This window comes from Nocardia brasiliensis NBRC 14402 (assembly GCF_000308475.2).
GTDB classification, from domain to species: domain Bacteria; phylum Actinomycetota; class Actinomycetes; order Mycobacteriales; family Mycobacteriaceae; genus Nocardia; species Nocardia brasiliensis.
Map to the genome: position 1 here is coordinate 1 of NZ_BAFT02000105.1, position 41788 is coordinate 41788.

36 protein-coding genes, 1 tRNA gene and 3 pseudogenes are annotated in these 41788 nt (G+C 69.4%); 16 read left to right on the forward strand and 24 right to left on the reverse strand.

The features are described 5' to 3' along the window. The 7 genes and pseudogenes from TY25_RS35395 to TY25_RS44825 all read right to left on the reverse strand — a co-directional run. A pseudogene (locus tag TY25_RS35395) lies at positions 1-271 on the reverse strand (molybdopterin-dependent oxidoreductase); the annotation flags it as partial. Positions 272-685: 414 nt separating this feature from the next. Next, a complete protein-coding gene (gene mtnC / locus TY25_RS35400) occupies positions 686-1375 on the reverse strand; it encodes an acireductone synthase (protein WP_042263823.1) in 690 nt (229 codons plus the stop codon). Further along, positions 1372-1947 (reverse strand): 1,2-dihydroxy-3-keto-5-methylthiopentene dioxygenase, encoded by a 576-nt coding sequence (locus tag TY25_RS35405; protein WP_042263825.1) that lies wholly within the window; start codon positions 1945-1947, stop codon positions 1372-1374. Before TY25_RS35405 ends, mtnC begins: the two co-directional genes overlap by 4 nt. Next, the gene (locus tag TY25_RS35410) at positions 1944-3599 is read right to left on the reverse strand and encodes a bifunctional S-methyl-5-thioribose-1-phosphate isomerase/methylthioribulose 1-phosphate dehydratase (protein ID WP_042263826.1); all 1656 of its coding nucleotides are present in this window, start codon (positions 3597-3599) and stop codon (positions 1944-1946) included. The genes TY25_RS35405 and TY25_RS35410 overlap by 4 nt, the downstream gene beginning before the upstream one ends. A gap of 118 nt (positions 3600-3717) precedes the next feature. Continuing rightward, entirely contained in the window at positions 3718-4065 is a 348-nt protein-coding gene (locus TY25_RS35415; protein ID WP_042263828.1) for a DUF1330 domain-containing protein, read from the reverse strand. A 104-nt stretch (positions 4066-4169) separates the two neighbouring features. Beyond that, positions 4170-4889 (reverse strand): hypothetical protein, encoded by a 720-nt coding sequence (locus tag TY25_RS44820; protein ID WP_042263831.1) that lies wholly within the window; start codon positions 4887-4889, stop codon positions 4170-4172. Positions 4890-4965: 76 nt separating this feature from the next. After that, positions 4966-5304 (reverse strand): annotated as a pseudogene (locus tag TY25_RS44825) (sulfatase-like hydrolase/transferase); the annotation flags it as partial. 68 nt (positions 5305-5372) lie between these two features. Here TY25_RS44825 and TY25_RS43000 point away from each other — a divergent pair. Beyond that, positions 5373-5717, forward strand: a complete 345-nt coding sequence (locus tag TY25_RS43000) for a hypothetical protein (RefSeq protein WP_146154151.1) — start codon at positions 5373-5375, stop codon at positions 5715-5717. A gap of 68 nt (positions 5718-5785) precedes the next feature. On the opposite strand, the gene TY25_RS35425 is transcribed toward TY25_RS43000, so the two are convergent. From TY25_RS35425 to TY25_RS35445, 5 genes are all read right to left on the reverse strand, one after another. Continuing rightward, entirely contained in the window at positions 5786-6544 is a 759-nt protein-coding gene (locus tag TY25_RS35425) for a class I SAM-dependent methyltransferase (protein ID WP_042263880.1), read from the reverse strand. Positions 6545-6629: 85 nt separating this feature from the next. Further along, a complete protein-coding gene (locus TY25_RS35430; protein ID WP_081869314.1) occupies positions 6630-8369 on the reverse strand; it encodes an NTP transferase domain-containing protein in 1740 nt (579 codons plus the stop codon). Positions 8370-8452: 83 nt separating this feature from the next. Then, a complete protein-coding gene (locus tag TY25_RS35435; protein ID WP_042263832.1) occupies positions 8453-9202 on the reverse strand; it encodes a VOC family protein in 750 nt (249 codons plus the stop codon). Between the two features lie 48 nt (positions 9203-9250). Beyond that, positions 9251-9547, reverse strand: coding sequence for an MGMT family protein (locus TY25_RS35440; protein WP_014987736.1), 297 nt, complete (start codon positions 9545-9547; stop codon positions 9251-9253). Between the two features lie 5 nt (positions 9548-9552). Next, positions 9553-10329, reverse strand: coding sequence for an alpha/beta fold hydrolase (locus TY25_RS35445; RefSeq protein ID WP_042263834.1), 777 nt, complete (start codon positions 10327-10329; stop codon positions 9553-9555). A 72-nt stretch (positions 10330-10401) separates the two neighbouring features. Between TY25_RS35445 and TY25_RS35450 the strand changes: the two genes are divergently transcribed. Together TY25_RS35450 and TY25_RS35455 are read left to right on the forward strand one after the other, a co-directional pair. Continuing rightward, entirely contained in the window at positions 10402-14478 is a 4077-nt protein-coding gene (locus TY25_RS35450) for a PD-(D/E)XK nuclease family protein (RefSeq protein WP_370466186.1), read from the forward strand. A gap of 76 nt (positions 14479-14554) precedes the next feature. Further along, on the forward strand, positions 14555-18460 hold the full coding sequence (locus TY25_RS35455; protein ID WP_042263839.1) for an ATP-dependent helicase: 3906 nt from the start codon (positions 14555-14557) through the stop codon (positions 18458-18460). Here TY25_RS35455 and TY25_RS35460 read toward each other — a convergent pair. Continuing rightward, positions 18417-18830, reverse strand: coding sequence for a DoxX family protein (locus TY25_RS35460; RefSeq protein WP_042263840.1), 414 nt, complete (start codon positions 18828-18830; stop codon positions 18417-18419). The genes TY25_RS35455 and TY25_RS35460 overlap by 44 nt on opposite strands. A 139-nt stretch (positions 18831-18969) precedes the next feature. On the opposite strand from TY25_RS35460, the gene TY25_RS35465 reads away from it, so the two are divergent. Both TY25_RS35465 and nudC read left to right on the forward strand, forming a co-directional pair. Beyond that, positions 18970-20025 (forward strand): potassium channel family protein, encoded by a 1056-nt coding sequence (locus tag TY25_RS35465; protein WP_029897246.1) that lies wholly within the window; start codon positions 18970-18972, stop codon positions 20023-20025. Between the two features lie 34 nt (positions 20026-20059). Further along, positions 20060-20977 (forward strand): NAD(+) diphosphatase, encoded by a 918-nt coding sequence (gene nudC / locus TY25_RS35470; RefSeq protein ID WP_042263845.1) that lies wholly within the window; start codon positions 20060-20062, stop codon positions 20975-20977. 57 nt (positions 20978-21034) lie between these two features. On the opposite strand, the gene TY25_RS35475 is transcribed toward nudC, so the two are convergent. Further along, on the reverse strand, positions 21035-21265 hold the full coding sequence (locus TY25_RS35475) for a mycoredoxin (protein WP_029897242.1): 231 nt from the start codon (positions 21263-21265) through the stop codon (positions 21035-21037). Between the two features lie 118 nt (positions 21266-21383). Here TY25_RS35475 and TY25_RS35480 point away from each other — a divergent pair, with 118 nt between their 5' ends. Further along, positions 21384-21806, forward strand: a complete 423-nt coding sequence (locus tag TY25_RS35480; protein WP_042263848.1) for an SRPBCC family protein — start codon at positions 21384-21386, stop codon at positions 21804-21806. A gap of 52 nt (positions 21807-21858) precedes the next feature. Beyond that, on the forward strand, positions 21859-22320 hold the full coding sequence (locus TY25_RS35485) for a MarR family winged helix-turn-helix transcriptional regulator (RefSeq protein WP_042263850.1): 462 nt from the start codon (positions 21859-21861) through the stop codon (positions 22318-22320). On the opposite strand, the gene TY25_RS35490 is transcribed toward TY25_RS35485, so the two are convergent. Then, positions 22317-23576 carry a low temperature requirement protein A gene (locus TY25_RS35490; protein WP_042263851.1) on the reverse strand — a complete coding sequence of 420 codons (1260 nt, stop codon included), beginning with the start codon at positions 23574-23576 and terminating at the stop codon, positions 22317-22319. The two genes, TY25_RS35485 and TY25_RS35490, sit on opposite strands and share 4 nt — an antisense overlap. 51 nt (positions 23577-23627) lie before the next feature. On the opposite strand from TY25_RS35490, the gene TY25_RS35495 reads away from it, so the two are divergent. The 3 genes from TY25_RS35495 to TY25_RS42205 all read left to right on the forward strand — a co-directional run bounded on the left by TY25_RS35495 (position 23628) and on the right by TY25_RS42205 (position 26720). Next, a complete protein-coding gene (locus TY25_RS35495) occupies positions 23628-25802 on the forward strand; it encodes an ATP-dependent DNA helicase UvrD2 (RefSeq protein ID WP_169744371.1) in 2175 nt (724 codons plus the stop codon). Between the two features lie 111 nt (positions 25803-25913). Then, entirely contained in the window at positions 25914-26258 is a 345-nt protein-coding gene (locus tag TY25_RS43005) for a hypothetical protein (protein ID WP_146154152.1), read from the forward strand. A 141-nt stretch (positions 26259-26399) separates the two neighbouring features. Then, positions 26400-26720 (forward strand): WhiB family transcriptional regulator, encoded by a 321-nt coding sequence (locus tag TY25_RS42205; RefSeq protein WP_014987725.1) that lies wholly within the window; start codon positions 26400-26402, stop codon positions 26718-26720. Between the two features lie 148 nt (positions 26721-26868). Here TY25_RS42205 and TY25_RS35505 read toward each other — a convergent pair whose 3' ends face one another. The 5 genes from TY25_RS35505 to TY25_RS35525 form a co-directional block, all read right to left on the reverse strand. Next, on the reverse strand, positions 26869-27474 hold the full coding sequence (locus TY25_RS35505) for a helix-turn-helix domain-containing protein (protein ID WP_218568565.1): 606 nt from the start codon (positions 27472-27474) through the stop codon (positions 26869-26871). Between the two features lie 95 nt (positions 27475-27569). Then, positions 27570-27980: a subtilase-type protease inhibitor gene (locus TY25_RS35510; RefSeq protein WP_063602790.1), complete on the reverse strand. Its 411-nt coding sequence runs from the start codon at positions 27978-27980 to the stop codon at positions 27570-27572. Between the two features lie 105 nt (positions 27981-28085). Next, positions 28086-29429 carry an ABC1 kinase family protein gene (locus tag TY25_RS35515; protein WP_042263860.1) on the reverse strand — a complete coding sequence of 448 codons (1344 nt, stop codon included), beginning with the start codon at positions 29427-29429 and terminating at the stop codon, positions 28086-28088. A gap of 154 nt (positions 29430-29583) precedes the next feature. After that, positions 29584-30447 (reverse strand): hypothetical protein, encoded by an 864-nt coding sequence (locus tag TY25_RS35520; RefSeq protein WP_042263862.1) that lies wholly within the window; start codon positions 30445-30447, stop codon positions 29584-29586. Positions 30448-30533: 86 nt separating this feature from the next. Continuing rightward, positions 30534-31961 carry a zinc-dependent metalloprotease gene (locus TY25_RS35525; protein ID WP_042263864.1) on the reverse strand — a complete coding sequence of 476 codons (1428 nt, stop codon included), beginning with the start codon at positions 31959-31961 and terminating at the stop codon, positions 30534-30536. A gap of 126 nt (positions 31962-32087) precedes the next feature. On the opposite strand from TY25_RS35525, the gene TY25_RS35530 reads away from it, so the two are divergent. Continuing rightward, positions 32088-33113 (forward strand): YlbL family protein, encoded by a 1026-nt coding sequence (locus TY25_RS35530; RefSeq protein WP_193125444.1) that lies wholly within the window; start codon positions 32088-32090, stop codon positions 33111-33113. A gap of 7 nt (positions 33114-33120) precedes the next feature. Here the strand turns inward: TY25_RS35530 and TY25_RS35535 are convergent, their stop codons facing one another. Further along, a complete protein-coding gene (locus tag TY25_RS35535; RefSeq protein WP_042263886.1) occupies positions 33121-33714 on the reverse strand; it encodes a PPA1309 family protein in 594 nt (197 codons plus the stop codon). Between the two features lie 163 nt (positions 33715-33877). On the opposite strand from TY25_RS35535, the gene TY25_RS35540 reads away from it, so the two are divergent. Continuing rightward, positions 33878-36883 (forward strand): UPF0182 family protein, encoded by a 3006-nt coding sequence (locus TY25_RS35540; RefSeq protein ID WP_042263868.1) that lies wholly within the window; start codon positions 33878-33880, stop codon positions 36881-36883. A gap of 101 nt (positions 36884-36984) precedes the next feature. Here TY25_RS35540 and TY25_RS35545 read toward each other — a convergent pair whose 3' ends face one another. Beyond that, on the reverse strand, positions 36985-37542 hold the full coding sequence (locus tag TY25_RS35545; protein WP_042263871.1) for a transglycosylase family protein: 558 nt from the start codon (positions 37540-37542) through the stop codon (positions 36985-36987). 539 nt (positions 37543-38081) lie between these two features. Here TY25_RS35545 and TY25_RS35550 point away from each other — a divergent pair. Then, positions 38082-38155, forward strand: a tRNA-Met gene (locus TY25_RS35550). 61 nt (positions 38156-38216) lie between these two features. Here the strand turns inward: TY25_RS35550 and TY25_RS44330 are convergent. Then, positions 38217-39107, reverse strand: coding sequence for a TetR/AcrR family transcriptional regulator (locus tag TY25_RS44330; RefSeq protein ID WP_236639170.1), 891 nt, complete (start codon positions 39105-39107; stop codon positions 38217-38219). 76 nt (positions 39108-39183) lie between these two features. Between TY25_RS44330 and TY25_RS35560 the strand changes: the two genes are divergently transcribed. The 3 genes from TY25_RS35560 (at position 39184) to TY25_RS35570 (ending at position 41269) form a co-directional block, all read left to right on the forward strand. Further along, complete coding sequence (locus TY25_RS35560) at positions 39184-39564, forward strand: DUF1761 family protein (protein ID WP_042263874.1); 381 nt, start codon at positions 39184-39186, stop codon at positions 39562-39564. Positions 39565-39590: 26 nt separating this feature from the next. After that, a complete protein-coding gene (locus tag TY25_RS35565) occupies positions 39591-39872 on the forward strand; it encodes a DUF1905 domain-containing protein (protein WP_042263877.1) in 282 nt (93 codons plus the stop codon). Positions 39873-40903: 1031 nt separating this feature from the next. Further along, on the forward strand, positions 40904-41269 hold the full coding sequence (locus TY25_RS35570; RefSeq protein ID WP_042263879.1) for a DUF6968 family protein: 366 nt from the start codon (positions 40904-40906) through the stop codon (positions 41267-41269). Between the two features lie 145 nt (positions 41270-41414). Here TY25_RS35570 and TY25_RS44335 read toward each other — a convergent pair. Beyond that, positions 41415-41788 (reverse strand): annotated as a pseudogene (locus TY25_RS44335) (TetR/AcrR family transcriptional regulator); the annotation flags it as partial.

Sequence of the window (41788 nt, forward strand, 5' to 3'; positions counted from 1 at the left end):
CGCCGACCGAGGGATAGTCGGTCTGCTGTGCCTCCCAGGTGATCACGCCGTCCTTGACGTAGATCTTCCACGAGCAGGACCCGGTGCAGTTGACGCCGTGGGTCGAACGCACCACCTTGTCGTGCGACCACCGCTCCCGGTAGAACTTGTCGGCTTCGCGTCCGCCCCGTCTGTGCAGGGTTCGCTGATCGGCGGAGATTTCGCCGCGCTGGAAATACTTGCCGAACCGTAAAAGCAGATCCCCGACGTCGTCGGATCGCGAGTCAACCACTACGCCTCCAAGCGGCAGTGAATTCGGTAGCCGTTACTCACTCTAAAGATGTTTTCGGCGTACCGCCAAGAAACATTCTCCGAGTCCGTCCCGTCGGCTGCGCGCGGAGCGTGGAGGTGCTGATCGACATGGTCGCCGCGGGCGCGGAAACCCGCAGGAAGACGCCCACTACCTGCGGGTTCACCGAAAGCGAAGTCTGTTGTCCGAAGCCATCCGCCAGCTTTTGTCAATGCTGTGGAAACGCTGTGTTTTTGGGCGCGTCACATTCGCGGGCGTGTCGATGCCGTCGCAACGGATGTCGCAAAGTCCGATATGTGTAGTTTCATCTGGTATGAACTGATTGCGTTACTCGTGAATTATTCGCTCTTTGTTTGCGCCCGAAAATTGCTGTAATGAGCGCAATCGATGGGCAATCTATTCGGCGCGAGTCTCGATATCGGCGAAGGTGTCCACCCACCGGTGCGGCGGCCGCGGCGGATTCGGTTCCCCGGGCCGCGCCAGGCCGACCACCTGCCAGCCCGCGGCGACGGCCGCGTCCAGTTCGTCGGGGTGGTCGGACAGGAACAGGATGCGCTCGGCGGGCACGCCGATCGCGCTCGCGATCTTTTCGTAGGACGCGGCCTCGCGCTTGCCGCCCGCCGTGGTCAGATCGAAGAAGCCGCTGATCAAGGACGCCAGCTCGCCGCCGCGCGCGAAGGCGAACCAATCCTGTTGGTTGCGAACGGATCCGGACGAGTACACGTACAGCGTCAGCTCGGCCGCGTGCCAGGCCCGGAGGGCGGGCGGCACGTCGGCGAAGAACTCACCGTGCAGCTCGCCCGCGCGGAACCCCTCCGCGCAGATCAGCCCCTGGGCGGCTTTGAGCGGTTCGGCCTTGACGTCGGAGTCGAGCCAGCCGCGCAGCACAGCCGCGATCTCGTCGGTGTCGGCTGCCGGGCGATCGGCCAGCTTCCGGGTGCCGTCGATGATGGACGCCGCTGCGCCCTCGCGGTTTTCGGCGAGCCAGCCCGGCAGCCGGGCGCGGGTGTAGCCGTAGAGGTCTTCGCGCACCGAGCTGGTCGGGCTGGTGGTTCCTTCGATATCGACGACGATCGTCGTGATCATGACTTGGCGAGCAGCTCGTCGAGGGTCGGGAACCCTTCGCTGATCCGGTCACCGGTGAAGTCACCGACCCAGCCGTCGGCTTCCTCGAAGAACCGGATGGCGATGAAATCGGGCCGGGTGCCCATGTCGAACCAGTGCAGCGTGCCCGCGGGCACCGAGAGCAGATCGCCGCCCTCGCAGACCACGGCCAGCACCTCGTGCCCGAGATGCAGATAGAAGCAGCCGCGTCCGGCCGCGAAATAGCGGACCTCGTCCTCGGCGTGGCGGTGCTCGTTCAGGAACTTCTCCCGCGCGCCCTTGGCGATCTGCGGCCACTCCGGATTGCTGTCGTCGGGGTGGATGCGGGCGATGTCGATGTGCTTGTAGCGCCCGGACTCGTTCAGTTCGGCGACGTTGTCGGTGTAGTGCGCGAGCAGGTCGTCCGAGGACACCGCCGCGGCGTCGGGCAGCACCGGCCAGCGGCCGAAAGTGATGCCGTGCGCGGCCAATTCGGTGCCGATCAGCTCGTCGTCGGTGGTTCGCACCCGCACGTCGGCCGCGTTGTCGGCGGCCATCACCTGGAGCAGGGTCATGTCAGTCCAATCTCGAGTGGGTCCGCGCGCTCGCCGAACGCCTGGGTACGGCCGGTCCGGGAGACCAGCTCGCACAGGGCTTCCAGGCATTCGGCGCGATCGCGCGCCTGGGAAAGATTGTCCCCCCACGCGGTGATCCCGTGACCCGCGATGAACAGGATCGGCGGCGCGTCGGGATGGTCGATGAGGTAGCGCTCGATGTCGGCGCCGATGCGCGGCACGTCGGTCCAGTTGGGGTACACCGGAATATCGATGGCCGCGGGATCGGTGCCGCCGAGCCCCTTGATGAGTTCGTAGTCCGTGATCCGCACCGTGGTCACCGTGTCGAGCGCGCCGGGGCGGGTCGCCAGTGCGGTGGCGTAGGGCGGGTGGATGTGCACGACCGCCTGCGCCGTGGTGGCGCGGTAGACAGCGGTGTGAATCGTGGTCTCCGCGGACGGTTTCCGGCCCTGGTCGGTGACCGGCGTCGAATCGACGATCCGGACGGTGACCATATCGCGTTCGGTGAGTTCACCTTTGGACAATCCGCTGCCGGTGATCACCGCGGTATCGCCGGTGCGCACCGAGATGTTGCCCGCGGTCCCCGGCATCCAGCCCCGCCGATAGAGCCCGCGCGCGATCCCGGCGATCTCCTTGCCGGGCAAGGGCTGCAGGTCCGCGCCGCGGTGCACCACGCCCAGCTCGGTCACCACGGCCGTCACCAGGTCGCCCGGCGTCACGTCGAAGGCCGGATTGAACACCGCGGTGCCGGCGGGAGCCGTTGCCACACCGCCGAATCCGGTGACCTCGGCGGCCGCGCGTTCCTCCACCACGATGTCGCGGCCGGTGCCCATGTGCGGATCCCTGGTCGATTCCGGTGCGACCACGATGAACGGAATGCCGTGGTGGCGCGCGGCCAGCGCGAGAGGGTACGTGCCGATCTTGTTCGCCACATCGCCGTTGGCGGTGACGCGGTCGGCCCCGACGAGCACACAGTCGACCTGTCCGGTCGCCATCGCCCAGGCCGCCGCGGCATCGATGGTGAGCCGGTGCGGGATGCCCGCTTCCGCCAGTTCCCACGCGGTGAGCCGGGCGCCCTGCAACAGCGGGCGGGTCTCGTCGACCAGGACGTCCGCCACCGCGCCGCGCTCGGCGAGCACCCGCAGCGCGCCGATCGCCGTGCCGAACGCGCTGGTCGCGAGGCGGCCGGTGTTGCAGTGGGTGAGCAGCCGCAGCGGCCGGTCCGCGCAGAGTCGCTGCACCAGATCCGCGGCGTGCGTCGCCGCCGCCCGGTTGACCCGGCCGTCCTCGGCGAGCAGGTCGAGGGTCGCGGCCAGCACGGCGTCCGCGCCCCGCTCGACCTCGGCGCGCACCCGCCGCACCGCCCAGGCGAGATTCACCGCGGTCGGCCGTGCGGCCGCGATGCGGTCGGCGTCGGCGTGCACCGCGGCGGTGTCGATCACACCGTCGACGGTGTGCGCGGCGGTGGCGAGGACCACACCGAACGCGCCCGCGATGCCGATGGCCGGGGCCCCGCGGATCGCCAGCACCCTGATCGCGTCGATCACCTCGTCGACGGTGCGCAAGCGCAGTTCCCGGACTTCGTGCGGCAGTCCACGCTGGTCGATGGTGACCAGCGCACCGTCGTCCCAGATCAGAGAACTGTCGTCCATCAAGCCCGTCCTTTACCGCATGTCACCAGGTTGTCCCTGGTCAACGGTATCGGAAACGAAACAGCCGGGAAAAGTCGGCCGCGTGCCCGGCGCCGATGCCGAAACCGCCGCCCTGGACTCAGGCCGCCGAGGTGCCCGCGCGCAGTTTCGCCGCGCGCTCGCGCGGGTCGTAGTCCGGCCCGACGCCCTCGATCAACAGCAGATCGCCCTCGATGTGGTCGGTGCGCAGCGGCATGATCGCCTGGTACGCGGGCGAGTGGTACCACTGCCGTGCCGTGTCCAGATCCGGGAATTCGAGCAGCACCATGGACCCGGGCCAGCTGCCCTCCACGATCTCGGCGGGCGGTCCGTGAATCACGAAGCGCCCGTGGAACGGATCGAGAGTGTCCTGGATGCGTTCCAGGTATTCCAGGATGTCGGCGTGCGGCGTGCGCGCACGCAGATGGGCGAAGCCATACGCGGGCATGAGCGATTCCCTTGTTCGGTGGCGTCGCCGGATCGTGACGCCACCTCGACCGTAGGACGCCCGGCACGGCCGGACAATTACCTGCGGGGTAAGTGCCGCTTCGCTTATTCCGCAACGAATTCCGCTTCCCGCTCCACCGCCTCGACGGTGCCCGCGGGCACCCGGATCGGCCCCGGCGTGTAGGTCACCGCGCGGAGTTCGCCGCCGTACCGGAACGGGCCGCGGCGCTCGCGCAGCTCCCATGACACCGGTCCGCGCGCGTCGACGCCGACGGAGATGCCCGTCCACGGCGACATGCCCACCAGCTGGACCTGATCGCGGAGCCGGGCCACCCGCACGCCGTCGATCGCGAGGGTGAAATCCCAGCGCAGCTGCGGCCGGACCGTCGCGGTCACCGAGATCCGCCGGATTCCGGCGGATAGCGGACCGGTCGACACCGAGTCGTAGCGGCCGTAGCTGTTCACCCCGAACACCAGCCAGCCGTCCTCGATGTACAGCAGATACCCGCCGAGCGGATCGCCGTGTGCGACAAAGACACCCTCGTCGCCGGGGTGGTAGCCGGCCAGCTCCGCCGTGATGGTGAAATCGCGATAGGCGATCAGTCGCTGGGAGCGGTAGCGCCCCAGGGTCGGGGTGCCGGGCAGCAGCCGCAACGGCTCGCCGAGCCGCGCTTCCTCGTGACGTCTGCGGGCCAGGTCCTGGCGGGTGAGCAGGGGGAAAACCGTATTGGCCCAGGCGGATTCGTCCCATGCGGCGGCCAGCTCGGCCGCCTTGTCCGGGTACCGGTCCGAAACGTCGTGCAATTCGGTCGGATCGGCACGCACGTCGAACAGCTGCCAGTGCGCGCAGGATCTCCGGCAGGGTGAGCACATCGTCGGCGAGTTCGAGACGCAAACCGGGATAGCCCGGATCGGCGTTCGCGACGAAGCCGAAACCGGCACGGTGGGAGTTGATTCCGGTGACCAGCGCGGCCCGCGACGGCGAGCACAGCGGCGTGGTGTGATAGTTCGTCAGCCGGACGCCGTTGGCGGCCAGCCGATCCAGGGTCGGCGTCTCGATCTCGGAGCCGAACGGGCCGATATCGCTGTACCCCATGTCGTCGACCAGCACCACGACGATGTTGGGTGCGCCCGCGGGCGCTGTCGGCGGGTAGGTCCACTCGGGCGTCGGGTCCGCGGTGGTGCGTCCGCTGGCGCCGTCGAAGGACTCGTAGCCGCGCGCAGGCGAGGGAACAGGCATTCCGTCAGTAGATAGGGCGGAATGTCTGGCTCACCAGCGTTTCACGCAGGGTGCGTGTAACCCACGGGGTGAACGAGCACAACCGCGGCCGCCGGTTCCACAGTGAACCGGCGGCACGCGGTGTGGATCAGTTAGTTGTGGCCCATCCTGCGCTGATCATCGTCGCGCCGGTCGTTGTCCGACTGGCGCTGGTTCGGCATGCGCTGGCCTTCGGAATTTGCGCCGCCTCGGTTCATACCTTGGTTCTGGTTCTGATCCTGGCGCTGTTGCTGCTGCTGCCGATCCATCTGCCTCGGCATTTTCTTAGGCGCTTTCTTCGACTTTTCAGTCATCTCCACTCGGTCCTTTCCGGGGATTGTTATTCGCCTAACGTTCCCCACGATAGCGAGCCGGTGGCAATTCCGAAAGGGTAAGTGAAAAAAGCACGTCGCACCGGCGATCCTAGGCAAATGCCCAGGTAGTACGAGGGTGCGAGGTGTGGTCAGGGTTTACGAGCCTCGATTAGGAATCGGGTCGAGTGGGCGACGAACGGTCCATTTTCTTCGATCTCGCCGTGCATCGTCACGAGTCGATCACGGTATCTGCCGACGGTGAAGTCGGGCACCATCCACGGCACCTTCCGGAGGAAGTAGACCACCGCGCCGATATCGTGAAACTCGACGCGCAACCGTTCGTAGCGCAGATCGACGACTTCCAGTCCCGCCGCTTCGGCCGCGGCGCGATCGTCCGTCGGATTTCGCTGCCTGCGAATTTCTTCGCTCTGCGGCCCGATGAAATATTCGACCAGTTCGAAAACGCTTGCATCGCCGACATGTTGCGCCAGATAGGTGCCGGACGGGCGCAGGACCCGCGCGATCTCGCGCCACCACACGGTGACCGGATGCCGGCTGGTCACCAGGTCAAAGGCGTTGTCGCCGAACGGCAACGGCGGTTCGTCCGGATCCGCCACCAGCGTGATGCCGAGCGGGTGCAGCAGCTGGGTGGCTTTGGCGACATTCGGCGGCCAGGATTCGGTGGCCACCAGCAGCCGTGGGATCTGCCCCGCGCCGGCGAGGACTTCGCCGCCGCCGGTCTGAATATCCAGTGCCGCATCGACTTTGCCGAGGCGCGCACCCAGCAGCCGCTGATAACCCCAGGACGGCCGCTGCTCGGTGGCCCGTCCGTCCAGCCAGCCGAAGTCCCAGCCCGCCACGGAGACCGTGCTCGCCTCCGTCACCAGATCCTCGAAGCTTCGTTTCATGCCCGGTGACATTGCCAGCCGGTTGCCGCGGCGGCAACGCCGAATACCGTGACCCGCCGTCGGCACGGTGATTCGGCCGGTCCGGTCACCTCGGCAGCGGCAGGAACTCGACGGTCGCGCCGTCCGCGGCGTCGACCGGGACTACGACCAGGCCGTCACGATCGACCAGTCCGCCGAGGTGGGCGGTTCGGATGTGCGGATCGCCCAGCCAGCCGCCCGCGTCGGCGTAGCGCGCGGGCACGATGCGGGGCACCGGTCCGGAGATCTCGCCCGCGTTGTGCAGCGGGCCGAGCTGGGTGCGACCGGGGGTGCTGCCGGTACGGCCGTCGACCACCGCGGGAGCCAACGCCAGCAGCGTGGCGACCGCCGCGTACGGATTCCCGGGCAGACCGAGGAGCGTTGTGCCGCCGGGGAGTTCGGCGACGAGGGTGGAACCGCCCGGGCGCAGGCGCAGGCGGTGCACCAGTATCCTGGCCTGCGCACGAGCGACCGCGGTGCGCAGCTGATCGGCCGCACCGCCGCCGGTCGCCCCGACGATCACCAGCAGGTCGCATTCGGCCGCCGCGGCAAGCACCTCGTCGAAGCCGTTCGGCGTGTCGCGCAGGTGTACCCGGTCTACGGCGTGAATCCCGTACCAGGACAACAGCTCCGGCAGGATCGGCCCGATCGAGTCCCGGGTCTGGCCGGCGTGCAGCGGGCCCTTGTTGCGGATCTCGTCGCCGGTCATGATGATGCGGGCGCGCACCGGCCCGCGCACCGGCGCGGCGGTCACCTCCACGCTCGCGGCCGCCGAGATCAACGCCGAGGTGACCGGAGTTCCCTGCGGCGCAACGAGATCCCCGGGCTCGCGGTCCTCGCCGCGGCGGCGGATATCGTCGCGGAGCGGGGTATCCGGTAGCCGGTGCAGCCGGTCCCCGTCGATCGCGGTGAATTCGTCGCGCACCACGCCGGTGGTGCCGTCCGGCACATGCGCACCGGTGGCGATGCGCACCGCCTCGCCGGGCAGCAGGCCGACCGGGCGCTGGCCGCCGGCGAAGCCGATATCGCGGCGCAACCGCCACGGGCCCGCACCCGCCACCGCGTAGCCGTCCATCGCCGAGACATCGAAACGGGGCAGTGGATCGGCCGCGGTCAACGGCGCGGCGAGCGCGGCCCCGCGCACCGCGCGTAGATCGGCTACGTAGCTGGTCAGCCGGGTGAGCCCGGTGCGTAACTCGGTGCGCGCCGCCGCGAGGGTGAGCGCCGCCGCGGGCGGGGTGGCCACCGACGCACGGGCCAGCCGGACCTGCTCGTCGGTGTCGCAGTCGGCGACGCCGGGTAGCGGGATGATCGCCGAGTCGGCGGGGATCAACGCTTTCATCGGTTGGTTGATCAGCGAATCCAGCCGGTCGAGCGCGGTGGTGAGCGCGGTGCGCCGCCACACTCCGATCAGATACTGCGGCCGCCCCGAGTCGTCCGCCGCGAAGACCGCGTCGGCCCCGGATTCCCCGGCGTGCCTGAGCAATTCGGTGATCGACCAGGCGGTCAGGAACGGCAGATCCGCGGCGAGCACGACCACGAACGGCGCGGCCGAACCGAGCGCGCGCAGCCCGGCGCCGATCGCCGACACCGGTCCCGACCCGGGCGGCACCTCACGCACCTGTCGAATCGGCTCCGGCAACTCGGGCCGGTGCGGACCGACCACCACCGTGTGCGCGCAACCGGTGACGGCCGCCAAGGCGGCGTCGAGCATGGAGCGGCCACCGATGACGATCGCGGGTTTGTCGACACCGCCCATCCGGCTCGCCCGGCCGCCGGCGAGCACGATGGCGTCCGCGGCGGTCACCCAGCACGACCTCGAGCAAGGTACAACATGGCGGTCATGCTAATTCGTCGCCGCGACGAACCCGGGAGGCGGCGGCAGACCGGCTAGGCCGTCGAGCGGTCGCGGGCCGGGCGCAGCAGACAGAACTCGTTGGTCTCCGGGTCGGCGAGCGTCAGGCTCGGCACCGAACCGAGGCTCGCGCCGGTGTGTGCGATGGGTGTCGCGCCCGCGGCGCGCAGCCGGGCCAGCTCGGCCGCCTGGTCGTCGTAGGAGGCCAGATCCAGGTGCAGCAGATTGCGGCCGGACTTCTCCTCCGGCGAACGGACGAACTCGAGCCAGGAGCCGAGCCCGGTCGGGGAACGCAGCCCCGCGATCTGCGCGCCGCCGTGCGCGACCGGCCAGCCGGACGCGGCGGACCAGAATTCGGCCAGCCGCACGGGATCCCGGGTGTCCACCACGATGGCGGCCACCGCGCCGGTGTCCACGTACTCCTCCCGCGGTTCCAGCACACAGAATTCGTTGCCCTCGGGATCGGCGAGCACCACCCAGGGCACCGCGCCCTGGCCGATGTCGATCCGGCGCGCGCCCAGCGACAACGCCCGATCGACCTGCAGCCGTTGATGATCGATCGAGCGGCTGGCCAGATCGAGGTGAATGCGGTTCTTGGCGTTCTTCGTTCGGGTCGCGGGCGCGAAGGTGAGGGCGAGCTCGGCACCGTCGGGGTCGGGCGCCGCGACGTCCACTCCCTCCGGACGCTCGACAGTCACGCCCCACCCCAGCAGCTCGGCCCAGAAGTCCGCGACGAACCGCGGCCGGTCTGCATCGAACACGACACACGCCAGGCGGGTGGACATGAAACAACGGTAACCGCTGCGCCACCCGCGCCGGGGGTATTTCCGGCACTAGGGGAACGGAAAACGCGCCGCCCGCAGGTCGACTCGGCCGTCCCGCACCGGCGTGCCCTCCGCCGCGAGCAGGCGCAGCTGACGCTCGGCCAGATGCGCGGCGGGCCTGCCGCTCGCGCCGAGCACCCGGTGCCAAGGCAGGTCTGCCGCGTCGGTGCGCATGATCCAGCCGACCGTGCGCGGCGTGGACAACCCTGCGGCCGCGGCGATATCGCCGTAGGTGGCGACGCGGCCGGGCGGTATCGACGCGACCAGCGCGCGCACCCGCTCGACCTCGGCGTCCGTGGTGGCCACGGGGCTCAGAGCACCGAGCGGATCAGCGCGGCCGTCTGGGCCGGAAGTTCTTGCGGCACCATGTGATCGCACTCCCACTCGTGCACGGTGAGCCGGTCGCCCAGGTGGGCGGTGAGCGCGGCGCGGAACTCCGGGGTGACGAACGGCGGCTGTACCTTCGTCGCCTGCACCAGAACGGTCGGCAGCTCGCGCGGCGGCAGCACATAGGGCCGGGCCAGCTGACCCCAATACGAGGCGACCGCGGGCACGCTCATCCGCCAGCCGAACCGGCCGTGCGCGGTGGGCACCAGGTGCTCGGTGAGCTCGGCCGCCAGGATGTGCGGCGCCACGTCGGCCCACGACGATGCCAGCTTGTCCTCGCGGGCGCGCGCCACGGACTCGTAGTCGGGCTCGGCCACGAGCGATTCGGCGATATCGCCGACGAATTCGGGTGCCAGGCCGATCGCCGGATCCAGCAGCACCAGCTGCCGGACCAGTTCCGGGTGACGGTGCGCCAGGTACAACGCCGACGCCCCGCCGAAGGAGTGCCCGACCACGGTCGCCGGCTGCCCGCCCTCGGCGGTGAGCAACTCGGCCAGATCGTCGGCGACGGCTTCGAAGGTCCACGGCGGGCGCGCGCTCGACCGGCCGTGTCCCCGCAGGTCGGGCGCGATGATCCGGACCTCGGGAAGATGGTTGGTGGCCAGATCCGCCCAGCGTTTGCCGTGGCCGGTCACGCCGTGCAGGGCCAAGACGACCGGTCCCGTAGCCGGGCCGAATCGGTAGGTATGAAGAGCTGACACTGGTCCATTCTGACCTGCGGGCGCAAGGCCCGCTGGGCGAGTCGTGCGGAGGGGGGCGTCGGCGTGTCGGTCGTGTCTGTTGCAATAGCCCGCGTGGTGCGATCGGATAGCGCGGTGCGACTTGTGCGCCGGAACGTGGCGGCACCCCGGCCTCGGGTCTGGGGCGCCGACGTTCGCGCGCTGCTGGATGCCGCCGCCGCGGGCGGGCCGACGCGCCCCGGCTGGCGACCCTGGCAGGTGCTCGGCGGGCCGGGCACAGGCAAGACCGCCCTGCTCGTCGACCTGGCGGCCGGGCGCATCGCCGCAGGTGCCGACCCCGAATCCGTGCTGGTACTCACCCATTCGAAGCAGGCGGCGAGCACCGTGCGCGACGCGATCACGGCGCGGTTGGCCGGCCCGGACGCCGAGGGCGGGGTGCCCGGCGCGACCAGGGAGCCGCTGGCGCGCACCCTGCACTCCTACGCCTTCTCTGTCCTGCGCAGACACGCCACCGCGCACGGCAATCCGCCGCCGCGTTTGCTGACCGGTGCCGAGCAGGATGCGGTGCTGCGCGAAATGCTGCGCGGTGACCTGACCGACATCGCCGCGGGCGCGGACGGACTGTGGCCCGAACGACTGCAACCCGCGCTCGCGCTCGGCGGATTCGCCGAACAGTTGCGCGATCTGATGCTGCGCGCCACCGAACGCGGGCTCGGCCCGGAAGACCTGGTGCGCCTCGGCCGCGAGCACGGGAAATCGGAGTGGGTGGCGGCCGGCAACTTCGCGGTGCGCTACGAGCAGACCATGCTGTTGCGCTGGTCGGTCGGCGTCGAGGCGCCGGAGGCCACCGCACCGGCGCTGGACGCGGCCGAATTGATCGGCGCCGCACTGGATGCGCTGGCCGGTGACGCCGAACTGCTCGCCGCCGAACGGGCCCGCATCCGATATCTGCTCGTGGACGACGCCCAGCATCTGGACCCGCAGGCCGCGATGCTGGTCAAGGCGCTCGGGCACAGCGCGCACACCACCGTCGTCGCGGGCGATCCGGACCAGGGCATCTTCGCCTTCCGCGGCGCGGACGCGCGCTTCGTCGCCGACCTGGACGCCCCGGACGGGCAACGGATCGTGTTGCGGGACAACCATCGCTGCGGTGGACCCGTGCAACTGGCGGTGGCCCGGATCGCGGCGCGATTGCCGGGCAGTGCGCCGCAACGCTTCTCGCTACCGGACCGGGACCATCGACCGGCTGACGACGGCACCGAGGTCCGGGTCCGGGTGCTCGGCACGCCCGCCAAGGAGGCGGCGCTGATCGCGGACCATTTGCGGCGCGCGCATCTGACCGGTGCGGTGCCGTGGTCGCGCATGGCGGTGATCGTCCGATCGGTGCCGCTGTCGCTGGCGCCGCTGCGCCGGGCGCTGCTCGCCGCCGGGGTGCCGGTGCAGCAGCCCGCGCTGGACACCCCGCTGGCCCGGCGGCGCGGCGCGGCCTGGATGCTGCTCTCGTTGCGCGCGGTGCTCGCGAGCGAACATAAGTCCGCCTTCGGCCCTGACGACGCCCTCGACCTGCTCGCCGGCCCCCTCGGCGGCGCCGACCAGATCACGCTGCGGCGCCTGCGGCGTGGTGTGCGCCGCAGCGTGCTGGAAGCCGAACGCAACCGCTCCCGCTCCGGCCGCACGAGCGAAGAGCCCACGCCGAGCCCGGAATTCGAGCCGGCAGCCGAGACTTTCGAGTCGAGCGCCGCCCTGCCCGAGCCGAGCCCGCACACGCTCGAACGAGCCGCGGACGACGCCGACTGGTACGGCGTAGACGCCGACTGGATCCCGGACGACGTCGAATGGCGCGGTCCCGAAGACCCGGAGACCGCCGACACCACCCCGTCCGGCCCACCCGCCGCCGATCCGCCCACCCTCGGCGCCGGTTTCACCGCGCCGGCCTCCACCGCCGCAGCTTCGACCGGCGCGGCCGCCACTGCCGCGCCGTCGACGGACGTGGCCTCCACCGGTGCAGGCGCCACGGACGTGGCCTTCACCGCCGCAGGCGCCACGGACGCGGCCTCCACCGCCGCAGGCGCCACGGACGCGGCCTCCACCGCCGGAGCTTCGACGGATGCGTCTTCTACCGCCGCGCCTTCGACGGATACGGCTTCCACCGCTGCGTCTTCCACCGCTGCAGCTTCTGCGGACGCGGCGGCCAGTGGCCCGACAGGTGCTGTCCTCGACGAAGCCGCACCCGGCGACGTGCTTGCCGGGACGGCGGCTGCGGTTGGTGACGTGTCTGCCGCGACGGCGACCGCACCGGGTGATGCGCCCGCTGCGGCGGCGGGCGGGGTACTGCGGCATGGGGTTGATCAGTCTTCTGCGGAGGTGTTGCGGGATCTGTTGATCGGGGTGGGGGATCCGGCGATTCTGGAGCGGTTGACCGAGGTGGAGGCGGCGCCGCTGCGGCGGGTGCTGGAAGCGCTGGAGCGGGCACGTAAAGCGCGTCGTCGCGGCGCGGGGCTCGAGGATGTGCTGTGGGCGCTGTGGACGGGGTCGCGGCTGGAACGTCGGTGGGTCGCCCAGTCCGAACGCGGCGGCGCGGTCGGCATGCAGGCCGATCGCGATCTCGACGCCGCCGTCGGGCTGTTCGACGCGGCCGCGAGCTACGTCGACCGGCTGCCGCGCGCCAGCATCGAAGGTTTTGTGGATTACCTTTCGCAGCAAGAGATTCCGAACGATTCCGGCCCGCGGACCGCGCCGAAGGAGGCGGTCGCGCTGATCAGCGCGCACGCGGCCGCGGGCCGGGAGTGGGACGTCGTCGCGGTCGCCGCTGTGCAGGAAGGGATCTGGCCGAACCCCCGTCCGCGCGGCACGCTGCTCGACACCGAGGACCTGGTCGACGTGACGGCCGGGGTGATCGACGCGGGCGAGCAGGTCAGCCGGGCCGCGCCGATTCTCGCCGAGGAACGCAGGCTGCTGCTGGTCGCGTGCAGCCGGGCCCGGCGCTCGCTGTTGGTCACCGCCGTGGAATCGGTTTCGGGCGAACGCGATCTGGTGCCCTCGCGGTTCCTGTCCGAGCTGCTCGGCCACGACGAGGACGGTGAGCCCGGCGCGTTGCCGGTCGCCGACCCCGGACGCGCCCTGGTGATGCACTCCCTGGTGGCCGAATTGCGCGGCGCGGTCTGCGATCCCGAGTCCGATCCCGAGCGCAGGCAGCGCGCGGCGCACCAGCTCGCCCGCCTGGCCGAGGCCGGAGTTCCGGGTACGCACCCCGACGACTGGTACGGCACAGCCGAATTGAGTTCGTCGCGTGGGCTGTGGTCCGAGGACGAGACCGCGGTGGGCCTGTCGCCGTCCACGGTGGAGTTGTTGCGGACCTGCCCGCTGCGCTGGGCGCTGGAACGGCACGGCGGCACCGACGGCGACAATCCGCACGCGGTCAAGGGCAACCTGGTGCACACGCTGGTGCAGGCGCTGGCGGGCAAGGTGCCCGAGGCGCAGGTGCGCGCCGCGCTCGACAAAGCCTGGCAGCAGGTCGATCCCGGCTCCGGGTGGCATTCGCGGCAGGAGCTGCGCCGGACCGAGGCGATGCTGGCGACGTTCATGGCGTGGGTGCGCAATACGCGCGGCGAGCTCACTCAGGCCGGGGTCGAGGTGCCGGTCGACTGTGTGCTGCCCGCGCGCACCGAAGACGAACTGCCCGTGCGGATTCGCGGGCGGGTCGATCGCTTGGAGCGAGATGCGCAGGGCCGCTTCGTGATCGTGGACGTGAAGACCGGAAAGACGCCGGTCACCAAGCAGGCGGCGATCGATCACGCGCAGCTGGCGACCTATCAGGTGGCGGCGGCGATGGGCGCGCTGGACGCCGCCGTCGGCGAATCCGATGCCGAGGCAGAGGAATCGGACTCGGCGGCGACCGACTCGGGTGACCCGACGGGCGCGCTCGGTGAGCCGGGCGGCGCGCGACTGGTGTACGTCGCCAAACCGAGCAGCAAAGAGGGCGCGACCCAGCGCATGCAGCCGCCGCTCGACCCCGAAGCACTCGACCAGTGGCGCAACACCATTCACGACGCGGCGGCGGCTACGCAGGGCCCCAGCTATCTGGCCATGCGCAACGACGGCTGCCGGCACTGCGCGGTGGCGGGCAGCTGTCCGGTCCAGGACACCGGTAGGCAGGTGACCGACGAGTGACTCCGCCGAACAGCCGTGCCTGCGTCACCGACGGGTGTGCCCCACATCGAAAGGGGCGCGACCGCGGGGTGCTCCCGTGACTTACGTGACGCCGCACCAGCTGGCCGACGCGCTCGGCCTACCGCCGCCGACCGACGAGCAGGCGGCGGTGATCGCGGCGCCGCCGGGACCGACGCTGGTGGTCGCCGGCGCCGGGGCGGGCAAGACCGAGACGATGGCGGCGCGCGTGGTGTGGATGGTGGCCAACCGTCTAGTGCTGCCGGACGAGGTGCTGGGGCTCACCTTCACCCGAAAAGCCGCGCAGCAGTTGACCGCTCGCATCCGGACCCGCCTGGCCCGGTTGGCCGGCGCGCCGCTGCTGCGCGAGCTGGACCCTTCGGGGCAGCTGCGCGCCCAATTGTCTGGCGCCGAACCGGAGATCAGCACCTATCACTCGTACGCGGGCAGGCTGCTCACCGAACACGGCCTGCTGCTGCCGGTGGAACCGTCCGCGACGCTGCTCACCCAGACCCAGTTGTGGCAGCTCGCGCACCAGGTGGTGCGCTCCTGGGACGGCGACCTGGACACCGACCGCACCCCGGTCTCGGTCACCGAGGCGATCCTGGCCCTGTCCGGCCAGCTCGCCGAGCATCTGATCGAACCCGAGCAGCTCGCGGAGGCGCACACCGAGCTGGAGAAGCTGGTGCACACCCTGCCGCCGGGCCCGCGGCAGCGCGGCGGGCCCAGCCAGACCCTGTTGAACATCCTGCAAGTCCAACGTGAGCGCGTCGCGCTGCTGCCCCTGGTCCAGCAACTTGCCGAAGCGCTGAACCGCCGTGGCGCACTGGATTTCGGCGCCCAGATGTCCCTCGCTGCCCGCCTCGCCGCCGAACATCCCGAGGTCGCCGCCGCCGAACGCACCCGTTTCCGTCTCGTCCTGCTCGACGAGTACCAGGACACCGGCCACGCCCAACGCGTCCTGCTCGCAGCCCTGTTCGGCGGCGCACCGGACGAGACCCCAGGGGATGCGCATCCGCAGGAGTCGACCCGCGCGGCCCCGCCGAGCGAAGGGTCTGTACGTCGGGGGAGTACAGGCGCGACCGCGGCTGGGCCTAGTGGTCGCGCTGAGGATGCCGACAGACCAGAGCCGGTGGAGATGCAGCCCACTGGAACCGCCGCGGCCACATCGAGACCGGTGCGTCCGGCAAGCACGGGTGCGACTGCGGTCGGGCGTCGTGGTCGCGCCGGGAACGCCGATGCGTCGCAGCGGTCCGCGGGCCGACGGCAACGGTTGGCGGTGACCGCGGTCGGTGATCCGATGCAGTCGATTTATGGCTGGCGCGGGGCTTCGGCGGCGAACCTGCCGCGGTTCGCGACCGACTTTCCCAGTGCGCCAGGCGTTCCCGCGCCGATCCTGCCGTTGCTGACCAGCTGGCGGAACCCGCCGGAGGCGTTGGCGCTGGCGAACCTGGTGGCGGATCCGTTGCGGCGCAAGGCGCTCGAGGGCGGCGGTGTCACGGTGGACGCACTGCGCGCGAAACCCGAGGCGGGCGCGGGTGTGGTCGCGTTGGCGCTCACCGACACCGTCGCCGAGGAGCGCGACTGGCTCGCCGCCCGGATCGCCGAGGAGTGGGCGGGTCGCCGCGCCGCCGGGGAGCCGCCACCCACGTCGGCGGTGCTGGTGCGCCGCAACGCCGATGCCTCGCCGCTCGCCGAAGCGTTACGCGCGCAAGGCTTGCCGGTCGAGATCGTCGGTCTCGGCGGCCTGCTCGCGACCCCCGAGGTGGCCGATATCGTCGCCACCCTGCGCCTGATCGCCGAACCGGGCGCGGGCAGCGCGGCCATGCGGGTGCTGACCGGCGCGCGCTGGCGCATCGGTGTCGCCGATATCGCCGCGCTCGCCCGGCGCGCGCGTGCGCTCTCGATCAGTAGATTCACCAGCGGCGAGGCCCAGGAGATCAGCGATGCCCCCGCCCTGGCCGCCGCGCTGCGCGAGGTCGCGCCGGAACCGGCGGAACAGGCCGGTCTCGCCGACGCGCTCGCCGACCCCGGTCCGCGGGAACAGTATTCGGAGTCCGGTTTCGCCCGGATCGAAACGTTGAGCCATGAGCTCGCGGCGTTGCGTGAACGCAGCGGTCAGTCGCTGACCGAGTTGGTCGCCGACGTGGAGCGCACCATCGGGGTCGGCGTGGAGACGCAGGCGCGCCGGGCGATGGCCGGAACCGGCGCCGGCCGTGAGCATCTGGACGCTTTCGCCGAGGTGGTCGCCGGATACGCCGCCGATTCCGGTGCCTCGCTCGGCGGGCTGCTGTCTTTCCTGGCCGCCGCCGAATCGGTGGAGAACGGTTTGGAGCCGGGCGAAGTCGAGGTCGCCAAGGATCGGGTGCAGGTGCTGACCGTGCACGCGGCCAAGGGTTTGGAGTGGGAGATCGTCGCTGTGCCGCACGTGGTGCGCGGGGTGTTCCCGTCCGGTACCGCCTCCGGCACCTGGCTCGGCGCGCTCGCCGAACTCCCGACCACGCTGCGCGGCGACCGCAGGCAGGACGACGCGGGCGAGGGCGTACCGGTGCTCGACCTGGCCGATCTCTACGACCGGGCCGACCTGGAGCAGGCGATCAAGGCGCACAAGGAGGCGCTGGAACGCCGCCGCATCGACGAGGAGCGCCGGCTCTTCTACGTCGCGCTCACCAGAACCGAACGCGTACTGCTGGTTTCGTCGCATCACTGGGCCGAGACCGGCAGTTCGCCGAAGGGGCCCTCGGACTTCCTGCTCGAGCTGAAGCACGCGAGCGAGGCCGCCGACAGCCCCGCCAACGGCGTCGTCGACGTCGCGCGCTGGGACGAACCGCCGGAGCACGACGCGGTGAACCCGTTCACCGACAACCCGGCCACCGCCGAGTGGCCGCGCGATCCGCTCGGTAACCGCCGCGACCCGATCGAACAGGGCGCCGCGCTCGTCCGGGCCGCGCTCGAGGAACTGCGGCTGCGGCCGCCCCCGCCACGAGAAACGCCGTCGCGCAAGGAATCCGAGCAGGCGCATCCCCGCGAGCAGTCGGCGTCGCACCTGCCCGGCACGCTTTTCGACGGCACCGCACCGGAATTCCTCGAACCACCGGATTTCGACGACCCGCCGCCGCCCGATCCGCTGGACGGTGTCGACGGTGCGCCGCCGGTCTCCGACATCCCGCCCGACCCGTACGACGAGCCGCTAACCGACGCCGATATCGCCTTCGCCGCAGCCGAATTCGATCCGGAGCGGCCGGCGGATCCGGCGGACCCCGACGGCTGGGCCGCCGACGTCGACGCCCTGCTCGCCGAATTCGAGGCCGAGCAGTCCGCGGCCGAGGAGGTCGAGTTGCCCGGTCAGATCGCGGCGACCGCGCTGGTCGAGCTGCGCGCCGATCCCCGCAAACTCGCCGCGCGGCTACGGCGTCCGCTGCCGTTCCCGCCGAGCCCGCTGGCCCGCCGCGGTACCGCGTTCCACGCCTGGGTGCAGCGCTGGTTCGGTGCGGACCGGCTGCTGGGCTTGGACGAACTGCCCGGCGCGTCCGACGGCGGCCCCGCCGACGACGTGGACAAGGAACTGACCGCGATGCAGGACGCGTTCCTGAACTCCTCGTGGGCCAACCGCAGTCCGCTCGAGGTGGAGATCGCGTTCGAAACCTCCATCGCGGGCACCGTGATTCGCGGCCGGATGGACGCGGTGTTCGCCGAACCGGGCGGCGGCTGGATCGTGGTGGACTGGAAGACCGGCGCCGAACCCACGCCTGCGGAGGAGCCCGCCGTCGCGATGCAGCTCGCGGTGTATCGCCTGGCCTGGGCCAGGTTGATGGCGGCGCGGGAGGGCAGGCCCGAGCAGGAGATGCTGGGCCGGATCGGTGCCGCGTTCCATTACGTGCGCACCGGGCGCACCATCGCGCCCGCCACGCTCGCGGGCCCGGCCGAGCTGGCCGAGCTGATCAGGACTGCCGCGCCGACCGGCTCACCTTCAGCGCCTGCGTGATCAGCGGGATCTGCAGCGGCAGCCGCAGCACCGAGCCGATCTTGACCACCTGCGGCAGCTTCTTATTGCCCAGCATGTCGATCGCCATCTGCACGTTCGCCGGGAAGACCGCGATGAACAGCAGCGCGGCCAGTCGTCCGCCGAAACCGCGGGTGCGCGGCATCGCCAGCGCCGCCGCGACGCCGAGTTCGGCGACACCGGAGGCGTAGGTGTAGTTGCGCGGTTCGCCCGGCAGGTACTTCGGGACGATCGCGTCGAACGGCTTGGGCAGCACGAAATGCAGCACGCCCATGGGGAACAGCAGGGCGGCGAGAACCAGCGCGGGGCGGCGGCCGTCGGTGCGGACGGGCGGGTGAGCGTTTTCTGCCATGAGGCACCCTTACATCCACCCCGTGTTCGCGTCGAGTCCGGGTCAGGCCGGATACACCGGGTAGGCTCCCGTGCTGTGCCGGAGGGACAAACGATGCCGGGGACGATCGACCCGATGAATACCAGGGCGGGAGCGTCCATTGTTCGGTGATCGTGCGCGCACCCTCGGGCTGTCGAATCGCCCGCACTTCGCGCTGGTAGGCGTCCTGCGCATCCCGGAAGTGCAGACCAGTCCGTGGATTTCGCTGTCCAGGCGGGTGCTGTTCGCCATCTTCCTGCTGTTCGCGGCCGCGCTGGTGGTGTACATCGGCCGCGATGGCTACCGCGACAATTCGGGCGACCCGCTGTCGTTCCTGGACGCGTTCTATTACGCGACGGTGTCGCTGTCCACCACCGGTTACGGCGATATCGCGCCGGTGACGCCGGACGCGCGCCTGGCCAACATCATCATCATCACCCCGCTGCGCGTGCTGTTCCTCATCGTGCTCGTCGGTACCACCCTCGGCGTGCTGACGGAACGGTCCCGGCAGGCGTTCAAGATTCAGCGATGGAGGCACAGCGTGCGCAATCACACCGTGGTCGTCGGCTACGGCACCAAGGGACGGACCGCGATCGATGCCATGCTCGGCGACGGTGTGCAGCCCGCCGATATCGTCGTGGTCGACACCGACATGGTCGCGCTGGAGCAGGCCGCGAACGCGGGCCTGGTGACCGTGCACGGCTCGGCGACCCAATCCGATGTGCAGCGGCTGGCCGGCGTGCACAACGCCGCGTCGGTGGTGGTCGCGACCAATCGCGACGACACCGCCGTGCTGGTCACGCTGACCGCCCGGGAACTCACCAAGAGCGCCAAGATCGTGGTCTCGATCCGCGAGGCGGAGAACACCCACCTGGTGCGCCAGTCCGGTGCCGACTCGGTGGTGGTGTCCTCGGAGACCGCGGGTCGGCTGCTCGGCATCGCGACCACCACCCCGTCGGTGGTCGAGATGATGGAGGACCTGCTCACCCCGGAGGAGGGTTTCGCGATCGCCGAGCGCGACGTGGAACCGTCGGAAACCGGCGGCTCACCGCGGCATCTCAGCGATATCGTGCTCGGCGTGGTGCGCGGCGGCGTGCTGGTCCGGGTCGGCGAGCCGGACGTGGACTCGCTCGAGGCCGGGGACAAGCTGCTCTACATCCGGCGCACGACCAAGTAGAACCCGCCGCGGCGCGGCGCGATAGTGTCGAGGGGTGCCGGCCTTTCAGCTCAATAATGTTCCGCTGCTGTCCCGTTCCGTGCTCGATCGCGCCGAGGAGACCAGAGCCGACGCGCAGGCCCTGCTCGCGGGCTGGCAGGACGCCAAGCTGCTGCGGGTGAACCAGCGCGGCCAGGTCCGTTTCGAGGACGGCGCGCTCGTCCTGGACAAGGCGATCGAGTTGTCGCCCGAGCCGAGCCCCGACGCGGTGTTCCTCGGCATCGACAACGGCGTGCACCTGTGGGCGGTGCGGGATCGGGAACTGAGCGGATCGCTGACCGATCTGCGCGGCATGGCGAGCACCGTCGACGACCTCACCGCCGCCGTGCTCTCCACCGCCGCCGCCCTGCTGAACTGGCATGACAAGGCCGCCTTCAACAGCGCCGACGGCACCGCAACCACCTCTGCCAAGGCGGGCTGGTCGCGGATCACCGAGAGCGGCTACGAGGAGTTCCCGCGCATCGATCCCGCGGTGATCTGCCTGATCCACGACGGCGCGGACCGGGTGCTGCTCGCGCGTCAGCAGAGCTGGCCGCCCACGTTGTTCTCGCTGCTCGCCGGATTCGTCGAGGCGGGCGAATCGCTGGAGCGCTGCGTCGAGCGGGAGGTGAAGGAGGAGGTCGGCCTCGATGTGCGCGACATCCACTACCTCGGCAGTCAGCCGTGGCCGTTCCCGCGTTCGCTGATGCTCGGTTTCGCCGCGGTCGCCGATCCGGAGCAGCCCCTGGTGTTCTCCGACGGTGAGATCGCCGAGGCGTATTGGTTCAGCCGCGACGAGGTGCGCGAGGCGCTGATCGTCGGCGACTGGTCCGCGCAGGGGTCGGGTGCGCGACTGTTGCTGCCCGGGTCGATCTCGATCGCCAGGACCATCACCGAATCCTGGGCCGGGCTGGGCGACGAACCGACGGCATGACGCCGCGGCGGACCGGCATGGTCCGCGCGGCGGCGGTGTTCGGATCGGGGCGTTCGGTCAGGCGAGAGTGGCCAACGCCTGCTTGACGGCGGCCAGCGACGGATTGGTCGCCGTCGAACCGTCCGCGAACTTCACGGTCGGCACCACGTGGTTGCCGCCGTTCACGCTGCCGACGAATTCGGCCGACGCCGGATCCTGCTCGATATCGATCTCGACATAGGTGATCCCGGCCTCGTCCAGCTGCGTCTTCAGCCTGCGGCAGTAACCGCACCAGGTGGTCGAGTACATCGTCAGGTCGGGCGTCGCATCAGTCACGGATCTTTCAACGCCGGACGGCCCGTCGCTGTTCCACCGCCCTGCCGGGGCACCTATTGCGCCAGATTTACTATGCGCGCATACTAAAACCATGACCATCCTCGCCACCGCGACGGCCACCTCGAGCGCCGCACCCGCTGTCTTTTTCGCGCGCTGGGCCGACACAGCAACCTGGCCGGAGTGGAACACCGATACCGAATGGGTCCGGCTCGACGGTCCGTTCACCCAGGGGGCGACCGGGACGCTGAAACCCAAGGGCGGCCCGAAGGTGCGCTTCGTCGTCGAACGATTGACCGACACCGAATTCGTCGACGTGTCCCGGCTGTTCGGCGCGACGTTGACGTTCGCGCATGTCGTCGCGGTGGCTGACGGACGCACCACCGTGCGCGTGACCGTCTCGATCGAGGGGCCACTGCGGCGGCTCTGGATCGCCATCCTGGGTGGTGGCGTCACGAAATCGGTGCAACCCGATCTGGACGCGCTGGTCGAGGTAGCCGAGCGAGTGCGGGCATGACCCGGTGCCGGCTCACCGTGATCGCGTGGACCATGACCGGCGAGTGCGGCCGATGACCGACGCGAGGCTGCGGACCGAGTTCGCGCGCGCGGACGACAGTCCCGGGTTGCTGCTCTGGCAGGTGACCAACCGCTGGCAGGCGGCACAACGCGCGGCCCTGGCACCGTTCGATCTCACGCACGTGCAGTTCGTGCTGCTGGCCGCGCTAACCTACTTCGCCGGCGATGACGAGCCGCTCATGCAGCGCGATCTGGCCGAGTACGCGGCCACCGACCCGATGATGACCTCCCAGGTGTTGCGCGCGCTCGAACAGAAGGGACTGGTCGAGCGGCGCGCGCATCCGAGCGATCGGCGGGCGAAATCTCTGGTGCCCACCGCAGCCGGGGTGGCGCTGGCGAACCGGGCGATCGTCGCGGTGGAGGACTGTGATCGCGAGTTCTTCGGCCCGCTGGGCGCGCGGACCCGGCCGTTCGCCGCCGACCTGCGCACCCTGCGGGACCGGGGCACCGGCTAGAGCACCTCGTCGATCCCGAGCCCGTGCCGGGGCCGCCGGCGCGGGCGATCCGGACCGGAACCCTTGCGCCACTTGCCGTCCGAACGGGTCTGCCACAGCACCGCCCAGAGGAACAGCGCCGCGACGCCGTACACCAGTCCGAGTGCGCCGAGGTGTGGGCCGAACGCGCCGAGCACCAGCGCCAGGACCGCGCCGGGCAGCGGCCAGGTGCACACCCAGCGCCACCCGGCGGCGCTGTGCGCGCCCCCGATCGCGACGATCACGAAATACGCTGCCGCGCCGCCGCACAGCGCCCAGCCGATCCCGGTCGACACGTGACCCTCCGCGTGTTCCACGGCGAGCCCGAGGCCGGCGGTGATGGTGGCGATCGCGCCGGTGATCCAGCAGTGCATGGCCATGACGTACTGCCTGGGCACCGTGTGCTCCGGATCGTCGCCGGTCATCAACCGCGGCACGAAGCCGTACAGCAGGGTGAGCGCCCAGAGGCTCGCCAGGATCACGAACGCACCGAACCCGAGGGCGAGCACCCGCGCGTGCCAGATGACGTCCCCCACCGCCGCGATCACCGCGATGAAGCCCTCGCCGAGCACGATGATCACGTACAGGCCGAGCCGCTCGCCGAGATGCGCGGTGTCGGTGTGCACCGCCCTGACCTTCGGCGGCTCCACGTCGCGGAATCGACGGGAGCGGCGGAACCGGCGATCGATGGCCTCCTGTGCGCCGTTGATCATGCCCTCGCCGCTGACCGCGAACATCAGCCACATGTCCAGCGCGAGGCCGGCGGCCCACAACCAGTACTTCCACGGTTCGGGCACCCACAGCGAGACGACCCACGGCAGCACGCCGACGGTCAGCTGCGCGATCGGCCAGTCGACCAGGTAGGTGCCGGGACCCCAGACCCGCGCGGCGACGAAGCGCACGATGACGTACACCGCGGCGAACGTCGTCGCGTGCCGGTCCGGTATCCCGGCCACCGCGCTCGTCATCACGCCGAGGCCGAGCATCGTCGCGAGCATCAACGGGACCCTGGTGCGGTCGCGGGCGATGTTGCCGTACAGCATCATGCACGCCCACACCGTCCAAAAGGCCAGGTAGAGCAGGGCATACAGGGCGAAGTCGGACAGCGAGGGCCCGCGGTGCAGCAGATGGGTGAGCTGGCCGATGCCCGCGACCGCGACGAGGTCGAAGAACAGCTCCATCCAGGTTGCGTGCCGGTCGGTCGGTCCAGCGTCAGCTGACGGCGTGTCGTGTGCCACGAAGCGACAGTATTGGTCACGCCGCAAGAGTTGTCGGCGGGCACTGACATGATGGGTGCCGTGTCGTCAACCAGCACGCACCGACCGGCCGGCCCAGCGCTGGATTCCCTCGACCCCGAACAGGCCGCCGCGGTGCGGGCTCCCCGGGGTCCGGTGTGCGTGCTCGCGGGGGCGGGCACCGGCAAGACCAGAACGATCACCCACCGCATCGCGCACCTGGTGTCGGCCGGGCACGTGAAGGCCGACCAGGTGCTCGCCGTGACGTTCACCGCCCGCGCGGCGGGCGAACTCCGCGGCCGGCTGCGGGCGCTCGGCCTGGGCGGTGACGCGAACCAGGTGCAGGCGCGCACCTTCCACGCGGCCGCGCTGCGCCAGCTCAAGTACTTCTGGCCGCAGGTGGTCGGCGACGTGCCGTGGCGGCTGATCGATGGCAAGTTCCCGATCGTCGCGCAGGCGGCGAACCGGGCCGGGCTCTCCTCGGCCACCGACAGCGTCCGCGACCTGCTCAGCGAGATCGAATGGGCGAAGGCCTCGCTCATCGCGCCCGAGGATTATCCCGCGGCGGCGGCCAGACAGCGGCGCGAGCCGCCCTACGACGCGCTGCGCGTGGCCGAGGTCTACGCGGGCTACGAGAAACTCAAGGCCACCCCCGAGGGCCTCCTGCTCGACTTCGACGACCTGCTGCTGCACACCGCGGCGGCGCTCGAGGACTATCCGGCGGTGGCCGACGAGTTCCGTGGCCGCTACCGCAGTTTCGTGGTCGACGAATACCAGGACGTCACCCCGCTGCAGCAGCGGGTGCTCGACGCGTGGCTCGGCGACCGCGACGACCTGACGGTGGTCGGCGACGCCAACCAGACGATCTATTCGTTCACCGGCGCCACGCCGAGCTATCTGCTGGACTTCTCCCGCCGCTTCCCCGACGCCACGGTGATCCGGCTGGAGCGCGACTATCGCTCCACCCCGCAGGTGGTCTCGCTGGCCAACCGGGTGATCGGGGTGGCGCGCGGGCGCATCGCGGGCACCCGGCTGCAGCTCATCGGCCAGCGGCCGGACGGCCCGGAACCGGTCTTCGCCGAATACGACGACGGCCCCGCGGAGGCGAGCGCCGTCGGTAAATCGATCAAACGGCTGATCGAAGCGGGCACCCCCGCCGCCGAGATCGCCGTGCTGTATCGGATCAATGCCCAGTCCGAGAGTTACGAGCAGGCGCTCACCGAACTCGGCATCCCTTATCAGGTGCGCGGCGGCGAAGGTTTCTTCTCCCGTCCAGAGGTGCGACAGGCCGTCACGGTGCTGCGCCAGGCCGCGGCCCGCGACGACCTGCCCGCGGCCTCGCGCAGCGGCGCGGCCCTGGTCACGCTGGTGCGCGCGGTGCTCGCACCGGTCGGGCTGACCGCGACCGAACCCGCGGGCGCGCAGGCGCGGGAAAAATGGTCGTCCCTGGTAGCGCTGGTCCGGCTCACCGAAGAACTGGTCGATCACGACGACGAGCTAGACCTGCCCGGCCTGCTGCGGGAACTGGCGGCGCGCGCCGAGGCCAGGCACCCACCGACCGTGCAAGGGGTCACGCTCGCGTCGTTGCATGCCGCGAAGGGCCTGGAGTGGGACGCGGTCTTCCTGGTCGGCCTCGCCGACGGCACGATGCCGATCGCGCACGTGCTGGAAAGCGACGGCAAGGTCGCCGACGAGGCCGCCCTCGAAGAGGAACGGCGGCTGCTCTACGTCGGTGTGACCAGGGCCCGGGAACATCTGCAACTGTCCTGGGCGCTGGCGTGGGGCGAGGGGAAGCGGCGCACCAGGCGGCGTTCCCGGTTCCTGAACGGCCTGGTACCCGACGATTCCCCGGCCTCGCGGATCGCCGCGCCGGTCATCGAGAGCGCCGGCAAAGGCGTGCGCCCGACCTGCCGGGTCTGCGCGAAGCCGCTCATCGGCACCTATGCGACTATGCTTGGCCGCTGTCGTCGGTGCCCGGCGGAACTCGATGCCGAGCTGCTGGTCGCGCTGCAGGAGTGGCGAGCGGAGAAGGCGGAGACGTTGCGGGTGCGGGAGTTCGTGGTGTTCACCGACACCACCCTTACCGCGATCGCCGAACAACTCCCAGGTGACGACGCTGCGCTGGCCTCGATCGCCGGGATCGGCGCGAAGAAGCTCGAGCAGTACGGGGCGGACGTGCTCGCGATCATCGCGTCGCGGCTGCGCGCAAGACCCCAAAACCGCAGGTAGAAAATAGGTTGTGCGCTTCGGCGCACTTGCCTATGGTGGGTTTTACGCACCGGGAGGTCATCCCGGCGCGGCCAGTCAACAGGACACAACGAGATTAGGAGGGAGGCAGACGTGAGCATCACATTCTTCAGCGGCAGCGACGTTGCGGTGAATTCACCCATGTCCGCCTCCCGGGGGATCCTCGCCTTGCAGGGGATCGGTCTGTCCGAAATCCGTGGCGCATTCGGCGCGCAAGCACATCTCGCTGAGATGCATGACGCCGTCTGCACCACCCGTATTCAGGACGGACCCAACGCGGGTAGCTGGCACAAGTCTGTCTTCAAGAAGGCAGACAACGTCGTCGTCATCGCAGCAGAAGCCGGCTATGAGCCGGCGGATCTGCAGGCAACGCGCCTCCGCCCCGCACACCCAGCGATCGTGATCAGGACTCGACAGAGATGTCGAATACCTAGGTAGGGAAAGCTCCCTCCCAGACCTCCTGGCCACGGATCGCACGAAGCGAAACCGTGGCCAATCTTTTTCGGCCCTTCAGCCGTCCGGCCTCGGTTTCGCGGAAACAACGAAACGAACCGCTGCAACGAGCTGAAGGAGAACGACGTGTTCACCGCCCAGGAATGGCCACAAGCCACTACTGACGTGACATGCCGAACCGTGGCCACGACTACCCGGGCCAGGGAGGTCAAGGACGTGCCGTGCCGAGCTGGAGACCCCGATCTCTGGTTCGCCGAGAGCCCGGTCCAACTGGAGCAGGCCAAGGCGCTGTGCGCTTCTTGCCCGATCCGCAAGGGCTGCCTGACGGCCGCCATGGATCGGCGTGAGCCGTGGGGTGTTTGGGGAGGCGAGATCTTCGAACAGGGTGTCGTCATCGCCCGTAAGCGCCCGCGCGGTCGTCCGCGCAAGGTCGCGGTCCCGGCATGAATCCGGGAGTGACTTCCCTCCCTCCGGTCGATGTGCTCGATTCGGTTGGTCCTGACACGGGCCGAGCCAACGAACGAGAAAGCAGACGAACCGCCCGCCGTTGCCCGGTGGGCGGCTCGTTTGCGTTGTGCTGCAGTGGTTTCGGGGGTCAGGTTCGCCGGCGCCGGTTCGGTGCCCGGCGGACCGCCAGCCCGTCGGCAACGGCGAGCACGAGTGTTGTGGTGTCGTCGGTGTGCGCCCACCAGCGGTGGCGCACGCCCGCCGCGCAGTAGAAGGTGTCTCCGGTGGACAGCGTCAGCTCCTCGCCGTCGGCGACCAGCGTGATGGTCCCGGCGACCACGTAGATCAATTCATCGTTCTGATGGGTGAATTCGCGCCCGCCCCGGCCGGTTCCGCCGGTGAATTCCAGCGCCCGCAGATCTCGGGCGCCGTGCACCAGCGACCGCACCGAGCCGTCGTTGTCGGTCTGGGCTTGTTCGAGCGTGCCGTCGCCGGCGCGCACGAGCACCGCGCCCGGCGCGTTGTCCGCGGCCGCGAGCAGTTCGGTGGCGGTGGTACCGAGGGCATCGGCGATGCGTTGCAGCGAACGCAGGCTGGTGTTGGTGCGCCCGTTCTCCAATTGACTCAGAAACGATTGCGACAGTTCCGTTTTCGCGGCCATGGTGGCCAGCGTCAGCCGCGCGGCGCGCCTGCGGTCGTGCACGACATCGCCGAGCCCGGCCCATCTGGCCGGGTCGCCGCTCCCGTTCCGCACCAATCCAGCCTCTTCTCCTTCGCTCTGCACATTCTCGGCTGTACGGCACAGAACGCCCGTGTTTGCCGCACGGTGATCCGAACGCTTCCCGTGTGTCAGAAATTGAAGACGGCGACCGTCGTCGCCTGCAGCACGCACATGTTGGAGAAGACGCCGTGATCGCTGACCGGCGCGCCACGCCAGACGCCATCGACGGTGGCGTAGACCGGGTCGAAGTTCTGCGGGCAGCGCGGCGGCACGGTGAAGGCGGCGAGCGCCCGGATATTGCCGTCGGCGTCGGTCAGTGCCCGGCACGCGTCCACCGCGTTCGGATGGGTACCGCCGATCGACGGGGCGCAGGTGAGGGTGACGGCGCGACGTTCGGCGGCGGCGATCGACACCCCGCGGCCCACGGTCAGCGCCAGCACCGAGGGCGCGTCGTCCGCGGCTGCCGCGACGGTCGGCGGCGATACCAGCAGCACCGCCGCGCTGATCGATAGGACGACGATCCGGTTGGTGCAGGACATGACCATCACCCCTCGCCGACGGAGCCGACCCGACCGGATGAGGTTATCCGACCGACCTTGCCGGACCTGGGAACTCAGGTCACCCGGGCCGGGTCGCCCGGCGGGTCAGCTGGCCGTGCGTTCCGCGCTGAAACCGGGCATCCAGGTGCGGACCAGTTGCATGAAGGGCAGTTCGGCGTCCAGCTGGGCGAGGATGCCCACGGACCCGCCCAGCACCCGGAAGATCATCACGTATTCGGCTGGAAGTTGCAGGGCGCGTGCGGTTTTCATCTCCGCGCTGGAGATGTCGGAGGCCTTGCCCGCCACCCGCTGCATCCAGCGGCGGGTGAAATGGAACGAGTCGGACCGGATCGGGTCGGTGAACGGACGCAGGTAGTCCGCGATCTCCTGGTGGGTGACGGTGCGGCCCGGGATGACCCAGCCGTTGTCGTACATCAGGTCGGTGAGTTCTTCGAACCGCTCGTCCACCGCGAGCGCGAGCATCCGGCCGAGGACGGGCGGGAACCCGTTCGGCAGCGGGGCGCAGGCGCCGAAGTCGATGACGGCGAGCTTGCCGTCGCCCAGCATCATGAAGTTGCCGGGGTGCGGGTCGGCGTGCAGCAGCCCGACGGTCGCGGGGGAGGAGAAGTGGAAGCGGCCCATCAGGCCCGCGACCCGATTGCGCAGCGCCCGGCTGCCCTCCGGGTCTTCGGCGCCGGCCTTGATGATCGCCGAGACGGCGGTGCCGTCCAGCCATTCGGTGACGATCACCTTCGGCGCACTGGCCACCACCTTGGGCACCACGATCTCGGCGTGCCCGTCGAAACCCTTCGCGAAGGCACGCTGGTTGGTCGCCTCGTTGCGGTAGTCGAGTTCCTCCTCGGTCCGCTCGGTGATCTCGGCCAGGATCGGCTTCACGTCGGCGCCGGGGATCACCGACGCGATCAGCCCGGTCATCCTGGACAACGTCTTGAGGTCCGCGCGCAACGCCTCGTCCGCGCCGGGGTATTGCACCTTGACCGCGACGGTCCGCCCGTCCGACCAGACCGCCTTGTGCACCTGGCCGATGCTGGCCGAGGCGGCGGGGGTGTCGTCGAACTCTTGGAATCGTTGCCGCCATTGCGTGCCGAGCTGCTGGTCCAGCACCCGGTGCACGGTGTCGGCGGGCATCGGCGGCGCGGCGGCCTGCAGCTTGGTGAGGGCCTCGCGATAGTGCTCACCGAATTCCTCGGGAACCGCGGCCTCCATCACGCTGAGCGCCTGGCCGAACTTCATCGCACCGCCCTTCAGCTCCCCGAGCACGGTGAAGAGCTGTTCGGCGGCCTTCTGGTTCAGCTGTGCGTTGATCTCGGACTTGTCGCCCCCGGCCAGCTTCTTCCCGAATCCCACGGCCGCGCGCCCGGCGATGCCGAGCGGAATCTTGGCCAACTTGGCGTTGCGGGACGAGCGACGGCGCACGATCTCAGACACCTACCCATCATGGCGGAAGGAGCCACTACTTAGCCACGGCAATCTTGAATCGACGCCGCCTGTGGTTGTGAGCCCGGTCACGTGAACCTGTATGCAGCATAGCTCGCACGAGGCCGTCCGGACCATCTCGAAACGTCCTGCGGGGTAACCACCTTCAGGTTTGTTCGCGCAGGTCCACCGTGATTCCGTGACACGAGCACGCGGTGTGCCGCGGCCAGCGCCGCCGGTCGAGCAGGTGCGTATCGAGGTCCAGTTCCAGGGTGCTGTCCAAGATCGCCAATTCCCGCCGGGTCGACATGGCCAGCACCGCCTCGACCTCGCTGACCGCGAGCGCCGCCGTCGCCGCGATCCGGGCCGGCGACGCGTGACCCACCCGGCCGAGCAGCTGCGCGGCCAGATGCGGCCAGTCCGCGTCGCGGTCGGCGCGCAGCAGGTCGGCGCAGCGCAGGCAACTGGTCGCGCCCGGCAGTACCAGCGGGCCGACCACACCGCGCCCGTCGCGGATCCGGACCGGCAGGTGGGCGACGCGATGCAGGCCGAGATCGTCGAGTAGCTGCGGGTCCGGCATCAGCGCGTCGGTCAGCACGACGAGATCGGCGTGCCACGCGGGCACCGGCGGCCCGCTGTAGTCGCGCGAACGGCTCGGCCGCACCCCGAGCTTGCGCAGCCCGGACACGACCGCGTCGGACAGCGGGCCGATACCGTGCACCCGCACGGACCGAATCCGGCCGACTCGTTCCTCGGGGTGCTCGATCATCCCGGCCGCGTCCAGGACCTCGAGCAATGCGATCGCATGATCCGGCTCGATGCCGAGTTCGCCTGCCCGCCAGACGATCTGGGGGCGGGTCTGCATGCCGTCGAGCAGCCGCAGAAACCCGAGCACGGTCTTGGCCGCCAGTCCGGCGGCGTCCAGGACCAGGGCGGTCTCGGGATTCCAGCCGAGTTGGACGACACCGGACGGACGGACCAGCACGGTGATGTGCGGAGACAACAGCGGGCCACGGCGTTGAGCGGTCATGCCGAGCAGTGTGCGCAGCGAGGCTGTCCCGCTCCGCGTCGAATCCTGTGGTTATGCACAGGGATTCGCGGTCACCAACAGGACACTCAGGCGGACTGTCCGCCGTCCTTACCCAGGTCGGGGCCCGACTCGCCGGTGTCCGGGGTGTCCTCCCCGGCCTTGGCGCGCTCGGCCTGCTCCCGCGCTTCGGTCTCGGCCAGCTGCGCCAGCGGATCGTCGAACGCGGTGGCGCCGCCGCCGATCACCGAATCGATGAAGCCGGCGGGAGAGTCCAGATCGTTGGAATCGGGCAGCAGGTCGGGGTGCGCCCACACGCCGTCGCGCTTCTCCATACCCGCATCGCTGGTCAGCCTGCGCCACAGCGCCGCGGCCTCCCGCAACTTACGCGGGCGCAGTTCGAGTCCGACCAGGGTCGCGAAGGTCTGCTCGGCCGGGCCGCCGGTGGCGCGCCGCCTGCGCAGCGTCTCGGCCAGCGCGCCCGCGCCGGGTAACCGATCGCCGACGGCGTCGGTCACCACGACCTCCACCCAGCCCTCGATCAACGCGAGCAGCGTTTCCAGCCGCTCCAGCGCCTGCTTCTGCTCCGGCGTCGTCTGCGGTTCGAACGCGCCCTGCGCCAGGATCTCCTCGATCTTCGAGGGGTCGGTCAGCGCCATCGGGTCGATGCCCTGCGCGGCCTCCTCCAACGCGGAGAAGTCCATCCGGATGCCGCGCGCGTAGTCCTCGACCGCGGCCAGCACCTGCTGGCGCAGCCACGGGACGTGCCCGAACAGCCGCTGGTGCGCGGCCTCCCGGGCGGCGAGGAACACCATGATCTCGCTCTCCGGCTGCTCGAGGCCCGCGCTGAACTCCGCGATCGCCGCGGGCAGCAGAGCCGCCGTGCCGGTCGGTCCGAGCGGTAAGCCGATATCGGTGGAGGTCAGCACCTCTTTGGCGAGCTGGCCGAGGGCCTGGCCGAGTTGCGAGCCGAAGGCGAGCCCGCCCATCTGACCGAGCATGCCGACCATCGGGGCGGCGAACTCCTTGGCCTCCTCGGGCAGCGACGCGGTCCACATGCCCGAGATCTGCTGCGCCACCGGGTCGCACAGCCGCTGCCAGGTGCTCAGCGTCTCCTCGATCCAGTCGTTGGCCGTCCACGCGACGGTCTTGGTGGCGCCCGCGGGTAGCGTGGTCGCGCTGTCGAGCCACAGCTCGGCGAGGTGCGCGGCGTCGGTGACGGCGCCGGCGGTGCTCGCCGTGACCGGCGTGATGGTCGAACCGAGCTGCTGGCGCGCCAGTCGCTTGGCGACGTCGTAGTTCACCGGCCCGGACTGGCCCGACCCCGGCTGGCCCATGCCACTGAGCATCTGGCCGAGCGAGGTCAGCATCTGCCCGAGCTGCGACGGATCGAACCCGCCGCCCGGCCCGCCCACACCGAAGCCGAACGGGTTGTTCGACTCGGGACCGCCCGGCTCGTCACCGCGCTTGCGGTCGTCGTCGTCGCGGTTCGAAAATCCGAAGGGGACGTCACTCATATCCCTTACGTTACGCGTGTGGTGCAGGCTGTTGATGTTCGCGCGGCGCGAAATCGAGGACGCGCGGCGACACGGAATGTTCGCCTCCGGCACCCGGGGAAAGCGGCGATCATTACTGTGGTCCAGGTGAATCGTCGGATCCTCACCCTGGTGGCCGCTCTGATCCCGGTGCTCGTGCTCGGCGCGCTCGGTACTGTGCTCACTGTGCCGTTCGTCGCACTCGGCCCCGGCCCCACCTTCAACACCCTCGGCAAGGTCGACGGCAAAGAGGTTGTCGACGTGCGCGGCACCGAGGTGGACCCGACCACGGGCCATCTCAATATGACCACCGTGTCGGTGCGCGACGGGCTGAGCATCTTCGAGGCGTTCGGTTTCTGGGCGAGCGGCAAGCACGGCCTGGTGCCGCGCGCCGAGGTGTATCCGCCCGGGGTTTCGCGCGAGGAGATCGACAAGTCCAACCAGCAGGACTTCAAGGATTCCGAGGGCAACGCCGAGATCGCGGCGCTGCACTTTCTCAACATGCCGACGGTGGTGCTGCTGCGCAAGGTGTCCGAAGACGGCCCCGCCAAAGATCTGCTGAAGGCCGGCGACGAGATCATCAGCATCAACGGCACGCCGATCGTCGCGCCCAAGGACGTGGTCACCGCCGTCGGCGCGCAGAAGCCCGGCGATGTGCTGACCGTGCAGGTGCGTCGCGAGAGCGCCGAGCAGACCATCCAGGTGACGCTCGGGGAGCGCCCGGACGACAAGGCGAAGGGCTACCTCGGCGTCACGCCGGGCGAGGGCGCCCGCCCGCCGCTGCAGGTGGACTTCAACCTCGCCGATATCGGTGGACCGTCGGCCGGTCTGATGTTCAGCCTCGCGCTGATCGACAAGCTGACCCCGGGCGAACTGGACGGCGGAAAGTTCGTCGCGGGCACCGGCACGATCGATAACGACGGCAAGGTCGGGCCGATCGGCGGCATCCAATACAAGATGATGGCCGCCCGGGAAGCCGGCGCGGAGACGTTCCTGGTGCCCGCCGCCAACTGCAACGAGGCTCGGCAGCGTACCCCCGAGGGGCTGCGCCTGGTGAAGGTCGAGAACCTCACCGGCGCGGTGCAATCGCTGAACGAGATCAACGCGGGCAAGGAGACGGTCAGCTGCGGCTGAGGCCGGCTCACTCCAGCGTGGCGAGCAACGCCTCGATCAGGTTGGGCGCCAGGTTGGGGTAGGTGCGCAGGTCCATGTCGGCGAATTCGTCGGCGTCGTCCTCGGGACGCACCTGCAGCAGGCACAGCGACGCACCCTCGCGCAGCACCGCCGCGAACAGCCGGGCCTCGCGGCGATCGGGATGCGCCTCGGCCGCGGCGCGCGCGGCGGCGTCGGCCGCGTCGTGGTCGGCGAGCAACGGCACCAGCGCCGCGTCCAGGGTGGATTCGGCGTCCGGCGGCAGCACCACGATCTCCTGCACGAGCACGCACCCCTGCACGGCGGGCGGCCAGCTGGTGGTCGCGAGGAACTCGTCGAGTGCCATCGACCCGCCGGTGATGTCGTCCGGGAAAGATTCCTGCGCAACGGGAGTCAGCTCCGCGCCCGCGTCGAGCTGCTCGAGCAGTTCGGGCTGCGCGGCGACCAGGTCGGCGGTGGGTACCAGCGCGAACATCTGCGGCGGTCTGCCCCACCCTTCGGCGTCGACGAACTCGGCCACCTCCCGGACGGAACGGGCGAGGACGAGTTCGGCATGCAGATCTGCAGGGGTCACGGGGGACATCAAATCAAACGGGTCGAACACCGCCGCGCCCGCGCGGCCCAAATACTGTCCGATTCCGTAGAGTGGGGCGCGACGGTCCGGAAGGACCACCCGCAACATCGGACTGCGGCGCGCGGTCGGGGCCACTCGGTGCGCGCGCCGCCGGACCTTGGAGAGTGGCATCGTGGGCATGCGGCCCCCCACCGGCTTACCTTCGCTTTCCCGACGCAGCCGGGTGCTGCTGCTGGCGGCCATCGTCCTTGCGGCGTTGCTGCTGCTCGGGCCACGGCTCACCGACGCCTATACCAACTGGCTGTGGTTCGGTGAAGTCCGTTTCCGCAGCGTATATCTCACCGTGCTGCGGACCAGGGTGCTGCTGTTCCTCGGGATCGCGATCTTCGTCGGTCTGGTGGTCTGGTTGGCGCTGCTGCTGGCCTATCGGTCCCGGCCGGTGTTCGTGCCGGTGGCCGGTCCGAACGATCCGATCGCCCGGTATCGCACCACCGTGATGAGCAGGCTGCGGCTGTTCGGCGTCGGCATCCCGGTGCTGCTCGGCCTGCTGTCCGGTCTGGTGGCGCAATCGAATTGGGTCACCGTGCAGCTGTTCCTGAACAGCAGCGAGTTCGGCCAGCAGGATCCGCAGTTCCATCTCGACGTCAGCTTCTACGCCTTCGAGCTGCCGTTCTACCGGATGGTGCTGAACTGGCTGTTCGTCGCGGTGGTCATCGCGTTCTTCGCCAGCCTGGTGACCCATTACGTGTTCGGCGGCCTGCGGCTCAGCGGCCGCGAAGGCACGTTGACCCGGGCCGCGCGCATCCAGCTCGCCGTGCTCGCCGGACTTTTCGTGCTGCTCAAGGCGATCGCCTACTGGTTCGATCGGTACGAGCTGCTGATGAGCAGCCGCAAGGAGCCCACCTTCACCGGTGGTTCGTTCACCGATATCAACGCGGTGCTGCCCGCCAAGCTGATCCTGCTGTCCATCGCGGTGATCTGCGCGATCGCCTTCTTCGCCGGCATCGTGCTGCGCGATCTGCGGGTGCCCGCGATGGCCGCGGCCCTGCTCGTGCTGTCCTCGATCCTGGTCGGCGCGGTGTGGCCGCTCGTCGTCGAGCAGTTCTCGGTGCGCCCGAACGCCGCGGACAAGGAAAGCGAATACATCCAGCGCAATATCGCCGCGACCAGACAGGCGTTCGGCATCACGGACGACAAGATCGAGTACGTGGACTACAAGGGGGAGAGCAACAAGAACCCCGTCAACGTCCCGGTCGACGCGGCGACGATCGGCAACGCGCGCCTGCTCGACCCGAACATCCTGTCGCCCACCTTCACTCAGCTGCGGCAGCTGAAGAACTTCTACGGATTCCCCGAGGCGCTCGATATCGACCGCTACAACCTCGACGGCGATGTGCAGGACTACATCGTCGCGGCGCGCGAGCTGTCCCCGGCGGCGCTGTCCGGTAACCAGAAGGACTGGATCAACCAGCACACCGTCTACACGCACGGCAACGGTTTCGTCGCCGCGCCGGCCAACCGGGTCAACAAGCCGCAGTCCGAGGATCCGAACGCGACCGGCGGCAGCAGCGACAGCGGCTACCCGATCTTCATGGTCAGCGACCTGTTCACGCCGACCGACAAGCAGCGGATCAAGGTCGACCAGCCGCGCATCTACTACGGCGAGGTGATCTCGCAGGCCAATCCGGACTACGCCATCGTCGGTGCGTCCGAGGGCCAGCGTCCGCGCGAATACGATTCGGACGCAGCGCAGTTCACCTACGACGGCAAGGGCGGCGTGCCGATCGGCAACTGGTTCAACCGGCTCGCCTTCGCCGCCAAGTACGCCGAGCGCAACATCCTCTTCTCCTCGGCCATCGGCCCGGAGTCGAAGATCATCTACAACCGCGCGCCGCGCGAACGGGTGCAGAAGGTGGCGCCCTGGCTGACCACCGACGGCAACGCCTACCCGGCGGTCGTCGGCGGCCGGATCCAGTGGATCGTCGACGCGTACACCACGCTCGACAACTACCCGTACGCGCAGAAGACGTCGCTGGACGGCATCGAAGACAGCGTGGACAAGAAGACCGGAAGGTTGTTGCCGCGCAAGGAAGTCAGCTACATCCGGAACTCGGTCAAGGCCACCGTCGACGCCTACGACGGCACCGTGACGCTGTACGAGACCGACCCCAGCGATCCGGTGCTCAAGGCGTGGCGCGGGGTGTTCCCCGGCGCGGTGAAACCGATGAGCGATATCTCCCCGGAATTGCGGGCGCATTTCCGTTATCCGGAGGATTTCTTCAAGGTGCAGCGCGAAATGCTGACCAAATATCACGTGGACGATCCGCGAGAGTTCTTCACCAACAACGCATTCTGGTCGGTGCCGAGCGATCCGACGATCGAGGGCGGCGGCTCGTTCAACCAGCCGCCGTACTACGTGCTGCTGGGTGATCCGCAGACGAACAAGCCGACCTTCAACCTGACCAGCGCCATGGTGGGTTACAACCGGCAGTTCCTCTCCGCGTACATCTCGGTGCGTTCGGATCCGGACGGCTACGGCAAGTTCACGATTCGGCGTTTGCCGACCGACACCCAGACCCAGGGTCCGCAGCAGACGCAGAACACGATGACGACCGCGCCCGAGGTCTCGCGGGAACGGACCTTGCTGTCCAACTCGAACAAGATCAAGTACGGCAACCTGCTCACCTTGCCGGTGGCCGACGGCGGCATCCTGTACGTCGAGCCGTTCTACAACGAACGCAACACCGGGCCGAACACCTCCACCTTCCCGCAGTTGCTGCGCGTGCTGGTCAGCTACCGCGACGAGGCGGGCAGCGTGAAGGTCGGTTACGCGTCCACGTTGGCAGAGGCGTTGAACCAGGTGCTGCCCGGTGCGGGTGCGCTGGCCACACCGTTCGGCGGTGACCCGGCGACCAGGCCGAAGCCCGGCACCACTCCGCCGGTCGAAGGCACCACGCCGCCGCCCGGCAACAACACCGGCACGCCGCCTCCGCCGCCGCCGGGCGGGGTCACTCCGCCGACCGGTTCGTCGGCGGCGAAGGACGCCGCCGCCGCGGAGCTGAACCGGAAGATCGAGAACGTGCGAAATGCCATGCGCACGGGCAACTTCCAGGACTTCGGGAAGGCGCTGGACGAACTGGACGCCGCAGTGAAGGCATACCAGGACGCCGGGCGCTAGGGCTCCTGCGGCCTGAATCGCACCAGGCTCCAACGGAACACGAAAGCGGCGCTGCTATCCGAACGGATAGCAGCGCCGCTTTCGTTGTGCGAGAACTATTCTCAGCTACCGGCGATCGACTCGATCAGTGGGTTGGTCTGCTGCAGCAGCTGCTGGTACTGATCCTGCAGGCCGTACTGCTTGGCCAGCGCGTCGCCGGCGGACTTGGCCTGCTCGACGTAAGCCTTGGTGGTGCCGGGGGCAGGCAGGGCGGGCGCGGCCGGCGCGGGCGCGGGCTCCGGCTCGACCACGGCTTCCGGCTCCGGCGCGGAGGTGCCCGGGCGCAGGTACTGCCCGCACACCGGCCAGGCGCCGACGCCCTGGGTGGCGAGCACGTTCTCCGCGACGCGGATCTGCTCTTCCTTGCTCGCGGTGTGGGCCGAACCCTGGCCGCCGTTGGCCCGCCAGGTGCTCGGCGAGAACTGCAGGCCACCGTAGTAGCCGTTTCCGGTGGCGATCCCCCAGTTGCCACCGCTCTCGCACTGCGCGACACCGTCCCAGTCATGGGTGGGTGCGGCGGAGGCGGTCGCGGTGGAGAGTGCGAACGGGACGGCAACAAGAGCGCCGGTGACGGCGGCGAGGCCGAGGGCGCGGGCGTTGAACTTCCGGTTCTCAGTCATGTGTGTTTTCCCTCCCTGCGCCTACCGAGCCCGGCGATCCAGCTGCCGGGTCCCTGCCCCCAGGTCGTCGGGGATCCTCGAACCGCGGGGCAGGGTCGCCGGTATTCGTCGGTTCGAGTTCGAGCCCTTCACGGATGATCCGGGCCGTGAACGCACGGTAACGAAGAAATCTCGGCAGATCACATCTTGATAACACACGAATTGCATGAAGCGAATAACCCGAATATTGTTGTTTACGCAGCTCGCAAACGTCATCAACACGCATTCCGGGCGGTCTGTTATAGCAACGTTATGTGTTCGAGATCACTGTTTAATAGTGGTTCAGGTCACGTTTAACCGGTGCGGGCGGTCTGGATTCGGTGCTCTGGGCGTGGCGGAGCGGCGACCTCGATCGGTCCGGCAGGCGAACGAGTGGATTTTCCGGGTAGGTACGAGTCGGTTGCCGAATGCTTTCTCGCATGCTTCGCCAGCCTCGTTTACGGCTCTGACCAGGCGATTTGGCGTCAGCTCTAACCCGTGTGTAATGTTGTGTTCACCGACGCGGGGTGGAGCAGCTCGGTAGCTCGCTGGGCTCATAACCCAGAGGTCGCAGGTTCAAATCCTGTCCCCGCTACTCATGAGGGCGGTCTCGAACGAAAAGTTCGGGACCGCCCTTGTTCTTTGTCCACGGCCTGTCAGGGTGGAAGTCTTGGATCGTCAATCCCGACCGTAGGCAGCCAGGAACAGGTCGATCGCTGATTCGATAGTTGCGGATGCGGGGTCGGTTGAAGGGGCGGTTGCGTTGTAGGTGGGGTCGCGGCGTCCGCGTCGTTGTCGTTGTCGGTCGCGGTGTCGGTCGCGTTGTCGGTGTCGGTGGCGTTGTCGGTCGCGGTGTTGGTGGCGTCGTTGTCGGTGTCGGTGTCGGTCGCGGTGTTGGTGGCGTCGTTGTCGTTGTCGGTGTCGGTGTCGGTGTCGTTGTCGGTCGCGGCGTCGGCGTCGGCGTCGGCGGGCGTCGCGGTGTCGGTTGCGGTGGTGGCGTCCAGCATCCGGGAGTTCAGGGGTGCGCCCACGACCAGCCAGGTCAGCTGTTCGGCGGCGATATCGGGGTCCGGAATCCGCAGTGCGCCGCGGCTGTCCAGTTTCCGGAGGGTGGTGGCGAGGTTGCCGATGTTGCGGACCCAGCTCTGGTGTAGATAGGTCGCGCCGACCTCGGGGTGACGCGCGGCCTCGGCAGTCACCAGACGGCGCATCTCCACCACGGGCGGGGCGAGCACGCCCGCCCGAAGGCCTCGCGCCCAGGCGATCAGCCCCGCACGGACATCCTCGGCCGCCTCGAGCTGCTCCAGGCCTGGCCGCATAGCATCGCGACCCGCGCTCGCCCACTGCTCGACCACCGCGGCGAACAAGCCCGCCTTCGACGGATGTTCGCGATAGAGCGACGTTTTGGATATCCCCGCACGCGCGGCGACCTCGTCCATCGTCGACCCGGCGAAGCCGCGCTCCAGAAACACTGCGCGGGCGACGGCTAGTAGTTCAGTGCCGGACTTGCCCGGCGGCCGGCCGCGGCGTCCACCTGCAGAGCTCATGCGACCCACTTTAGTACTTGACAGTACTAAGACCCCAATCTAAATTTAATACCGCATCGTACTTAAGGAGTTCGCCATGGTAGTCGCAGGTATCGCCGTCGCGGCGGTCGTCTCGTTCGTCATCAGTGCGGTGTTGTACGCGACGCCCCCGGTCGCGGCGCTGGTGTCGCGGACGAGCACGCCGCGGCCCGGCATCGGCCTGCCGGTGCAGATGGCGTTCGTGCTCCTGCGTGGTCTGCTGGCGGCGGCGGTGCTCGCGATTCTGCTGATCATCGGCGATCGACACGGTGTCGGAGCCGGGGCCGCCCTTGGCGCGATCGTGGCGATCCTGCCGGTGACCATCCTCGCCGGGGCGATCGTGCACGAGAACGTGCCGATCCCGACCGCCCTGGTGCACATGACCGACTGGGTCCTCAAACTGATCGTCAGCGGTGTCGTCCTCGGACTGTTCCTCTGATCCCCACCCTCGACAGGAGGCCTCCCATGGCTGCCGGACCCCTCGACGTCACCTTCACCGCCGTCCTCGGAAAAGTCCGCGAAGGCGACACCTGGACGTGCGTGCAACTTCCCGACTCCGCAACGATCTTCGGCACCCGAGGCCTGGTGAAGGTAAAAGGAACCGTAGACGGCGTCCCCTTCACCTCCTCCTTCATGGCCCTCGGCGACGGCACCCACAAGCTCCCCGTCGCCGCCACGATCCGCCGCCGCATCGAAAAGACTGACGGCGACGAGGTCACAGTCCACCTGACCGAACGACTGAACTGACCCCAGCGCCTCACGGCACGCCCGTCATGGGTCCGCCCGCCAGAAGTTCGCCCCCGCACCCCTTCCGTGTTCCCGCACCCGCTTCCGCACGCCGAAGCGGGTCTCACGCCGAAGCGGGTGCGAGAACACGGAAGTGGTGCGGGAAGTTGTAGGCGGAGCGGGCCGCGCTTGCGTGGTGCGTGAAGTCGTAGGCGGAGCGGGCCGCGCTTGCGTGGTGCGTGACGTCGAGTTGCAAGGAGTGGGTGCAGCGGACTCTTGGGTGCCCGTGCCCGTGCCCGTGCCCGTGCCCGTGCCCGTGCCTGCGTGCGTGTCGGTGCCCGTGCCCGTGTGCGTGCCGGTGCCCGTGCCGGTGCCGGTGCCCGGGTGTGCCTGTGCCCGTGCCTATGCCCGTGTGCGCGTCGGTCGTGCTCCTGGTCAAAACGATTCGGCGGTGGACCGGCAGACGCATAGCCGTGCTGAAGCTGGCCGCTGCGAGCGGCACCTCCTCCGCGACTTCTGGGTATCGGCCTCGCATGATGGTCAGCGTGCTCCGGCCAAGAGCGGCCGCGGTCTCGCTTGGCAAATGACCCCATGCTGGTCGCGAGCCGCGTTGCACAGGCGACTTTCCTGATGGCGGCGGGGTGCTGAGCTGTTCGGCGGCACTCGTGATCGATGTGATCGAGACAGCGGCAGACTCACCGTCCAACTGACCGAACGACTGAGCTGATCCCAGTGTCCGTCGCCGGCGCGCCCGGCAGGATCTCGACCCTGTCCGGCGGCACTCGTGCTCGGTATCTCGGTGTCATCGAGGCGGCAGCAGATACCGCGGTGACGGCTGCTCTACCCTGGCCGTCAGCCGCAACCACGGCCGCAGACCTCGACGCGCCGACGGCGACCCGCCACAGTCTCGCTGGACAGGTGATCACCAGGTAATCCTGGCGGCATCGTGCGAGAGGCTTGCAACACCATTACCTGGTGATCAATCGTCCAGTAGTAGTCGCGAGTCGGCGTCCGTGACCGGGCCTGGTGCATAGGATCGGTGATCGTGACCAGTGCTGGATCCGCACCCTCTGCCTATCGGTAGCCGCAAGTTCGATGACCGCAACGGGGTGCCCGTGACGGTCGAAGTCGATCAGCCCGTCTACGACGACGCCAACGGATGCTGGCGTTGCGTCTGGCGGATCGGTGGACTGGGGCGCGGCGTCGAACCGTTCGACGGATTCGGCCTGGGCGAGGACTCGATGGAAGCCCTGATGTACGAGCTGTGGGGTGTGGAAGCGATTCTGAGCAGCCCGAACAACAACCAGCCGGTTACCCGGCACGGCAGTACCGACTTGGGCCTGCCACGGAACTCGACACCCCCGCTGTCCGACGAACTCCCCAACCTGTTCGAGGAGCTACTTCCTCCGCCCAAGTGACAACGAACAACCCGACCGCACCGCGCAGGCGACCTGTTCCGACTTCCCGCACCACTTCTGCGCTCCCGCACTGGCTGTGCCAGGCCAGAACGGGTGCGGGAGCGCAGAAGTGGTGCGTCTGATCGCTGGCTCCGCGCGGCCGCTATCAGCGGGCGCCGAGTTCGGGGCCCGAGGCCGCTGTGGCGAGAAGGCCGTCGATGATGACGCGGAGTTTCCACGTGGCGCGGTCGGGACCGCCAACGGTCAGGAGTGGGCCGAGGGCGTGGATTGTCGGGTACTCATCGGCAGGGAGGGCGGCATAGACCGCGTCGAGACGAGCCCTGGTCTCCTCTTCCGAACCCGAACCCGAACCCGAACCCGAACCCGAACCCGCTCCGGAGCCGGAGCTGGAGCTGGAGCCCACGTAGGTGTTCGAGCCCGAGCTCGGGCTGGGGCCGGAGTTCACGACGGCGCTCGAGGCGGAGCCGTTGTCGGAGTCGGAGTCCGGGCCGGTGTTTGAGCTGGGGCCGGACAGTGAGT

Bases quoted from the DNA above. Each gene is read 5' to 3' on its own strand.
- mtnC (WP_042263823.1), bottom strand. From the start codon at position 1,375: ATGATCACGACGATCGTCGTCGATATCGAAGGAACCACCAGCCCGACC.
- TY25_RS35405 (WP_042263825.1), bottom strand. From the start codon at position 1,947: ATGACCCTGCTCCAGGTGATGGCCGCCGACAACGCGGCCGACGTGCGG.
- TY25_RS35410 (WP_042263826.1), bottom strand. From the start codon at position 3,599: ATGGACGACAGTTCTCTGATCTGGGACGACGGTGCGCTGGTCACCATC.
- TY25_RS35415 (WP_042263828.1), bottom strand. From the start codon at position 4,065: ATGCCCGCGTATGGCTTCGCCCATCTGCGTGCGCGCACGCCGCACGCC.
- TY25_RS35425 (WP_042263880.1), bottom strand. From the start codon at position 6,544: ATGAAACGAAGCTTCGAGGATCTGGTGACGGAGGCGAGCACGGTCTCC.
- TY25_RS35435 (WP_042263832.1), bottom strand. From the start codon at position 9,202: ATGTCCACCCGCCTGGCGTGTGTCGTGTTCGATGCAGACCGGCCGCGG.
- TY25_RS35460 (WP_042263840.1), bottom strand. From the start codon at position 18,830: ATGGCAGAAAACGCTCACCCGCCCGTCCGCACCGACGGCCGCCGCCCC.
- TY25_RS35475 (WP_029897242.1), bottom strand. From the start codon at position 21,265: ATGTACTCGACCACCTGGTGCGGTTACTGCCGCAGGCTGAAGACGCAG.
- TY25_RS35480 (WP_042263848.1), top strand. From the start codon at position 21,384: ATGACCATCCTCGCCACCGCGACGGCCACCTCGAGCGCCGCACCCGCT.
- TY25_RS35485 (WP_042263850.1), top strand. From the start codon at position 21,859: ATGACCGACGCGAGGCTGCGGACCGAGTTCGCGCGCGCGGACGACAGT.
- TY25_RS35495 (WP_169744371.1), top strand. From the start codon at position 23,628: ATGGGTGCCGTGTCGTCAACCAGCACGCACCGACCGGCCGGCCCAGCG.
- TY25_RS35510 (WP_063602790.1), bottom strand. From the start codon at position 27,980: ATGTCCTGCACCAACCGGATCGTCGTCCTATCGATCAGCGCGGCGGTG.
- TY25_RS35520 (WP_042263862.1), bottom strand. From the start codon at position 30,447: ATGACCGCTCAACGCCGTGGCCCGCTGTTGTCTCCGCACATCACCGTG.
- TY25_RS35525 (WP_042263864.1), bottom strand. From the start codon at position 31,961: ATGAGTGACGTCCCCTTCGGATTTTCGAACCGCGACGACGACGACCGC.
- TY25_RS35535 (WP_042263886.1), bottom strand. From the start codon at position 33,714: ATGTCCCCCGTGACCCCTGCAGATCTGCATGCCGAACTCGTCCTCGCC.
- TY25_RS35545 (WP_042263871.1), bottom strand. From the start codon at position 37,542: ATGACTGAGAACCGGAAGTTCAACGCCCGCGCCCTCGGCCTCGCCGCC.
- TY25_RS44330 (WP_236639170.1), bottom strand. From the start codon at position 39,107: ATGAGCTCTGCAGGTGGACGCCGCGGCCGGCCGCCGGGCAAGTCCGGC.
- TY25_RS35560 (WP_042263874.1), top strand. From the start codon at position 39,184: ATGGTAGTCGCAGGTATCGCCGTCGCGGCGGTCGTCTCGTTCGTCATC.
- TY25_RS35565 (WP_042263877.1), top strand. From the start codon at position 39,591: ATGGCTGCCGGACCCCTCGACGTCACCTTCACCGCCGTCCTCGGAAAA.